The sequence below is a fragment of the Nonomuraea sp. NPDC049607 genome (assembly GCF_040675375.1).
GTDB lineage: Bacteria > Actinomycetota > Actinomycetes > Streptosporangiales > Streptosporangiaceae > Nonomuraea.
On record NZ_JBFAOV010000002.1, the window covers coordinates 171514 to 226418 of the forward strand.

Annotated in this window: 56 protein-coding genes, 1 pseudogene and 1 riboswitch (1 of these 58 running past the window's edge); of the genes and pseudogenes, 24 read left to right on the top strand and 33 right to left on the bottom strand. The window is 71.4% G+C overall.

Translation table 11 applies throughout. The features are described from left to right. Genes AB0J97_RS05000 through AB0J97_RS05020 form a run of 5 tightly spaced genes read right to left on the bottom strand, consistent with a single transcriptional unit; the run spans window position 1 to window position 6774 of the window. Complete coding sequence (locus AB0J97_RS05000; protein WP_357699202.1) at window positions 1-756, bottom strand: SDR family NAD(P)-dependent oxidoreductase; 756 nt, start codon at window positions 754-756, stop codon at window positions 1-3. Continuing rightward, window positions 753-1943, bottom strand: coding sequence for an NAD(+)/NADH kinase (locus AB0J97_RS05005; RefSeq protein ID WP_364084627.1), 1191 nt, complete (start codon window positions 1941-1943; stop codon window positions 753-755). The genes AB0J97_RS05000 and AB0J97_RS05005 overlap by 4 nt, the downstream gene beginning before the upstream one ends. A gap of 3 nt (window positions 1944-1946) precedes the next feature. Further along, window positions 1947-3503, bottom strand: a complete 1557-nt coding sequence (gene gcvPB / locus AB0J97_RS05010; RefSeq protein WP_364084630.1) for an aminomethyl-transferring glycine dehydrogenase subunit GcvPB — start codon at window positions 3501-3503, stop codon at window positions 1947-1949. Then, window positions 3500-4831, bottom strand: a complete 1332-nt coding sequence (gene gcvPA, locus AB0J97_RS05015) for an aminomethyl-transferring glycine dehydrogenase subunit GcvPA (protein ID WP_364084633.1) — start codon at window positions 4829-4831, stop codon at window positions 3500-3502. The genes gcvPB and gcvPA overlap by 4 nt, the downstream gene beginning before the upstream one ends. Continuing rightward, a complete protein-coding gene (locus AB0J97_RS05020) occupies window positions 4828-6774 on the bottom strand; it encodes a beta-galactosidase (protein WP_364084636.1) in 1947 nt (648 codons plus the stop codon). Before AB0J97_RS05020 ends, gcvPA begins: the two co-directional genes overlap by 4 nt. Window positions 6775-6886: 112 nt before the next feature. Here AB0J97_RS05020 and AB0J97_RS05025 point away from each other — a divergent pair, with 112 nt between their 5' ends. The 4 genes from AB0J97_RS05025 to AB0J97_RS05040 all read left to right on the top strand — a co-directional run bounded on the left by AB0J97_RS05025 (window position 6887) and on the right by AB0J97_RS05040 (window position 9536). Continuing rightward, window positions 6887-7525, top strand: a complete 639-nt coding sequence (locus AB0J97_RS05025) for a GntR family transcriptional regulator (RefSeq protein ID WP_357699192.1) — start codon at window positions 6887-6889, stop codon at window positions 7523-7525. Window positions 7526-7590: 65 nt separating this feature from the next. After that, window positions 7591-8562: a pirin family protein gene (locus AB0J97_RS05030; protein ID WP_357699190.1), complete on the top strand. Its 972-nt coding sequence runs from the start codon at window positions 7591-7593 to the stop codon at window positions 8560-8562. Between the two features lie 63 nt (window positions 8563-8625). Next, the gene (locus AB0J97_RS05035) at window positions 8626-9174 is read left to right on the top strand and encodes a MarR family transcriptional regulator (RefSeq protein WP_364084640.1); all 549 of its coding nucleotides are present in this window, start codon (window positions 8626-8628) and stop codon (window positions 9172-9174) included. Beyond that, on the top strand, window positions 9171-9536 hold the full coding sequence (locus AB0J97_RS05040; RefSeq protein WP_357699186.1) for a hypothetical protein: 366 nt from the start codon (window positions 9171-9173) through the stop codon (window positions 9534-9536). Before AB0J97_RS05035 ends, AB0J97_RS05040 begins: the two co-directional genes overlap by 4 nt. Here the strand turns inward: AB0J97_RS05040 and AB0J97_RS05045 are convergent. The 6 genes from AB0J97_RS05045 to ngcE form a co-directional block, all read right to left on the bottom strand. Next, on the bottom strand, window positions 9529-9855 hold the full coding sequence (locus AB0J97_RS05045) for a nuclear transport factor 2 family protein (protein ID WP_364084643.1): 327 nt from the start codon (window positions 9853-9855) through the stop codon (window positions 9529-9531). The genes AB0J97_RS05040 and AB0J97_RS05045 overlap by 8 nt on opposite strands. Continuing rightward, window positions 9852-10958 carry a low temperature requirement protein A gene (locus AB0J97_RS05050; protein ID WP_357699182.1) on the bottom strand — a complete coding sequence of 369 codons (1107 nt, stop codon included), beginning with the start codon at window positions 10956-10958 and terminating at the stop codon, window positions 9852-9854. The genes AB0J97_RS05045 and AB0J97_RS05050 overlap by 4 nt, the downstream gene beginning before the upstream one ends. A 48-nt stretch (window positions 10959-11006) precedes the next feature. Further along, complete coding sequence (locus tag AB0J97_RS05055) at window positions 11007-11552, bottom strand: superoxide dismutase family protein (RefSeq protein WP_364084646.1); 546 nt, start codon at window positions 11550-11552, stop codon at window positions 11007-11009. A gap of 79 nt (window positions 11553-11631) precedes the next feature. Then, window positions 11632-12486, bottom strand: coding sequence for a carbohydrate ABC transporter permease (locus AB0J97_RS05060; protein WP_357699179.1), 855 nt, complete (start codon window positions 12484-12486; stop codon window positions 11632-11634). Further along, on the bottom strand, window positions 12486-13403 hold the full coding sequence (locus AB0J97_RS05065; RefSeq protein ID WP_357699177.1) for a sugar ABC transporter permease: 918 nt from the start codon (window positions 13401-13403) through the stop codon (window positions 12486-12488). Before AB0J97_RS05065 ends, AB0J97_RS05060 begins: the two co-directional genes overlap by 1 nt. A 4-nt stretch (window positions 13404-13407) precedes the next feature. Then, a complete protein-coding gene (ngcE, locus tag AB0J97_RS05070) occupies window positions 13408-14856 on the bottom strand; it encodes an N-acetylglucosamine/diacetylchitobiose ABC transporter substrate-binding protein (protein ID WP_364084650.1) in 1449 nt (482 codons plus the stop codon). A 154-nt stretch (window positions 14857-15010) separates the two neighbouring features. Between ngcE and AB0J97_RS05075 the strand changes: the two genes are divergently transcribed. Continuing rightward, the gene (locus AB0J97_RS05075) at window positions 15011-16246 is read left to right on the top strand and encodes an alkyl sulfatase dimerization domain-containing protein (protein WP_364084653.1); all 1236 of its coding nucleotides are present in this window, start codon (window positions 15011-15013) and stop codon (window positions 16244-16246) included. Between the two features lie 36 nt (window positions 16247-16282). Here AB0J97_RS05075 and AB0J97_RS05080 read toward each other — a convergent pair whose 3' ends face one another. Then, window positions 16283-17194 (bottom strand): hypothetical protein, encoded by a 912-nt coding sequence (locus AB0J97_RS05080; protein ID WP_364084656.1) that lies wholly within the window; start codon window positions 17192-17194, stop codon window positions 16283-16285. Continuing rightward, on the bottom strand, window positions 17191-17733 hold the full coding sequence (locus AB0J97_RS05085) for a sigma-70 family RNA polymerase sigma factor (protein ID WP_364084659.1): 543 nt from the start codon (window positions 17731-17733) through the stop codon (window positions 17191-17193). Before AB0J97_RS05085 ends, AB0J97_RS05080 begins: the two co-directional genes overlap by 4 nt. A gap of 91 nt (window positions 17734-17824) precedes the next feature. On the opposite strand from AB0J97_RS05085, the gene AB0J97_RS05090 reads away from it, so the two are divergent. Further along, complete coding sequence (locus tag AB0J97_RS05090; protein ID WP_364084662.1) at window positions 17825-18265, top strand: NUDIX domain-containing protein; 441 nt, start codon at window positions 17825-17827, stop codon at window positions 18263-18265. 9 nt (window positions 18266-18274) lie between these two features. On the opposite strand, the gene AB0J97_RS05095 is transcribed toward AB0J97_RS05090, so the two are convergent. From AB0J97_RS05095 to AB0J97_RS05110, 4 genes are all read right to left on the bottom strand, one after another. Continuing rightward, window positions 18275-18613, bottom strand: coding sequence for a hypothetical protein (locus AB0J97_RS05095; protein WP_364084665.1), 339 nt, complete (start codon window positions 18611-18613; stop codon window positions 18275-18277). 206 nt (window positions 18614-18819) lie between these two features. Next, window positions 18820-19680, bottom strand: coding sequence for a hypothetical protein (locus AB0J97_RS05100; protein WP_364084668.1), 861 nt, complete (start codon window positions 19678-19680; stop codon window positions 18820-18822). Between the two features lie 478 nt (window positions 19681-20158). Beyond that, window positions 20159-21373, bottom strand: a complete 1215-nt coding sequence (locus AB0J97_RS05105; protein WP_357699163.1) for an aminotransferase class III-fold pyridoxal phosphate-dependent enzyme — start codon at window positions 21371-21373, stop codon at window positions 20159-20161. Beyond that, window positions 21370-22290, bottom strand: coding sequence for a carbohydrate kinase family protein (locus AB0J97_RS05110; protein WP_364084672.1), 921 nt, complete (start codon window positions 22288-22290; stop codon window positions 21370-21372). The genes AB0J97_RS05105 and AB0J97_RS05110 overlap by 4 nt, the downstream gene beginning before the upstream one ends. A gap of 70 nt (window positions 22291-22360) precedes the next feature. On the opposite strand from AB0J97_RS05110, the gene AB0J97_RS05115 reads away from it, so the two are divergent. Both AB0J97_RS05115 and AB0J97_RS05120 read left to right on the top strand, forming a co-directional pair. Continuing rightward, window positions 22361-22945, top strand: a complete 585-nt coding sequence (locus tag AB0J97_RS05115; RefSeq protein ID WP_364084675.1) for a TetR/AcrR family transcriptional regulator — start codon at window positions 22361-22363, stop codon at window positions 22943-22945. A 62-nt stretch (window positions 22946-23007) separates the two neighbouring features. Next, the gene (locus AB0J97_RS05120; protein WP_364084678.1) at window positions 23008-23646 is read left to right on the top strand and encodes a class II aldolase/adducin family protein; all 639 of its coding nucleotides are present in this window, start codon (window positions 23008-23010) and stop codon (window positions 23644-23646) included. A gap of 23 nt (window positions 23647-23669) precedes the next feature. On the opposite strand, the gene AB0J97_RS05125 is transcribed toward AB0J97_RS05120, so the two are convergent. Further along, the gene (locus AB0J97_RS05125) at window positions 23670-25238 is read right to left on the bottom strand and encodes a DUF885 domain-containing protein (RefSeq protein WP_364084681.1); all 1569 of its coding nucleotides are present in this window, start codon (window positions 25236-25238) and stop codon (window positions 23670-23672) included. 23 nt (window positions 25239-25261) lie between these two features. On the opposite strand from AB0J97_RS05125, the gene AB0J97_RS05130 reads away from it, so the two are divergent. Then, window positions 25262-26479 (top strand): DUF4032 domain-containing protein, encoded by a 1218-nt coding sequence (locus AB0J97_RS05130; protein ID WP_357699153.1) that lies wholly within the window; start codon window positions 25262-25264, stop codon window positions 26477-26479. Here AB0J97_RS05130 and AB0J97_RS05135 read toward each other — a convergent pair. After that, window positions 26473-27075: an NAD(P)H-binding protein gene (locus tag AB0J97_RS05135; protein WP_364084685.1), complete on the bottom strand. Its 603-nt coding sequence runs from the start codon at window positions 27073-27075 to the stop codon at window positions 26473-26475. The genes AB0J97_RS05130 and AB0J97_RS05135 overlap by 7 nt on opposite strands. Window positions 27076-27129: 54 nt before the next feature. Between AB0J97_RS05135 and AB0J97_RS05140 the strand changes: the two genes are divergently transcribed. From AB0J97_RS05140 to AB0J97_RS05160, 5 genes are all read left to right on the top strand, one after another. Further along, the gene (locus AB0J97_RS05140) at window positions 27130-27480 is read left to right on the top strand and encodes a helix-turn-helix domain-containing protein (RefSeq protein ID WP_357699149.1); all 351 of its coding nucleotides are present in this window, start codon (window positions 27130-27132) and stop codon (window positions 27478-27480) included. A 137-nt stretch (window positions 27481-27617) separates the two neighbouring features. Further along, window positions 27618-27992: a roadblock/LC7 domain-containing protein gene (locus tag AB0J97_RS05145; protein WP_357699147.1), complete on the top strand. Its 375-nt coding sequence runs from the start codon at window positions 27618-27620 to the stop codon at window positions 27990-27992. Between the two features lie 3 nt (window positions 27993-27995). After that, window positions 27996-28829 carry a hypothetical protein gene (locus AB0J97_RS05150; RefSeq protein WP_364084690.1) on the top strand — a complete coding sequence of 278 codons (834 nt, stop codon included), beginning with the start codon at window positions 27996-27998 and terminating at the stop codon, window positions 28827-28829. Window positions 28830-28861: 32 nt separating this feature from the next. Beyond that, window positions 28862-29233: a roadblock/LC7 domain-containing protein gene (locus tag AB0J97_RS05155; RefSeq protein ID WP_364084693.1), complete on the top strand. Its 372-nt coding sequence runs from the start codon at window positions 28862-28864 to the stop codon at window positions 29231-29233. A 25-nt stretch (window positions 29234-29258) separates the two neighbouring features. Beyond that, a complete protein-coding gene (locus tag AB0J97_RS05160) occupies window positions 29259-29630 on the top strand; it encodes a hypothetical protein (protein WP_352352019.1) in 372 nt (123 codons plus the stop codon). A gap of 9 nt (window positions 29631-29639) precedes the next feature. Here the strand turns inward: AB0J97_RS05160 and AB0J97_RS05165 are convergent, their stop codons facing one another. The 4 genes and pseudogenes from AB0J97_RS05165 to AB0J97_RS05180 all read right to left on the bottom strand — a co-directional run bounded on the left by AB0J97_RS05165 (window position 29640) and on the right by AB0J97_RS05180 (window position 33467). After that, window positions 29640-30521, bottom strand: a complete 882-nt coding sequence (locus AB0J97_RS05165; RefSeq protein ID WP_364084697.1) for an alpha/beta hydrolase — start codon at window positions 30519-30521, stop codon at window positions 29640-29642. Between the two features lie 291 nt (window positions 30522-30812). Beyond that, window positions 30813-31241: pseudogene (locus AB0J97_RS05170) on the bottom strand (hypothetical protein); the annotation flags it as partial. 223 nt (window positions 31242-31464) lie between these two features. Next, a riboswitch (cyclic di-AMP (ydaO/yuaA leader) is annotated at window positions 31465-31599 on the bottom strand. A 165-nt stretch (window positions 31600-31764) separates the two neighbouring features. Further along, window positions 31765-31965 (bottom strand): DUF5302 domain-containing protein, encoded by a 201-nt coding sequence (locus AB0J97_RS05175; RefSeq protein WP_357699139.1) that lies wholly within the window; start codon window positions 31963-31965, stop codon window positions 31765-31767. A 47-nt stretch (window positions 31966-32012) separates the two neighbouring features. Then, window positions 32013-33467: an MDR family MFS transporter gene (locus tag AB0J97_RS05180; RefSeq protein WP_364084702.1), complete on the bottom strand. Its 1455-nt coding sequence runs from the start codon at window positions 33465-33467 to the stop codon at window positions 32013-32015. A gap of 56 nt (window positions 33468-33523) precedes the next feature. Between AB0J97_RS05180 and AB0J97_RS05185 the strand changes: the two genes are divergently transcribed. From AB0J97_RS05185 to AB0J97_RS05200, 4 genes are all read left to right on the top strand, one after another. After that, complete coding sequence (locus AB0J97_RS05185; RefSeq protein ID WP_364084705.1) at window positions 33524-34024, top strand: PadR family transcriptional regulator; 501 nt, start codon at window positions 33524-33526, stop codon at window positions 34022-34024. 84 nt (window positions 34025-34108) lie between these two features. Further along, window positions 34109-35095, top strand: a complete 987-nt coding sequence (locus AB0J97_RS05190) for a rod shape-determining protein (protein ID WP_364084708.1) — start codon at window positions 34109-34111, stop codon at window positions 35093-35095. Further along, window positions 35092-35661, top strand: a complete 570-nt coding sequence (locus AB0J97_RS05195; protein WP_357699131.1) for a YetF domain-containing protein — start codon at window positions 35092-35094, stop codon at window positions 35659-35661. Before AB0J97_RS05190 ends, AB0J97_RS05195 begins: the two co-directional genes overlap by 4 nt. Window positions 35662-35750: 89 nt before the next feature. Continuing rightward, on the top strand, window positions 35751-36212 hold the full coding sequence (locus AB0J97_RS05200; protein WP_364084712.1) for a hypothetical protein: 462 nt from the start codon (window positions 35751-35753) through the stop codon (window positions 36210-36212). Between the two features lie 4 nt (window positions 36213-36216). Here AB0J97_RS05200 and AB0J97_RS05205 read toward each other — a convergent pair whose 3' ends face one another. From AB0J97_RS05205 to AB0J97_RS05220, 4 genes are all read right to left on the bottom strand, one after another. Then, window positions 36217-37431, bottom strand: coding sequence for an ABC transporter permease (locus AB0J97_RS05205; RefSeq protein WP_357699127.1), 1215 nt, complete (start codon window positions 37429-37431; stop codon window positions 36217-36219). Continuing rightward, entirely contained in the window at window positions 37431-38231 is an 801-nt protein-coding gene (locus AB0J97_RS05210) for an ATP-binding cassette domain-containing protein (RefSeq protein ID WP_364084716.1), read from the bottom strand. Before AB0J97_RS05210 ends, AB0J97_RS05205 begins: the two co-directional genes overlap by 1 nt. A 68-nt stretch (window positions 38232-38299) precedes the next feature. Next, a complete protein-coding gene (locus tag AB0J97_RS05215; protein WP_364084719.1) occupies window positions 38300-39430 on the bottom strand; it encodes a peptidoglycan-binding protein in 1131 nt (376 codons plus the stop codon). Next, window positions 39430-39945: a hypothetical protein gene (locus AB0J97_RS05220; protein ID WP_357699121.1), complete on the bottom strand. Its 516-nt coding sequence runs from the start codon at window positions 39943-39945 to the stop codon at window positions 39430-39432. The genes AB0J97_RS05215 and AB0J97_RS05220 overlap by 1 nt, the downstream gene beginning before the upstream one ends. 132 nt (window positions 39946-40077) lie before the next feature. On the opposite strand from AB0J97_RS05220, the gene AB0J97_RS05225 reads away from it, so the two are divergent. The 4 genes from AB0J97_RS05225 to AB0J97_RS05240 all read left to right on the top strand — a co-directional run bounded on the left by AB0J97_RS05225 (window position 40078) and on the right by AB0J97_RS05240 (window position 45092). Continuing rightward, on the top strand, window positions 40078-40734 hold the full coding sequence (locus AB0J97_RS05225; protein WP_357699119.1) for a response regulator transcription factor: 657 nt from the start codon (window positions 40078-40080) through the stop codon (window positions 40732-40734). Continuing rightward, window positions 40731-41930, top strand: a complete 1200-nt coding sequence (locus AB0J97_RS05230) for a HAMP domain-containing sensor histidine kinase (RefSeq protein WP_364084724.1) — start codon at window positions 40731-40733, stop codon at window positions 41928-41930. Before AB0J97_RS05225 ends, AB0J97_RS05230 begins: the two co-directional genes overlap by 4 nt. Before the next feature lie 70 nt (window positions 41931-42000). After that, the gene (locus AB0J97_RS05235) at window positions 42001-43587 is read left to right on the top strand and encodes a serine/threonine-protein kinase (RefSeq protein WP_364084727.1); all 1587 of its coding nucleotides are present in this window, start codon (window positions 42001-42003) and stop codon (window positions 43585-43587) included. Beyond that, a complete protein-coding gene (locus tag AB0J97_RS05240) occupies window positions 43587-45092 on the top strand; it encodes a serine/threonine-protein kinase (protein ID WP_364084730.1) in 1506 nt (501 codons plus the stop codon). The genes AB0J97_RS05235 and AB0J97_RS05240 overlap by 1 nt, the downstream gene beginning before the upstream one ends. A 25-nt stretch (window positions 45093-45117) precedes the next feature. Here AB0J97_RS05240 and AB0J97_RS05245 read toward each other — a convergent pair whose 3' ends face one another. The 5 genes from AB0J97_RS05245 to AB0J97_RS05265 all read right to left on the bottom strand — a co-directional run bounded on the left by AB0J97_RS05245 (window position 45118) and on the right by AB0J97_RS05265 (window position 52125). Beyond that, on the bottom strand, window positions 45118-46086 hold the full coding sequence (locus tag AB0J97_RS05245; RefSeq protein ID WP_364084733.1) for a hypothetical protein: 969 nt from the start codon (window positions 46084-46086) through the stop codon (window positions 45118-45120). Beyond that, the gene (locus AB0J97_RS05250; protein WP_364084736.1) at window positions 46083-48503 is read right to left on the bottom strand and encodes an SMC family ATPase; all 2421 of its coding nucleotides are present in this window, start codon (window positions 48501-48503) and stop codon (window positions 46083-46085) included. Before AB0J97_RS05250 ends, AB0J97_RS05245 begins: the two co-directional genes overlap by 4 nt. After that, on the bottom strand, window positions 48503-49642 hold the full coding sequence (locus AB0J97_RS05255; protein ID WP_364084739.1) for an exonuclease SbcCD subunit D: 1140 nt from the start codon (window positions 49640-49642) through the stop codon (window positions 48503-48505). The genes AB0J97_RS05250 and AB0J97_RS05255 overlap by 1 nt, the downstream gene beginning before the upstream one ends. A 10-nt stretch (window positions 49643-49652) precedes the next feature. Continuing rightward, window positions 49653-51410 (bottom strand): ATP-binding protein, encoded by a 1758-nt coding sequence (locus tag AB0J97_RS05260; protein ID WP_357699105.1) that lies wholly within the window; start codon window positions 51408-51410, stop codon window positions 49653-49655. A 91-nt stretch (window positions 51411-51501) separates the two neighbouring features. Beyond that, a complete protein-coding gene (locus AB0J97_RS05265) occupies window positions 51502-52125 on the bottom strand; it encodes a hypothetical protein (protein WP_364084743.1) in 624 nt (207 codons plus the stop codon). Between the two features lie 224 nt (window positions 52126-52349). Between AB0J97_RS05265 and AB0J97_RS05270 the strand changes: the two genes are divergently transcribed. Then, the gene (locus AB0J97_RS05270) at window positions 52350-53081 is read left to right on the top strand and encodes a hypothetical protein (protein WP_364084746.1); all 732 of its coding nucleotides are present in this window, start codon (window positions 52350-52352) and stop codon (window positions 53079-53081) included. A gap of 72 nt (window positions 53082-53153) precedes the next feature. After that, entirely contained in the window at window positions 53154-53786 is a 633-nt protein-coding gene (locus AB0J97_RS05275) for an L-threonylcarbamoyladenylate synthase (protein WP_364084749.1), read from the top strand. A gap of 56 nt (window positions 53787-53842) precedes the next feature. Here AB0J97_RS05275 and AB0J97_RS05280 read toward each other — a convergent pair whose 3' ends face one another. Further along, a protein-coding gene (locus AB0J97_RS05280) for a hypothetical protein (protein WP_364084752.1) crosses the window boundary here: on the bottom strand, window positions 53843-54905 show its 3' portion. Its footprint extends 278 nt past the window's final position; the window shows 1063 of its 1341 coding nt (coding positions 279-1341); its start codon lies off the right edge, out of view — the gene reads right to left on this strand; the stop codon is at window positions 53843-53845.

The following is a 54905-nucleotide window of genomic DNA, read 5'->3' on the forward strand; positions in this document are numbered from 1 at the left end:
CTACGCGAGCCCGCCGCCGTCGACGACGAGAGCGGATCCGGTGACGTAACTGGCGGCGTCGCTCGCCAGGAAGAGGACGGCCTGGGCGATCTCCTCGGGGCTGCCCGAGCGGCCCATCGGCCGGTCGGCGGCGTCGGCCTCGAAGGCGGCCCAGTCCTCGTTGAGCTGGCGGGCCTCGTCCCGCAGCATCGGGGTGTTCGTGTCGCCGGGGTTGACGGAGTTCACCCGGATCCCGGCCTTGGCGTGGTCGATCGCCAGCGCCCTGGTCATGTTGACGACGGCCGCCTTGGAGGCGCAGTAGGAGATCGCGTTCCCACCGCCCTTGAGCCCCCAGCCGGAGCCGGTGTTGACGATCGAGCCGCCCTCGGTCATGAGCGGGATCGCGTGCTTGCACATCAGGAACACCGAGCGCACGTTGACCGCCATCACGCGGTCCCACTCGTCCACGTCGAGGTCGAGCGCGGTGGTGCGGCGGATGATGCCCGCGTTGTTGAACAGCACGTGCAGGCCGCCGTAGGTGTCCACGGCCGTGCGGGCGATGCGCCGGCAGTCCTCCTCCGCGGACACGTCCCCCTGGACGGCGACCGCGGACGCCCCCGCCTGCGTGATCGCCTTGGCCGTCTCCTCGGCCCCCGCGCCGTCGATGTCGGCGACGACGACCTGGGCGCCCGCCTCGGCGAAGAGCACCGCCGTCGCCCGGCCGATGCCGGAGGCACCGCCGGTGACGATCGCGACCTTGCCATCGAGCCTGTTCATCCGTAGAACTCCTCACTTGCCGCACAAATGCGATAAATCGTGCTTTCGCGGTATCCGGTGACCACCCGTACGTGCCCGGCCAGCTTCCGGTCCAGTTCCTGGTCCCCGCTGTCGGCCAGCAGCGGCCGCCCCCCGAGCCCGGCCAGCTTCTGCTGCGTGGCCAGCACGACCAGCCGGTCGCCACCGCCGCCCCCGAGCACCTCGTCGAGCACCCGGGGCGAGACCTGCTGGTTGCCGCGGCCGAGCACGAAGCCCTGGCCGCCGATCACCGACAGCACGATGACCGATTCCCGGCCGCGTACCAGCTCGAACAGCTCCCCTTCGGTCACGTCGGCGGCCACCAGGTCGGCGCCGCCGTCCGCGCGGGCCTCGACCACGTCCACGCCGAGCAGCGTGGTGGCGAGCCCGAGCTCCCTGCCCACGGCCGCCGTGGTGGCGCCGGGGCCGAGCACGTAGCGCGCCCCCGGCCGCAGCCGGGCCGCGACCGCGCGGGCGATGCCCTCGACCGTGGCCGGAGCCGCGTCCGAAGAGCCCGCCTTGCGCCCCGACAGGGCCGCGCGACCTGCCGGGACGCGCAGGCTACCGTAGAGCCGGGGGCTGACGAGCCCCCGGCGGTAGCGCTCCTCGTCCAGGTCCACCACTTCGGCCTCGACGGTCTCCGGCCGGGCCAGGAAGTCGGCCGCCACGAACCCGGCGGTGGCCGGGCTGAGCGCGAAGCAGCCCGAATACACCTTGACCCCGGCCGGTATGCCCAACACGGGCGGCGCCTGGCCGCCCAGCTCCCGCGCGGCGTCGAGCACGTCGCGGGCCGTGCCGTCGCCGCCGGCGAACAGCAGCAGGTCCACGTCCGCCAGCGCGGCGACGGCCGCCCGCGTGTCGGCCGCGGTGGTCGCGTCAGCGGTTGTGTCCCCGACGCCGGAGGGCACCAGCTCGTACGGGACCGCGGCGGCGCGGGCGCTGTCCTCGCCCATCGCCCCCGCCACGGTCACCAGCCGGACCCCGGGACGGCGGGCCAGCAGCGTGGCGACGGCCTGCGCGGCCCGCCGCCCGGCCTTGGGCTCGGCGCCCTTGGCCAGGGCCGCGCGCTGCACGTCGGCGCCGTCGCTGCCCTTGAGCCCCACGGACCCGCCCAGCCCGGCGACCGGGTTGACGACCAGCCCGATCACGCCGTTCCCTCCGGACGCCATGGCTCAGCCGCCCGCGGCCAGGTGCTTGCGCACGTACGCGCGCCAGGTCGGCGCCCACTGCTTGGGGTCGTCGAGCGGCGTCGGGTCGATCTTGTGGATCGTCTGGTTGTAGGGCGCGCCCTTGACGAACTCCGGGTCCCGCCGCGCCTCCGAGGCGACGTGCTCCAGGATCGCCGCGTACTCGTCCAGGTCCTCCCGCGAGTACGACTCCGTCGGCTCCAGCGTGAACGGCTCCGGCACCAGGTAAGGGTGGTGGCTGGTCCAGTAGTGGACGCCGAAGTCGGCGGCGCGCACGCCGATCTCCTCCGAGTGCACCCCCGTCTCCTCCGACAGCTCCTGCCAGGAGTAGCGGACCTGCTCGATCCGGCGCTGGTTCCACGGCGCCGAGGCCCCGGGGATCTGCAACACCTTGTGCATCAGGTAGTTGTTGTTCAGCGCCGCCGTCTCGGCCACCTCGCGCAGCCCCTTCGCGCCCAGGGTCATGATCCAGGCGTAGGCGCGCACGATGTTCGGGGTGACGCCGAGGAACGGCCGGATCTTGCCGACGGTCTGCGCGGGCGTCTCCAGCCCGTACGCGTCGCCGTCGAAGGAGACCACGGGCCCGGGCAGGAACGGCTCCAGCTCCGGCGAGACGCCGCAGGCGCCGGCCGCCGGGCCGCCGCAGGCATGCGGCGTGGAGAACGTCTTGTGCAGGTTGAAGTGGCACAGGTCGAACCCGGCGTCGCGGGCCCGGGTGATGCCGAGGATGCCGTTGGCGTTGGCCTGGTCGTAGCAGGCCAGGCCGCCGACCTCGTGCACCAGGTCCACGAACTCCTTGATCCTGGAGTTGTAGATGCCGGTGTCCTCGGGGTTGGTGATCATCAGGGCGGCCGTGCGCGGGCCGACGGCGGCGCGCAGCGCCTCCAGGTCGGGCAGGCCGTTGGCGTCCGGCATGAGGGTGATGACCTCGTACCCGGCGACCTTGGCGCAGGCCGCGTTCGAGGGGTGCGAGAACATCGTGGTGATGACCTGGTCCCGGTGGCTCTCGCCGCGGGCGGCGTGGTAGGCCCTGATCATGGCGATGTTGGCGTAGATGGCCGCCGAGCCCGAACCGGGCTGGAGGGACACGCGTGACATCCCGGAGATCTCGGCCAGCATGCGCTCCAGCCGCCAGTAGATCTCCAGCACGCCCTGCACGGTGTCCTCGTGCTGCAGCGGGTGCAGCTCGGCGATCGCGTTGGCGAACTGGTCGTTGACCTTCGGGCTGTACTTCATCGTGCAGGTGCCCTGGCCGATGTCGATGTTGAGGTCGACGCCCAGGTTCTCCTGCGACAGCCGCAGGTAGTGCCGCACCACGTGCGGCTGCGACATCTCGGGCAGCTTCGGCGGGGTGACCCGACCGACGCCCTCGGGCAGCTCGACCTTCGGCGCACCCGGCTCGGGCACGGCTATGCCGCGGCGGCCGGGGCTGGACAGCTCGAAGATGATCGGCTCGTCCCAGCGTGCCTGGTGGAAGCGGCGCAGCGGCGGCTTGGGCGCCACCGGCAGCTCCGCGAAGGACTCGGCTCCGTGCCCGCTCATGCCTGCACAACCTCCTGTACGGCTGCCGCGAGCCGGTCGATGTCCTCGATGGTGTGGCGTTCGGTCACGCAGACGAGCACCGTGCGCTCGTCCAGCGGCACGCCGCCGTAGATGCCGCGCTCGCGCAGCCCGGCGAGCAGCGCCGCGGAGTCGGGCACCTCGATCGCGAACTCGCGGAAGTGCACCGAGCCCCCGTGCCGGACGGTGACCGACCGGGCCAGGGCGTCCATGGCGTACCGGGTGCGGGCCAGGACGGTCTCGCCGAGCTCCTTCATGCCCTGCGGGCCCATCAGCGCGAGGTAGACCCCGGCCGTGATGCCCCACAGCGCGGCGGCGGTGCCCACCCATTCCTTGCCCTCTTCGCGCAGGGCGAAGGAGGTGCGGTCGTAGAAGACGTCGCCGAAGCCGTACTCGCCGGGGACCTTCGTCGGCGCGATGCCGAACAGGCGCGAGGGGAACTCGGCGACCAGCGGCTCGTGGTCCTGGGTGGCGATGTAGCCGGCGTGGCCGCCGCCGTAGTTCTGGTGGATGCCGAGCGACTGGATGTCGCCGCAGACGATGTCGGCGCCGTAGGAGGCGGGCGGGGCCAGCACGCCCAGGGAGATGGGGTCGGCGCTGACGACCAGCAGCGCGCCGGCGGCGTGCGCGAGGTCGGCCAGCTCCCGGCCGCGGGTCTCGACGACGCCGTAGACGTTCGGGGTCTCCAGGTAGATCGCGGCGTAGGAGTCGTTGAGCGCGACCTCGCCGATCTGCCCGTCCTCGGCCACGGGGGCCAGCTCGATGGTGATGTCGGGGGCCAGGAAGTCACGCAGCTTGCTCAGCTTGTCGGCGCCGATCGCCCCGGTGACCAGCACCTTCGACCGCTTGGTGTAGCGGCAGGCCATGCGCAGCGCGGTGCCGGACGCCTGGAAGCCGTCGTAGGTGGGGACGTTGACGACGTCCATCTCCAGCAGCTCGCCCATCATGCTGACGTACTCGAACAGGGCCTGGAAGCGGCCGTGGTCCTCGTACGGCTCGCCCGCGTACGCGGTCAGGAACTCGCTCCTGGAGTTGACCTCGTCGCAGACGGCGGGCACGTGGTGCGGGTAGCAGCCGTGGCCGAGGAAGCTGAGCGCCTCCTCGGTGTCGACGGTCCGGGCGAACAGGCCCTTCATGTGGCGCACCAGGTCACGCTCGGCGGTGAACGGCGCCGGGAGGTCGAGCGGCCGGTCCAGCCGCAGCTCCGCGGGGATGTCGGCGTAGAACTCCTCGACGCTCGACGCGCCGACCGCCGCGAGCATCTCGGCTCGCACGCGCGGCTCGGCGTTGGGTATGTACGGGTGCGTCACTTCTCTCCTTCGATCCTGAGCACGACGGCGTCGCGAGGGGCCAGCTCGATGCCGCCCCGCAGTTCGGCCCCGGTGAGCAGGTCCGTCCCCGGATGCGGGAGCGTGACCGGCTGCGGGGCGGTGGTGTGGTTGAGGAGGAACAGGTGGCCGCCCCTCCTGACGGCCTCCACGCCCTGCGGCACGTCGATGCGCTCGATGCCGTCCAGCAGCGGCTCCAGCACCGGCGTCACGTCGTCGAGCAGGCAGCCGACGTAGGTGACCGCGCCCTTGCGGGTGACGGCGGGCAGGCCGTCCAGGTCGCCGCCCTCGAACAGGGCGACGGGCTCGGCGCCCTCCAGCCTGATCCACTCGGCCCAGGTGCGGGCGTCGCCCAGACCGGTCCGCTGGACGTCCCCGTCGGCGAGCGGCCAGAACTCCTCCACGGCGATGCCGAGCAGGTCGGCCAGCGGGCCGGGGGCGCCGCCGGTGTGCACCTGGTCGCTCTCGTCCACCACGCCGCTGAACGGGCCCACGACGAGCCTGCCCTCGTACGCCTCCAGCGCCTTGGCCTGCTCGGCGGTGCACATGTAGAGGTTCGGGGCGATGACCAGGTCGTACGACGACAGGTCCCGGCCGGGCGGCGCGAGGTCGACGGCGATGCCCCTGGCGTGCAGCGGGGCGTACCAGGCGAGCAGCAGCTCCTTGAGCTTGAGCCGGTTGGACGGCATGGACTCGGGCGCCTCCAGGCCCCACCAGCTCGACCAGTCGAGCAGCAGCGCCACCTGGGCGCGGGTCTCGCCTCCCGCGACCTCCGACAGGCGCCGCAGGTCCTCGCCGAGCGCCAGGGTCTCGTGCCAGCCGCGGGTCCGCGTCCCGCCGTGCGGCAGCATCGCCGAGTGGAACTTCTCGGGGCCGTACTTGGCCTGCCGCCACTGGAAGAACATCACGCCGTCGGAGCCGTGTGCGAGCGCCTGAAGGCTGTGCAGGCGCATCATGCCCGGCGGCTTGGGGACGTTCACCTCGCGCCAGGACACCGCGGACGGCGCGGACTCCAGCAGCAGCCAGGGCCCCTGCCGCAGCGAGCGCATGAGGTCGTAGCTGAGCGCCACCTGCACGTGCGAGCCGGGATCGGCGGGGTCGGGGTAGGCGTCGTCGCTCACGAGGTCCTCGGCCTCGGCCCACTTCCAGTAGTCGAGGCCGTGCAGGATGCTCATGAAGTTCGTGGTGACCGGGACGCTCGGTGTGATCGCGCGCAGCGCCGCCTTCTCGGCCAGGAACAGCTCCAGGAGCGCGTCGCTGCAGAAGCGCCGCCAGTCGAGGAGCTGGGCGGGGTTGACCGGGCCGGGCGCCGTCCTGGGCGGCTCGACCTGGTCGAAGCTGGTGTAGTGCTGGCCCCAGCAGGAGGTGCCCCAGGCGGCGTTGAGGGCGTCGACGGTGCCGTACCGGTCTTCCAGCCAACGGCGGAAGTGGGCGGCGGACTCGGGGCAGAAGCACTCCAGCGTGTGGTCGGCGTACTCGTTGCCGATGTGCCACATGGCCAGCGCCGGGTGGTCGCCGTAACGCTCGGCCATCGCGGTGGCCATCCGTACGGCGTGCTCGCGGTAGACCGGCGAGCTCGGGCAGTAGCCCTGCCGGGAGCCGAACTCCAGCCGCACACCGTCGGCGTTGACCGGCATCATCTCGGGGTGCTCGCGCACCAGCCACGGCGGCGGCGTCGCGGTCGCGGTGGCCAGGTCGGCGGCGACGCCGTGCTCGTGCAACAGGTCCAGCACCCGGTCGAGCCACGCGAAGTCGTACGCCCCCCGCGCGGGCTCCAGGCGCGACCAGGAGAACACCGCGACGGTCGCCATGTTGACCCCGGCCTCGGCCATGAGCCGCACGTCCTCGGCCCACACCTCCTCCGGCCACTGCTCCGGGTTGTAGTCCCCGCCGAACAGCAGCCCCGGTATCCGGGTCAGCCCCACTCGAACTCCTCGATCATGCAATGTAATATTTTGTATGCCGAATTCATAGTGCAGTATTTTGCATCACGTCAAGGGTTAAGATTCGGTTGACCTGAACGAGAGGGAGTCCCCCATGCCGATCGAGCGGCGACCGTTGCGCGAGCAGATCAGGGAAGAACTGCTGAGCCGCCTCGATCGAGGTGACTTCGCCGCCGGGACCGACATCAACGAGGCCTCCCTCGCCGCCGACCTGGGCGTCAGCCGTACCCCTCTGCGCGAGGCACTGATCACCCTGGCGGGCGAGGGCGTGCTGGAGAGCACCCAGGGGCGCGGGTTCCGGTTCGCCCCGGTGAGCCGGCGCGAGTTCCGCGAGCTGTGCGAGATCGTGGCCGCCCTGGAGTCGCTGGCCCTCGACTGCTCCGACCCGGCCCACCTGCGCTCGATCGCCCCCGACCTGCTGAAGCTGGCCCAGGACTTCCCCGACAACGTGGCCGAGCAGCAGATCATCGAACGTCACGACGACGAGTGGCACGACCTGCTGCTGAGCGGCTGCCGCAACGAGCGCCTGCTCGACCTCATCACCAGCGTCAAGGCCGGCATGCGCCGCTACGCCCACCTGATCGCCGGCGACGACGCGCCCCTGGAGCGCGAGGCCGCCGAGCACCGCCGGATCGCCGAGTTCCTGCAGGCCGACGAGCCGGCCAAGGCCGCCCAGGCGTTGCGCGACAACTGGATCAACGGCATGGAGCGGATGATGTCCCGCATCCCGTAGCCCCACGGAATAGTTGAAAACTAAACTTGGTTGCATGGGGCAGATCCCGCTGGAAGGAGCGCGACATGCCCGCCGTAACCGTTGAGAACCCGCTCACCCTCCCCCGCGTGCCCGCGCCCGTGGCGGGAGTGCCGGAGCGGAAGGTGCTCGCCGTCGAGACCGCGCCCAGCGGGTTCGAGGGTGAGGGCTTCCCCGTGCGCCGCGCCCTTGCGGCGATCAAGCTCGAATACCTCGACCCGTTCGTCATGATGGACCAGATGGGCGAGGTCGACTACGCGGCCGGCGAGCCCAAGGGCACGCCCTGGCATCCGCACCGCGGCTTCGAGACCGTCACGTACATGATCGACGGCGTCATGGAGCACCTCGACTCCAACGGCGGCGGCGGCACGATCACCAACGGCGACACCCAGTGGATGACGGCCGCGTCCGGAATCCTGCACAAGGAGGCGCCGCCGGAGTGGCTGGTCCAGAAGGGCGGCCTGTTCCACGGCATCCAGCTCTGGGTCAACCTGCCGGGCGCCAAGAAGATGATCGCGCCGAAGTACCAGGACATCGGGCGTTCCAGCGTCGCGCTGCTGAGCAGCCACGACGGCGGCGCGCTGGTCCGGCTGATCGCGGGCGAGCTGGCCGGCAACACCGGCCCCGGCAGCACGCAGACGCCGATCACGCTGCTGCACGCCACCATCACCCCGGGCGCGCGGCTGAGCCTGCCGTGGCGCAAGGACTACAACGCCCTGGTCTACGCCCTCTCCGGCCGCGGCACGGTCGGCGCCGAGCGGCGTCCGCTGCACGGCGGGCAGCTCGCGGTCTTCGACGGCTTCGGCAACCGGCCGGGCCGGACCACCCTGGGCGAGACCATCACGATCGAGGCCAAGGACACGCTCGACGTGATCGTCCTGGGCGGCGAGCCGATCGGCGAGCCCGTGGCGCACCACGGCCCGTTCGTCATGAACACCCGCGCCGAGCTGGTCCAGGCGTTCGAGGACTTCCAGGCGGGCCGCCTCGGCACGATCCCGGCCGAGCACGCCCAGTCCTGACCGTCCTCCCCGAAGGCCCGTGCGTCGCGCACGGGCCTTCGCGTTTTCTGGTAGACATTCATTGTGAAGGACGTACATAAATTTGACCAGGAGCCGGACGGCTCCCTCTTCGACCCGCGGGCCAGGGCGGCCATGAGTGAGTTCGTCGGCGGCGGCGACACCGCGCCGTTCGAGGCGGCCGCCGCCGTGCGGACGGCGTACCAGGCCGTGGAGCGCATGCGCGCGCACGGCAGCGAGGGGCGCGGGCTCAGCTCCGGCGCGATGGACGTCCTGCTGCGCCTCAGCGCGGCAGGAGCCGGAGGCGGCATCAGCATCGGCGACCTGGCCCAGGCCGCCGGGGTCAGCTCGCGCAACGTCACCGGCCTGGTGGACACCCTGGAACGCGACGGCCTGGCGCGGCGGGTCCAGGACAGCCGCGACCGGCGCTCGGTGCTGGCCATGATCACCGACGAGGGCCGGGTGTGGATCGAGGCGTTCCGCACGCCGTCGCAGATGGCGATGCGGGCGATGTTCCAGGGGTTCACGGCCGCCGACCTGACCACGCTGCGACACCTGTGCCTGCGCCTGGCCGACAACCAGCAGCGACTCTCGGCGCACCTGGAGGGGCGATGACCGGCACCCGCGAGGTGGTCAGGGCCTACCACGAGGCCAGGCTCCGCGCCGACGTGCCGGCCGCGGCGGCGCTGATCGGCGAGGAGTTCTCCTTCAGGAGCCCGTTCGTCTCCTCGACCGACCCCACCGGCCACCTGGCCGGCATCGAGGCCCTGATGAGCGTGGTGACCGGCGTCGACCTGATCAGCGAGCTGTACGGCGACTCGGCGGCGACCCTCGTCTACGACCTGCACACCGCCACGCCGGTCGGCACCCAGCGCACCGCCGAGCACTTCACCCTCGGCCCGGACGGGCGGATCCGGTCCATCATGCTGATCTTCGACTCCGCGCCCTGGCGGCCGATGGAGGCGGCGATCAGGTGAGCGGCAGGGCGGCGGCGGTCTGGCGCCAGATCCTGCCGTCCCTGACGACCAGCGTCCCGAACGTCGTGACCCGGTTCCCGCCGACGGTCATGACCGCGTTGTAGAAGATCACGTCCCCCTCGATCCGGAGCGACATGATCTCCTCCACCCGCGGCCCGGCCGCCAGGTAGGCGGTGAACAGCTCGCGGATCTCGGCGGCGCCCCTGGCCGCGCGGTCGAACCGGACGACCACCGCCTCGTCGTGGTACTGGGCGAGCAGGGCCTCCAGGTCGCCGTCGGCGATGGCGGCGAGCTGGCGGTCGAACACTTCCTGGGTCACGATGTGCCTTCCGGGGAGGGGCGCAGCAGGTCGTAACCCACCTGGGCGGCGCCGAACAGCAGGACGAGCGGGAGCGCCGCCGCGACGGGCAGCGCGGAGGAGGCGAGCGTGAGCACGGCGGCGGCCAGCCGGACGACGCCCGCCCGGCGGTCGGCCGAGCACAGGTGCTGGAGGCCGAGCACGGCGAAGACCACGGCGGCCGGCACCCCGACGGCCCAGCTCGTCCCCGACGGGTGCATGAGCGCGTGCTCGATCCCGATGCCGAACGCCACCAGGCCCATCGAGAGCGGCAGGTGCGAGTACACCCACACCTGCCCGGCCAGCTTGGTGCGCAGCACGACGGACTCATCGACGTGGTCGAAGTACAACCACCAGAAGGCCATCGCGATGGCCACCCCGGCCAGGGCGATCAGCAGCACGGACGGGGTGACGTCGTGCCCCTTGAGCCCGGTGACCACGGCCGCGACCACCTCGCCGAGCACGATCACGACGAACAGCCCGAACCGCTCCGGCAGGTGCTCGCTCTGCGGCGGCAGCTTGCTCTGGTGGCCCCGGCTGAGCAGCGGGGTCGCCAGGTCGATCACCAGCGCCACGGCCCACATCGCGTACCGCTGCGGCGGATCGACGGCGAGGGAGGCCAGCCAGATGACCGCGGCGACGGTGAACCCGGCCGCGTACCGCACGGTGAGCGGCCGGGCCTCGGGCACGTGCCGGCCGGCCCTGAGGTAGGCGACGACGAGCAGGATCCGGGCCGCCGCGTAGGAGAGCGCGAACAGGGCCGAGCGCTGCTCGATGTCGCTGACGCTGGCCGCCATCGTGGCCACCGCGAGGATCTGCGGCAGAGCGAGCAGGCGATGGCTGACGTCGTCGGTGTCGAACCGGTTGGCATAGAAGACGTAACCCGCCCAGGACCACCAGACCGGCACGAACAGGCCGACGAAGGTGAGGACGCGGCCGGCGTCGGCGCCGCCGGCGAGCACGTCGGCCAGCTCGGCGACCGCCACGACGAAGACGAGGTCGTAGAGTAGCTCCAGCCAGGTGGCCCGGCGGTGCACCTGCTCGAACAACCGTAAGCGGGGCGGCTGCCATCGGCGGCTAGTCAACGCGGGACCTCCACAATATGTAATTGTGTAATTATGCACGCCTTTCGGCTAGTGCAGTGTCAGGCAGGCCACCCGAGGGCCCGCCTCGCCCGCGTGGGCGCCGCTCTTCGTGGTGGGCCGGGCGTGGATGACCAGCGACTTCGGCAGGGCGGCGGGGTCGAGACTCCAGGAGTGACGGGCCGTCGAGCGGCCCGCACCCGACCCGTCGGTGGTGACGTCGAGCCAGATCTCGCTGGCCGGGTCGGCGTGGCCGGGGTTGTGCTGGTAGTGGCCGCCGGCGTCGTCGGGGTCGGTGCCGCAGGGCGCGGTGTGCAGGTGGGCGCCGTAGTGGTGGCGGGGCAGGAAGCCCTCCACGACCAGCGAGGTGCGGGTCGTGCCGCCGCTGGACTCGGCCGTGAGGCTGGCCTGCGCGCCCTCGGGAGCCAGGCGGCGGTCGTAGGCGATCGCCGCGGTGTCACCCGAGGTGAACTCACCGCCGCCGCTCAGTTCCGGCAGCCCCGACGGGCTCGGTTTCGCGACCTCCTGCAGCGGCGCCGGTGGCCCCGCACAGGCGGCCGTCGTGAGCAGGACGAGCAGAAGTGCGGGAACGCGCATGAGGGACCCCCGGATGTGCTGACGAAGGCCCCTCACTCTAACGAGTAGCCATACGACTACGCTGCGTGTTCGGCGAATCTCACTTCAGCGCGCCCGAGCTCAACCCGGACTGGATCTGCCGCTGGAAGATGATGTAGATGACCATCACCGGCAGGATGGTCATGCTCAGCGCGGCGAACAGGCCCGGCCAGTCCGCCTCGTAGCCGGCCCTGGTGGAGATCCTGGCGATGCCGAGCGTGAGCGGCCACTTCTCCGGCGCGCCGCCCATGAGCGCCAGCGGCAGCAGGTACTGGTTCCACTGCCCCAGGACGTTGAAGATCGTGATGCTGACCAGGCCAGGCTTGGCCATCGGGACCATGATCTGGAAGAACGTCCGGGTGTGCGAGGCGCCGTCGATCAGGGCCGCCTCGGCGACCGCCTCGGGCAGCGTGCGGAAGAACGCGGCCAGGAAGAAGATCGTGAAGGGCAGCGAGTACGCGATGTAGACGATGATCAGGCCGATGTGCGAGTCGAGCAGCCCGAACTGCTTGACGACGAAGAACAGCGGCCCGAGCGCCAGGAAGATGGGGAAGGCGAGCCCGGCGACGAAGTAGTAGTAGATCAGCTTGCCGCCGACGAAGCTGTAGCGGCCCAGCACGTACGCCGCCATCGAGCCGAACAACATCGTGCCCGCCGTGCCGAAGAACACGACGATGACCGTGTTGAGCATGTACTGCCCGACGTGTGCCTTGTCCCAGGCCCGCCCCCAGGCGTCCAGCCGCAGCGCCCCGGGGAGCTGGAGCGGGTCGCCGAAGATCTCGGTGTTGGTCTTGAACGAGGCCAGGAACGTCCACAGCAGCGGCAGGATGATCAGCAGGGCCCAGACGGCCAGGGCCACGTGCGAGAGCCCGCTCAGCACGCCGGGCCGCGGCCTGCCCGCTCCACGCGAAGCCATCAGAGCTCAACCCTTTCACGCCTGGTCGTACGGAGCGTCAGCACGGCGAACGTCACTGTCAGGAAGAACAGCACGACGCCCATCGCCGAGGCGTAGCCGACCTTGTGGTAGTCGAAGGCGGTCTTGTAGATGGTGATGGGCAGGATGGTGGTGGCCCCGTCCGGCTCGCCCCGGTCGCCCGCCAGCACCTGGATCAGCGCGAAGCCGTCGAAGGCGGCGATCCCCAGGTAGATCCAGCCGACCTGGAGGGTGTCGCGCAGCAGCGGCAGCGTGATGGAGAAGAACAGCCGCATCCGGCCGGCGCCGTCGATGGAGGCGGCCTCGAAGTAGTCCTTAGGGATGGCGGCCATGCCCGCGGAGAACAGCACCACGTAGAAGCCGACCGCCTGCCAGACCATCACCGCGATGATCGACCAGAGCGCCAGGCCCGGCTCGGTGAGCCAGCCGATCGGCTCGGAGAGCCCGAGCCTGGCCAGCGTGCCGTTGATCACGCCGTCCTCGTCGGGACGGTAGATGGCCTGGAACAGCACGCCGACCACGGCCACGGCGAGAACCTGGGGGAAGAAGAACACCACCCGGTAGAAATTCGACCCCCAGACCCCGCGCATTCCCGCGCCGCGGGTGCCGCCGCCGAGATTCAGCAGGAACGACAGGAACAGCGCGATGACGATCGTCAGGAGCGGCAGCACCAGCAGGAGAATTCCGTGATTGCGCAGGGCCTGCCAGAAATTGTCGTCGTCGAACAACCGGCCGAAATTGTCCAGCCCCACGAATCGGACGACCGAGCTGACGCCGTTCCAGCTCGTCAGGGAGAGCTGGAACGCCTGAACATATGGGCTGATCACGAAGACCGTGTAAAGCGTGACCGGGACGGCCAGGAACCCGATGACGAATCCGTACTTGCGCAACCGCTCCATGTGCTCAGGCGCTCCGCGTCTGCTTGGTGATGGAGTCGTCCTTCTTGACGTCGTCGGCCTTCTTCTGCATGCGCGAGCAGAATTCGTCAGGGGTGATGCGGCCGGACATTAGGACGTTGGTCTGCTCCCAGCCGTAGTCGAACAGCTCCTTGTACCAGCCCTCGAAGCGGGCGTCGGTGATGATGTTCTCGCCGGCCGCGTCCTGCGCCTTGGAGGCGCTGACCAGGCCGGGCGGGAACTCGGAGCTGTCGGCGGCGCCGGTCACCACCGTGAGGTTGCTGGTCTTCTTGGTGAAGCCCGCCGCGCCCTCCTTCGACAACATGATCCGCAGGTACTCCAGGCCGCCCTGCGGGTTCTTGCCCTTCGCCGCGACGACGAAGTTCTCGCCCACGCCGACCTGGATCGCGCCGTACGGCATCTTGTCGGAGGCGGTGACGTCGGGGATGGGGGCCAGGGCGTACTCGAAGTCGAGCGGGATGTCCTTGGTCATCTCGTTCTCCAGCCAGGAGCCGCACGGGTAGAACAGCACCTTGTTCTGAAGCTGCTTGACCTGGGTCTGGGTGTGGTCGAGGCCCAGGTACGCCTTGTCGCCGTACTTCTGCTGGATGTCCAGCCACGCGGTGACCGCCTGCTTGACCGCCTCGCTCGTCCAGGCGTTGTCGACGAGGTTGTCGATGTCGATGATGACCTGGTTGCCACCGATCTTGGCGGCCGTGTACAGGACGTTCCAGAGCTGGTAGTACGGGCCCTTCTTGCCGGGGTAGGCGAAGAGCGCGATGCCCTCCTTCTTGGCCGCCTCGCCGAGCGCCGTGAACTCGGCCCAGGTCTTCGGCACGCTCCAGCCCTTGGCGGCGAACAGCTTGGCGTTGTACCACAGCGCCCGGTGGGACACGGTGTAGTTGAGCACCAGGTCCTTGCCATCGAGCTTGCCGTTCTGCAGCACGAGCGGCGTGATCGTGTCGCGGACCTTCTTGGACGGGTCGTCGAAGGAGGGCGCGTCGTAGAGCGGGGTCAGGTCGGCCAGATGGCCCTCGGTGGCCAGCGCGGCCAGGTCGAGCGCCTCGGGGCCGGAGTTGTTGATCACGTCGGGCATGTCGTTGCCGACGATGCGCGGCCGGAGCTGGGTGCCGATCTGCTGGGTGGCGGTGTGCTTGATCGTGACGCCGGCGTGGGCCGTCTTGTACAGCTCCTCGTGCAGGTCCTTGGCGTAGGAGTCGCCGTAGCCGCCGCTGAAGATGACCACTTCGAGCGGCTTCTTGACGTCGACGCCGAAGGGGTTCTTGGGGTCCGCCGACGCCGCGATCGACGTGGAGGGCGCCGCCGTGGGCTGGTCGCCGCCACCGCCGCTGGTCGCGCAGGCGCTCAGCAGGCTCGCGCCGGGCCCGGCCACGAGCGCGGTCATGCCGATACGGCGGAGCAGCTGACGCCGAGTGATCTCGCCCGGGTGGGTCATGGGGGCTCCCGAAGAGGATTCAGTTAGGAAAGTTTCCTAAACGTTTGCCCGAACGTACGAACGCCCGCCGACACGCGTCAAGAGGGCGCAATCGAGACGTGACCTTGCCGTGATCCCTTGCCTAGAACGACGTTCTAAAAGCAAGGTTGGTCACATGATTATCGAGTACGCGGACCGCGTGTGGCGCGGCGAGTCTGACGACAGCATCGTGGACACCGGCATGGAGGGCAAGGGCGTCCAGACCGTGACGGAGGGTGTCGGCTGGTGGTCCGGGTTCGGCAACGCGATCGCCTTCGAGACCGAGGGCGAGCTGCTGCTCTTCGACACCGGCGGACCATGGGCCGCCGCCCGCCTGCACGAGGACGTACGCCGCTGGTCCCGGGCGCCGCTGACCACCGCGTTCTACTCCCACGGGCATGTGGATCACGTCTTCGGCACCGGGCCGTTCGAGGAGTCGGGCCCTCGGGCCACCGTCTACGCGCATCAGGCGGTGGTCGATCGGTTCGACCGGTACGTGCTGACAAATGGTTACAACACGGTGATCAACCAGCGGCAGTTCCAGAACACCCGCCTCCGCTGGCCCACCGACTACCGGCGGCCCGACGTCACCTACACCGACGCGCTGACCGTACGGCGCGGCGGGCTGACCTTCGACCTGCTGCACGCCAAGGGCGAGACCGACGACGCCACCATCGGCTACGTGCGCGAACACCGGCTGCTGCTGCCCGGCGACCTGTTCATCTGGGTGACGCCCAACTGCGGCAACCCCCAGAAGGTGCAGCGATACCCGCGCGAGTGGGTGCACGCGCTGCGCCTGATGGCGGCCCTCGACGCCGAGATCATGCTGCCCAGCCACGGCGCCCCGATCTTCGGCGCCGACCGGGTGCGGCGGGCGTTGCTGGAGACGGCCGAATGGCTGGAGTCGATCATCACGCAGACGCTCGACCTGCTCAACGCGGGCGCCCGGCTCGACGAGATCGTGCATGCGGTGAAGCCGTCCGAGCATTATTCCGACCGTCCTTATCTGCGGGCGCGTTATGACGAGCCGGAATTCGTCGTACGCAATCTCTGGCGCCTTTACGGCGGCTGGTACGACGGCAATCCGGCCAATCTCAAACCGGCTCCCGACGCGGTTCTGGCCAAATCCGTGGCGGAACTTGCGGGCGGGGCGCAAGCGCTCGCCGACGCGGCGGCCAAGGCCCTTTCCGAGGGGGACGAACGGCTCGCCGGACATCTCGCGGAAATGGCCGCCCTGGCGGCTCCTGACGATGCGGGTGTGCACCGGGTCAGGGCCCAGGTTTTCGCCGCCCGGGCGGCCGGTGAACAGTCACTGATGGCAAAGGGCATTTTCACCTGGGCGGCCACGGAGTCGTCGGACCGGGCCGGTTAGCGGAAGCGCCACGACGTCGGGCCGCTCAGCGACGGGTCACTCGTTCTCGATCCACCAGGGGCTCGGCATCGGAGCGGGCCGCGACCTGGGCAGGGAGTCCCGGGGGACCTCGGGTCCCGCCTTCACGTTCAGCTGGACGGTGTCCGACGCGATCAGCATCACTCTGTCGGCCGTCCAGTCGTCCTTGACGTACTGGGCGTCGACGCCGTACCCCCTGCCGGTGCCGTCGGCCTTCATCCACATCACCACGTACTCGATCTTCAGCCCCCGCCGCGCCAGCTCGGCCCGTATCTCCCCGACGCTCTTGCCGCGTACCTCCAGCCCGTCCGGAACCGGTTCCGGGACTCCCGGCGGGGCAATGACGGCGTACCGCTCGCCCGGCGCGGCCGGACGGCCGATCCCGAAGACGATCCTGCCCTTGTAGCCGGTGGGCATGGAGACCGTGCCGCACCAGACCGACGCGCAGGTCTCGGCTTTTGTGACGATCACGCCGGTGCCCGGCGGGAAGCTCCCGGGGGTGGCGGGGCCGAACAGCATGCCCGCGTACTGAGAGGCGACCGGGATCTTGCGTACCTGCGCGTCCAGGCCGACGGCCTTGAACGCCTCGGTGAAGGCGGCCGAGTCGGCCTCGGGGTCGGTGATGGCGACGTCGATGAAGTCGTCACCGGTCTTGAGGGTGACGGCGGCGTTGGCGTACTCGGTGGCCGGGCCGGCGACCGGCAGCGTGACGGCGAGCACGGCGGCCAGCCCGGCGGCCACGGCCCCCAGCACGAACGTCCTGCGCAGCGCCCGGCGGCGCGCCCTCCGGACGGGCACGCGCTCCTCGGGCACGCGCTCCTCCGACATGATCGACCGCATGAGCGCCCGCGCCCCCGCGCCGGACGCCTGTCCCACGGGCTCCCCCGCGAGCTCCTCGTCGCCCACGCGGGCTAGATCGGCGATGTTCACAATGAGCTCCCTTCCAGGGCCACGGCGTGCGGGTGCTCGAACCCGGCCTCGGTCAAACGGCGGGCGAAGCGCCGGCGGGCTCGATAGAGCCGGACCCGCACGGCGTTGCGCGTTATGCCCAATGTCGTTGCGATCTGGCCGGTGTCCAGCTTCTCCCAGCCGACCAGGGTGAGCAGTTCGCGGTCGTCGTCGGAGAGCAGGCGGAACGCCCGGGCCAGCGGCGACAGGTCCTCGGCGGACGGCCCGGCGACCACGGGCGCGGCGGCCAGTTCCGCGCGCAACGCCTCGGTACGCCGCTCGTGGCGGCGCTCACCCCGCCGGTGGTTGGCCAGCACCTTCCTGGCCACGCCGTACAGCCAGAGCCTGGCCTCCTCCCCGCGCGGCACCTCCTCGATGCGCCGCCACGCGATCACGAACGTCTCGGCCACGACGTCGGCCGCGTCGTCGGGGTCGGGACATCGGCGTAACGCGTAGCCGAGCAGGGGTCTGTAGGAGGACGCATAGATCTCCTCGAACCGGCTCTCGGGATCGGCTCCCATCCGGTCTCCTTACGTGAGTGTCAACAACACTCACCCCATGTCCGGATTTTTGGCAGCATTACAGCTCTTTGCGGGAGGAGTCGGTTTGACGGTGAATCGCATCGTAGGCGTGGGTGTGCTGCTCACAGACCCGGACGGGCGCGTGCTGCTCGGTGAGCGGGTGAAGGCGGGCGAGCCCCTGTCGTGGTGCCTGCCCGGCGGGGCGGTGGAACCGGGCGAGACCTTCGAGACGGCGGCCGTCCGCGAACTGGCCGAGGAGACCGGCATCCGCGACGCCGGCCCGCCGGTCGTCACCGCCGTGGCCCTGGACCACCCGGAGGGAGCCGTACGGGTGACGGCGGCGGTCACCATGCTGCGGGGCGCCGACGCTCCGCAGGTGACCGAGCCGCACGTCTTCCGCTCATGGCAGTGGTTCGCCTTGGACCGGTTGCCGTCCCCACTGTTCCCGGCGACCGCCCTCGTGCTGGCCGTCCCGGCTTCCGGCTCCCGCGACGGGCTCTACCGGATCACGCCACCCGCCGCCCGGCCGTGATCCCGCTCGTCAGGAGAAGACCTCCTGGAGAGATCGTCCGGCGTTCGCGCGCACGGTCCAGGCCACGAGGTGGTCGACCTCGGCGCAGGCGTCGATCCGCTCACGGACGTCGTCAGGCACCTCGACCCCACGCTCGGCCAACAGACACTTGAGCACACACTTCATGCCCGCCAGCCGGGCATGAAGCCTGTACTCCTCCTTGTAGTTCTCGCCGCACCCCTCCTCGTAGCCCGCCATGAAGGCCAGCAGGCCGAGCAACCAGTCGGGCGCCTGGAGCCCCGTCCTGGAGCGCTGGTTCCACGCTTCGCGAACGGAAGGGCGGTAGACCGGCCAATTGATGGACGTCATGCTCTCCTCTCAAACGCCGAATCCCCGCGAGCGGGGTCGAACCGGCAGCTGATCACGTGTTCTCAGCCCACCTCCGGGATGTCCGGCATGGCGCCACGCCCTGGCAATCCGTCATCCCGGACGCAGTCAGAGATCTGCCGCTGAACCAGCAGGTGGATCGATCAGAACCTGGAGCGGGTGTACCTGGGCACCCGCTGCCAAGGGCGTCAGCCGTCCGAATCGTCGAACAGGTCACGGGCGGACTGAACACTGCTCGCGCGAACAGTCCAGTGCATGAGCAGGTCGACGTCCGTACAGGCATCGATGCGCACGCGGACGTCCTGGGGGACATCGATTCCACGCGCGTCCAGCAGGTACAGCACGATTCTCCGTGCGGTCTCGTGACTGCCCGCTGTGTGGCCCGCTGCGTGGCCCACTGCGTGCCCCCGGCCGAAGTGTTGGTGGGCGAAACGGCTGTGGAGCGGCCATTCGGTGGACGCCATGATCTCCTCCAAGATGTCTTTGACCTCGGGTGCGGACATGCTGCAAGCGTATTCACTGTACTTCGGAGCGTGATCGCCGCCGGTCGCCACCAGCGCCGTCGCGAACGCCTCGATGACCTTCCGCTCACGTCCGTGGATCATGACGGACATGACCGCGAGTTCCAGGTGGGCGGCGGCCTCTTGCGGGTCGGTGATGGCCGGTACGTCGTCGGGGCCCAGCACGTACGCCTGGAGGCGGTAGCCGGTGAGCCCGGTGTCGATCGGCTGGGAGTAGTAGGCGGCGGCTCTCCGGTCGGGACAGACGACCAGGACTGTCACGTCGCAGCGCAGCATCAGCCACTGCGCGGCGGCGTAACGGGCCAGTTGCCGGGGGTCTTTGGACTTGTCCTGCTGGATCTCCACGATGATGGCGTGCGCGGGGCTCTGGGGAGGGCCGAGCACGATGCCGAGGTCTGGTTCGATGTCGTCGGAGGGCCTGGTGTTGAACAGGCGGTCCTCCTGCCGGACCAGCGAGGTGGAGGGTAGGTCGACGCCCATGAGGTCACGCAGGATCTCCACCGCCACTTGAGGCCGATCGGCGAACATCTGTCTGAGAGCGTCATGTCGGGGGGACGGCATGACACTTATTGTCACATGGCGAGCGCGTAGCGTGACCGTCCTTCAAGAGGAGCGGTCGTCCGGGGCTGCGAGCTGGATGCAGGCGCTACCGCGGGTGGTGGTCGGCCGGGGAAGCATGACGACGGGAGGGCTCGAACGACGGCCGGAGCACCTGAGGGGCCAGAGGGCCGTTCGCGGCGGCGCTCCTGAGGCTCGCGTCGGGTAACCGGGAAGCGCCGTTCGAGGTGAGGTCTTACGCGCCCACCCGGCAGCCGGCCAACGGGCGGCCCAAAGGCGCCCTCCGGGGGTGGGTCCCGCACGCCCACCCGGTAACCAGGCAAGCGGTGGGCGAACCAGAGGCGCTGAAGGCGCCGTCCGGGGTGGGGTTCCGTGCGCCCACCCGGTACCCAGGGGTAACGGGTGGGCGGGGCAAGGGTGCCGGAGTGGCGTCCGGGGGCGCGGGGAGTCAGGCGAAGTGGGTGCGGGTTTCGGTGAAGGCTTGGTCGGTGGCTTCCAGGGCTCGGGCCACGTCCTCCTCCGTGTGGGCCGCCGACATGAACCAGTTGTGCCAGGGGTGCAGGTACACCCCGTGCCGCAGGCAGGCGTCGCTCCAGTACAGGGCCGTGGACAGGTCGGCGTCGCCGTCGAAGCTGAGCCACGGGATGGTCACCGGGCCGGTCTGGTTCACGACGAACCCGTGGGACTTGGCCTGGGCGTACAGGCCCTCCCTGAGCTGGGTGCCGGCGCGTTCCATGGCGGCGATGCCGTCCGTGTCGCGCAGGGTCTCGATGGTGGCCTTGGCCGCGGCCATCGCCACCGCCGAGAACCAGAACGAGCCGGTCGTGTAGAGGGTCTGCGCGGCGCCGCGCAGGGCGTCGGTGCCGGTGACGGCGGCGATCGGGTAGCCGTTGGCCATGGCCTTGGACCAGGCGGTCAGGTCCGGACGGACCCCGTACGGCTCCCACGACCCCCGCAGGTCGATGCGGAACCCGGCCCGCACGTCGTCGATCACCAGGGCCGCCCCGAGGCGGTCGGCCAGGGCGCGGGCACCGCGCGCGAACGCGGGCTCGACCAGCTCCTGGTCCTCGAAGGAGTCGTGCTTGAAGGGGGTGCAGATGATCGCCGCGACGTCGCCCTCGACGGTGGCGGCGGCGGCCTCCAGGGACTCCAGCGAGTTGTAGGAGAACTCGACCAGGTCCGCGCGCTCGTTCGGGGTGGTGCCGGCGGTCGAGGGCGTGCACCAGGGGTCGGCGCCGTGGTACGCGCCGTGCGCCATCAGCACCTTCGTCCGCCCGGTGGCGGCGCGGGCGACCATGAGCGCCTGGGTGGTGGCGTCGGTGCCGTTCTTGGAGAACATCGCCCAGTCGGCGCTCGGCACGGTGTCGACCAGCAGCTCGGCCAGCTCGACCATGATCGGTCCGGGGCCGTTGAGGCAGTCGCCGAGCGCGAGCTGCCGGGCGGCGGCCTCCTCCACGCGAGGGTGCCGGTGCCCGAGCACGACCGGGCCCCAGCTGCACATGAGGTCGATGTACTCGCGCCCGTCCACGTCCCATTGGCGGCAGCCCTCGCCGCGCTGGAAGAACTGGGGGTAGCCGGGGGCGAAGATGGCCGCGTTGAGGTGCCCGTACATGCCGCCGGGGACGACCTTCAGCGCGCGCTCGCGGAGTTCGGCGTCTGTCATGCGAGAGTCCTTAGGGTGGAGTCGAGGTCGGTGAGGCCCGCGTCGGAGCCGAGGCCGGTGGCCACGCGGGCCGCTGCTGCGGTGCCCCAGCGGGCGGCCTCCAGCACGTCGCGGCCGTGCAGGAGCCCGGTCAGGAAACCGGCGCAGTACGCGTCCCCGCACCCGGTCGTGTCGGCGACCTCCGTCTTCAGCGCCGGCACCCGCTCGGGACCGCCGTCGGAGGTCAGCACGAGGCTGCCGGCCGCGCCGAGGGTGACGAGCACGCCCTTCGGGCCGTCGGCGAGCAGGGTCGCGGCGGCGGTGTCCACGTCGGCGTCGCCGGTCATGAGCAGGGCCTGCGACTCGTTGGGCAGCACGTAGTCCACGTGGGGCAGGAACGCGCGGGCCATCGCCAGCAGGTCGGGCAGCTCCGACAGCAGGTCCATCGTGACGATCGTGCCCGCGGCCCGCACCTCGTCGAGGAGGGCGAAGAAGGCGGGGTCGCCCAGGCCGAAGGTGACGTCCATGCCGCCCAGGTGGATGGCCCGCGCGCGGCGCAGCACGTCGGGGTCCAGGTCGGCAAGGGTGACGCCGAGGTTGGCGCCGGGCACGTGGAAGCTGGGCCGGCCGCCGTCGGGGCGGATGGGCAGGATCGAGGCGGCGGTCTGTTCGCCGGCCCTGCGGACCAGGCGGGTGGCGTCCACGCCGCGCTTGGCGAGGACGGCCCGCAGGAAGTCGCCGAGCTCGTCGTCCCCGATCGCGCCCATAGTGATCACGTCGTTGCCGAGTTTGACCAGGTCGACGGCGGTTCCGGCGGCGGCGCCGGCGGCCGTGAGGCGGATCTGCTCGACGAGTACGGTGTCCTGGCCCTCGGGGATGTGCTCGACGGGCCTGGCGAGGATGTCGACGATGTGCACGCCGACAGTGGCGACGGTCATGGTCTAAATAGACAGACGTCCGAATAAAAAGTCAATATGGTGGGAGTCGCCGCGACAAGAGGGGGATCCGATGCCGAAGATCGTCGATCACGATGAGCGCAGGGCCGAGGTCCTGTCGGCGGCCCGCAGGGTGATCGTCAGGGACGGCATCGACGCCGCCACCACCAGGGCCATCGCCAAGGAGGCCGGTTACTCCAACGGGGTGCTCGCGCACTACTTCGCCGACAAGGACGAGATCCTGCTGTCGGCGCTGCGCCAGTCGCACCAGCGCATCAGGGCGCGGCTGACGCGCAAGGTCGAGGGCGTCACCGGCCTGGCGGCCCTGCGCGAGCTGCTGCTGGACAACCTCCCGCTGGACGCCGAACGCACCGAGGAGAGCCGCCTGGAGGTCAGCTTCTGGAGCCGCAGCCTGGCTTCCGAACGGCTGGCCGAGGTCCAGACCGCCGAGGCCGACGAGCTGCGCGCCGCCGTACGGGAGCTGCTCGGCCAGGCCCGCGCGGCCGGCGAGCTGCGCGCGGACGGCAGCCTCGACGACCTCGCCGAACACCTGCTCGCCCTGGTCGACGGCCTGAGCCTGCACCTGCTCCTCTACCCGGGCCGGCTCACCCGCGTCGACCTCGAACGCCTCATGCTCCAGGCCCTCGACCGCCTCTGAGGCGAAAAGCACCCAAAAACGGCACTGGAAGTATTTCGGACGACCGACTACTCTGCCGTCGCATGAGCCTCCGCGAGCAGTTGTGCGAGTACGGCAGGCGCGCCGTCGAACTGGGCCTGGTCATCGGCACCTCGGGCAACCTGAGCGTGCGCCGGGGCGACCAGGTGGCGGTCACCCCGTCCGGTGTGGCGCTCGACCGGCTGACCCCGGAGGCGTGCCCGATCGTGGACATGGAGGGCCACCTGGTCGAGGGCGAGCTGCAGCCGTCGTCGGAGACCCCCATGCACCTGGCCGTCTACCAGGCGACGGGCACTCAGGCGATCGTTCACACGCATTCGGTGTTCGGGACGGTCGTGGCCACGACGATGACGGAGCTGCCGCCGGTCCACTACAACGCGCTGCTGCTGGGCGGCGTGGTCAAGGTGGCCGAGTACGCCACGTACGGCACGCCGGAACTGGCCGCCAACGTGCGGGCGGCGCTGGAGGGCAGGCAGGCGGCCCTGATGGCCAACCACGGCGGGGTGACCATCGGGGCGACGATGGAGCAGGCGTTCGAGGCCACCCGCCTGCTGGAGTGGCTGTGCGAGGTCTACGTGCGCGGGCTCGCCGTGGGCAAGCCCGCGGTCCTGACCGACGAGCAGCTCGCCGCCGTCGTGGAGCGCGCGGCCAACCCGCCGGTGTTCCCGCGCCGCCCGAGCTAGCCCCGGGAGCGCGAGCGGGCCGGTCAGACCAGCGCGGCCTGTTCGGCCAGGCCCAGGGGCAGGCCGCCGGACCCGGCGATCCGGTCGTGGAACTCGCGCAGCGACCCCGTGAACGACTCGCGGATGCGGTCGATCTCGATGGCCCCCGTCAGGTACGACGGCGCCTGCGTCGGCCAGGCGCAGTAGCGGTTCACCTCGCCCCGGGCGGTGCCGGGCGACAGCGACGCCTTGGTGGCCATGAACGTCTCGGCCTCCTCGATCGACATGTCCTCGCAGTGCAGCGCGGTGTCGACGATGATCCGGGCGGCGCGGAAGAGGCGGAAGTCCAGGTGGGCCAGCTCGGTGGCGGGGGTGTCGAAGTAGCCCTGCTCGTGCAGCACCTTCTCGACGTACAGGGCCCAGCCCTCGGTGAAGTACGGCGTCCTGAAGACCTTGCGGACCGTACGCGGGTTGTCCGCCATGTACGACAGGTGCCAGTGGTGGCCGGGGTAGGCCTCGTGCACGGCGATCGAGGGCATCTGGGCGCGCGCGTTGGTCCGCAGGCGCTGGCGTACCTGCTCCTGGGTGAAGTCGTCAGGGGTGAAGGGGACGAAGAAGATACCCCTGCGCGAGCTGCTGAGCGGCGGCGGCGACAGGTAGTGGGCGACGTACAGCACCGGGCGGGCGTACTCGGCCGACGGCAGGACCTCGCACTCCTCCCCCTCGGCGAAGGTGACGAGCCCGCGCTCGCGGACGAACTCACGGGCCCGCCGGGTCTCGGCCTCGTACTCGGACCGCATGGCCTCCAGGGTGGGCGGGTGGTCGTCCATGAGGGACTCCATCGCGGCCCGCCAGTCCTCGGTGCCGTTGAGGCCGAGGGCGACCCGGCGCATCCGGGCGTCCAGGTCGCTCCAGGCGGCCCTGCCCTTGGCGTGCAGCTCGGCGGCGCCGTAGGTGAGCATCTCGCGCTCGCGCAGCAGGGTGGAGTAGAGCTTCTCCCCCATCCGCCAGGTGCCGCCGCACTGGAAGCCTTCGAGGAAGGCGACCAGCGCGTCGAACGCGTCGGCGGCGGGTTCGGCGGCCTTGGCCAGCCGGGCGCGCAGGGCCTCGTCGGCGACCATCGCGGGGAGCGTGCGGGTGAGGAAGTTGCGGCCGGTACGGGCCTGGCCGAGCCCCCGCGTGACCAGCAGCGGCGCGGCGAGGTCGGGGTCCAGGTTGGCCTGGCAGGCGGCCAGCACGCCGGGCACCTCGGCCAGGCGCGAGACGGCGGCGGCGACGAGCTCGGCCTCCGGCTTGAGCCGCTGCTGGAAGGCGTTGAACAACGATCCGAAGACGGCCGAGAGGTAGAGGCCCGGGTTGCGACGCCACTCGGGCCAGGATTCGAGCGCGACCGAGCCCCTCAGCTGGGACAGGACCAGGTCTCTGTCGATGGCGTCGTCCAGCGAGTCGGCCGGGGACTTGGAGAGGCGTTCGATCCAGCGGATCTCCTCCCGGGCGCGGTTCTCCCAGGCGGAGGCGGTGAAATCGCCGAGGGTGTGGTCGTAGCCGTCGGCTCCCAATTGGCTGGCGACGACGGGACGGTCGGAAAAGTACCAGTTGAGAAACTCGTCCACCTACGCACCATATCCTGACGTTCATGCCCCTGCAGATCACTGGCGCGCTAGGCGACCCCGACCTCATCCGGCTCCCCTGGGACGTCCCGCTGGCCGACTGGCCCAAGCATCATCTGGTCGATCTGCCGCGCGGCATCTCCCGCCACGTCGTACGGTTCGCCCGGCTCTCCGGCAAGGTCTACGCGATCAAGGAGATCAGCGAGCGGTACGCCAGGCGGGAGTACCAGCTCCTGTGGGACCTGGCCCGGCTGGACGCCCCGGCCGTGGAGCCCGTGGCGTACGTGACCGGCCGCGACGACGACCTGGACGCCGCGCTGATCACCCGCCACCTGCAGTTCTCGCTCCCCTACCGCGCCGTGATGTCGGGCACCCTGCGCCCCGACACGCTCACCCGCCTGCTCGACGCGCTGGCCGTGCTGCTGGTTCGCCTGCACCTGAACGGCTTCTACTGGGGCGACTGCTCGCTGTCCAACACGCTGTTCCGCCGGGACGCCGGCGCCTTCGCGGCCTACCTGGTGGACGCCGAGACCGGCGAGATGCACCCGATGATCAGCGAGGGCCAGCGGCTGACCGACATCGACGTCGCCCACACCAACATCTTCGGCGAGATGCTCGACCTGGAGGCCGGCGGGCTGCTGCACCCGTCGATCGACCCCATGGAGACCGCGGAGGACATCGTCACCCGCTACCACCGCCTGTGGGCCGAGATCACCGACAGCGAGATCATCGACGAGGTCGACTGGCACCGCGTGGAGCAGCGCATCCGCCGCCTGAACCTGCTCGGCTTCGACGTGGCCGAGATGATGGTGCGCCGCAAGGTCGGCACCGGCCGGCTGATCGTGCGGCCGAAGGTGGTGGACGCCGGCCACCACCAGCGCCGGCTGATCAGGCTGACCGGGCTCGACGTGGAGGAGAATCAGGCACGGCGGCTGCTCAACGACCTGGACGGCTACCGGGTCGCCAAGGGCCTGCGCCACGAGGACGAGGCCATCGTGGCGCACCGCTGGCTCGCCGAGGTCTTCCACCCCACGGTCGACGACATCCCGGCGGAGCTGCGCGGCAAGCTGGAGCCCGCGCAGCTCTTCCACGAGATCCTCGACCACCGCTGGTACCTGTCGGAGACGGCGGGCGGCGACGTCGGGCTGGCCACGGCGGTGAAGTCGTACGTGGACAACGTGCTGGTGCACAAGCCCGACGAGAAGGCGCTGCTGCCCGACGACCAGGACGAGGACGATCAGTAGGCGACGGTGATGCGGGTGCGCGGGTGGGCGTTCTCCGCCAGTTCGTCGGCGATCGCCACCGCGTAGTCCTCGGCCGTGATGAAGCTGCGGCCGTCGGCGTCGCTGAGCAGGTCGTCGTGGCCGATCCGGTAGACCCCGGTGCGCTCGCCCGGCGCGATCTCGGCGGCGGGTGAGACGTAGGTCCAGTTCAGGTCGGTCACCTCGCGATAGAGCCCGAGCACCGCCCGCGCGGCCCTGGCCTCCTTCTTGTAGATCTCCGGGAAGCCGGGCGTGTCGACGAGGTCGAGGCCGGGGCCTGCCTTGAGGCTGCCCGCGCCGCCCACGACCACCACGCGGCTCACCCCGGCGGTCCGCAGGCCGTCGATGAGCGCGCGGTTGGCGGCCAGGAACGGCGGCTCGGGCTCGGTGCCGTCGCGCGGCGGGGCGATGGCGCAGACGACGGCGTCGTAGCCCTCGGCGAGCGTGGCGGCGTCGTGGACGTCGCCCTTGACGGGACCGCGGCGGCTGACACCGGTGACGTCGTGGCCGCGGCCGGTGAGTTCGGTGACGATGCGCTGGCCGATCATGCCGGTCGCGCCGAACACGAGGATCTTCATGAGAAGCACAGTATCCAATGGATACTGGTTACTTCATCGTGCTATAAGTACCTTATGGATACCGGTGATGCCTTCGACCCGAACTGCCCGACCCGGCTGGTCCTCGACCGGATCGGCGACAAGTGGTCGGTGCTGGTGCTGCTCAGCCTCAGCGACGGGCCGATGCGCTTCACCGTGCTGCGGGGGCGGATCGGCGGGGTGACGCCGAAGGTCCTCACGCAGACGCTGCGGGCCATGGAGCTGGACGGGCTGATCACCCGCGAGGTCTTCGCCGAGGTGCCGCCGCGGGTGGAGTACGCGCTGACCGACCTCGGACGCTCGCTGCACACGCCGATCTCGGTGGTGGCGCGGTGGGCCGAGGAGAACGTTTCCGAAATCATCCGCCATCGTGAAAAAGTCTCGTGAATTGATCTTATTTCCGCACGAGTGATGCTTTTCTTCGCCCTGGCCGTATAAAAACGTATCTCCTGGTAAAACGCGTCCCTTCTGATCTCTTGTGGCCCCCTACGCTTTCCCCGTCCCACGACGGAGGGAGGCTCGCGGTGCTGGGAGTGGACACGTGCCTGGCGGAGGTCATGTCGATACCGGGCGCGCTCGACGCCATGCTGGTCGACGGCACCAGCGGCATGGCGGTCGCCTTCAGCAGCGCGTCCGGCGTGGACGCCGACAGGTCCGCCGCCGCGCTGACCGAGGCGCTGCGCGCCACCACCGACGGGCTGACCCGGACGTGCCCCGGCGAGATCGTGCGCATCGACGACATGCTCGTCACCACCGACCGGGGGCACCACCTGCTCCGGCTGCTGGAGACGGTCTTCGAGGGGCCGCTGGTCATCTACGTCCGCCTCGACCTGGAGCGCTCGAACCTGGCCCTGGCCCGTTACCGCCTGCGGGCCATCTCCGACCTGCTGACCACCTGAGCCATGGCCGCGCTCGACTCGCTCCTGTCCGGACTCGCCCGCGAACGCGCGACGGGCGCCCTCCGCCTGGGCAGGAACGGCACGATCTACCTGTCGGGAGGGCGCGTGACGTACATGGAGTGCGCCCAGGCGCCGGGCGTCGAGCGGCTGTTCGCGGCCAGGGGGCGGATGTCGGAGTCGGCCCTGCGCGCCCTCCAGGCCGACGGCGGCCGCGCCCGGCTGCTCCAGGAGGGCCCGGTCACCTTGGCCGAGCTCCAGTACGCCGTGCTCGGCGTGGTCCAGGACGCCGCCTTCTTCCTGCTGCCGGTGACCGGCGTGCGGCCGAAGTTCCGGCCCGGGGAGGAGCACTGGCTGGGCGGGCAGTGGTTCTTCGACGTCCCGGAGCTGGTGCGCGAATCCGCCCGCCGCCGCGAGCAGCTCGCCGGCATCTGGCCCTCCGCCGACGTGGACACCCAGCCCGTACGGCCGATCCCGCGCCTTCCCGGGCACGGGGTGACGCTCAGCCAGGTGCAGTGGGAGGTCGTCGTACGGGCCGACCAGAAGGCCACCCCGCTGGAGCTGGCCCGGCAGCTCGGCCGGTCGGGCTACTCGGTGCTGCTGGCCGTCAGGAAGCTGGCCGCCGCCGGCCTGCTCGTCCCGCCGGACCCGGTACGGCCCGCGCAGCCCCGACACCACCCCGACCACGGGGAGGCACTGCCCAAGCGGGTGCCGAGCCCGGTGGCCGTCCCCGCCGGCGACGGGCGGACGGGGACGGCCGCCGGGCCGGTGCCGACGGGCGACCCGACCGATCTGACGCTGCTGCTGCGGCTGAAGAAGGCGCTGGAGGAGATGCCGTGAGGTTCCCCTCACGACGCAGGAGGAGGCCACCCGTGGAGCTACGGCAAGAGGTCCTGGCGGAGATGGAGCTCCTGCGCGGACGCACCCCGGACGTCACCGGCAGCGTCGCCTGCACCGTGGACGGCCTGCGGATCGCCGGCGACCTCGCCGGCGACACCGGCGAACAGGTGGCGGCGCTGTCGGCGGCGCTGCTCGCGATGAGCAGCCGGATGCTGACCATGGCGGGCCGCGGGACGTTCGAGGAGACCCTCGTGTCCGGCACCGCCGGGTTCGTGGCCCTCTACGCCGCGGGCCCCACGATCGTCCTCACGGTCCTGGCGGGACCCGGCGCCAACGTCGGGCTCCTGCGGCTGGAGGGCAGGAAGACGGCGGCCTCCGTGGCCGCCGTGGCACGCAAGCACTGACCATCCCACCGAAGCGGAGGAAAGCATGGCAGGCATGGACGTCTCCCTCAAGGAAATGATGAGCATCGACGGCACGATCGGAGCGGCGATCGTCGACCACGGCAGCGGCATGGCGCTCGGCACGCTCGGCGGCTCGAAGGAGCTGGACCTCCAGGTCGCGGCGGCGGGCAACACCGAGGTCATCAAGGCCAAACTGCGCACGATGGACTCGCTGGGCCTCAAGGACGGCATCGAGGACATCCTCATCACGCTGACCGCGCAGTACCACATCATCCGCCCGCTCACCGGCCGCAGCGGCAAGGGCCTGTTCCTCTACCTCGCCCTCGACCGCAACCGGGCCAACCTGGCCCTGGCCCGGCACATGCTCAAGGTCATCGAGGAGAAGCTGGAGCTCTGACCGGCCCGTTCACGGCTCCGTGGCGACCTCCGGGCGTACGGCGGCCGCGGAGCCGGTGTGGGCGCTGATCTCGGCGATGATCTCGGGCCAGAGGGGGCGGGGCAGGTCGTGGCCCATGCCGGGGTAGGTGACCAGGCGGGCGCCCGGGATGGCGGCGGCGGTGGCCCGGCCGCCGGCGATCGGCACGAGCTGGTCGTCCTCGCCGTGGATGACCAGCGCGGGCGCCCTCAGCCCGCCCAGCGCCGCCGTACGGTCGCCGGAGGCCATGATGGCGGCCAGCTGGCGGGCCGTGCCGGCCGGGTCGTGGCAGCGGTCGAAGGCCAGCCCGGCCAGCCTGCCGACGCGTTCGCGGTCCAGCTCGTAGCCGGGCGACCCGATGACGGACCAGGTCGCCAGGGCACCGGCGACGACCGACTCGCGATCGGCCGCGGGCTTGGCGAACAGCACCGCGGCGGCCGCCTCGGTCGGCGGGGCCGCCTGGGGGCTGGGCGTGGACATGATCGAGGTCAGGCTCAGCACGCGCGCGGGATGCCGGATGGCCAGCGCCTGGGCGACCATCCCGCCCATCGAGGCGCCGACGACGTGCGCGGCGGGCAGGCCCAGGACGTCCATGAGCCCGGCGCTGTCGTCGGCCAGGTCGTCCAGCACGTACGGCGAGGGCGCTCCCCATGGGGGAACGCCCTCGTCGTGGAGGTGCGTGGACAGGCCCGCGTCGCGGTTGTCGAACCTGACGACGTGGTGCCCCCGCTCGGCCAGGAGTTCGCAGAACTCGTCGTCCCAGTGGATGAGCTGGGCGCCGAGTCCCATGATGAGCAGCAGGGGCCTGCCCGCGGGTGAGCCGAAGCTCTCGTAGGCGATCTCGATGCCGTTGGCGGCTGCGCGCTGGATCACAGCGACCAGAATGTCATTCTGGTCGTCCGGCGTAAAGGCCGGAATGTCCGCGGGTCAGTCGTTGAGGAGCTTGCGCAGGCGCTCGCCGCCGAGCACCACGCCGCCACCGGCCAGGACCAGCACGCCGGCCATGACGGTGCCGCCCATCGCGACGGTCTTCCCGACGTTGCCCTGACCGCCGGCGGAGGTTGCCGCGTCGTCGGCGGGCGCCTCGGCCAGGACCTTGGGGGGCTCGGCCGGGTTGGCGTCGTACCTGCTCCAGGCGCCGCTGGAGAAGGCCACGGGGTAGTTCTTCTTGCCCTTGCCGTCGCCCCACTTGGTGATGACGTAGTCGATCTTGATGTGGCCCTGGCCGCCGTTGCCGTCCACGCCGAGGGTGTCGGAGTTGAAGGTGCCGCCGGTCAGCTCGGCGAAGGTCTTGGCGTCGAGGTCGAGCATGACGCCGCGGTTGGAGGGCTCGCCCGGGCCGCGGTCGCCCACGAAGAACGGCATCTTCTTGCCGTTGTAGGTCACGTAACCCTCGGTCATGAGGGGCCAGCTGGGACTGGCGGCCAGGCCCTTCTGCATGGGCTTGCCGCTGGCGGGAAGACCGGTGTCGCCGGCGCGGCCGGAGGAGTCGTCCCAGAAGTACGAAGCCTTGGTGGATCCCTTGAGCAGGATCTTCTGGTCGTCGCCGGTGTCGGCGTGGGCGCCGGTGGCGGAGATCGTCAGCGCGCCCATGGCGGACACGGACAACAGGGCGAGAGAGCGCAGGCCAAATCGAGACATGAAGCAGTGAAGTCCTTCGCGAGGGGACAGGGGGAACGCGCGTGACTACGGTGCGTAACCGGGCAGAGCGCCGAAAGGGTGGTTACGCGGCGCGTGGGGGAAGTCAGGGAAGAGACCGCTCAGCAGGCGGTCGTCACTACACTGTCCGGGGGTACGACGAGGTGGTACATGCGTGAAGTCCTCTCCATCTCGCCTACCGGGTTAGCTGACGGGTTCGGGCGTGGAGATGCCCTACCGGCACAGGGCCGGATTCACCCCAATGAGATGGGTCCCCGGTTCCCGACAAGTCGGGATTCGGCGCCAGCTGTCGCCCCTCTCCTGGTAGGGACTACGCCACCAGCTGGTAATTGGTTAAGACGGTACCCAGAGATTCGGACAAATACAAACGAATCGTCATGAACCGGGTAAAGATCTACCTGTCGAGGTAAAGAGAAAGGGGGCACGGCATGCCGTACCCCCAGCTAAATTCGACCTTTCAGCCGCCGCTCTTGCGCCTGAAGGATCTTTTACTCGAGGCCGGGCCGTGCGCCCCGTGGATCTTCGACGGGTCCACGCCCCTGCCACCCGCGGCCGAGTCGGCCTGCTGCCCGCGCTTGCGTTCCAACGCCTCCCGGAACTTGCGCTTCATCTCGTCCTCGGGAGTCTCGCTGACTTCCGGCTCCGGTGTTTCCGCCATGAGGACCTCCTGGTATTGGGGACATCCACAGCTTCGCATGACGCCGCTTACGACGCGAAACCGGCCTCCACTCTGCTCTCCGGCGCCGGCGTCTGCTCCAGCCGCCTGCCGGGCATCATGACCAGCGCGACCAGGGCGATCACCGCGCCCGCCACGCCCAGCGACGGGATCACCACGGCCGCCGCCGAGGCGTGCGCGGCCGCGAGCCCGTGCACGGGCGCGTCCGTGGTGATGACCGACGTGTACGCGGTGCCGGCCAGCGCCAGCGCCACCGAGCCGCCGATCTGCCGGAAGAAGGTGAGGTTGGCCGAGGCGGTGCCGATGTACTGCGGCGCGACGGCCTGCTGCACGGCCACGGTCAACCCCGACAACATCGGCCCCATGCCGAGCCCGATGAGCACCATCCACCCGGCCAGCAGCAGGCCGTCGGTGCGCAGGGTCAGGTTCAGGCAGAGCAGGCTGCCGGCCACCAGCAGGAACGGCGCCCCCACCAGCCACGGCTTGTACGTGCGCGTCCTGGACATCAGCGTCCCCATGAGCGCGCTGCCCGCCACCATGGCCAGCGTCATCGGGTAGATCCTCAGCCCGGACTCGGTGGCGCTGACGTTCAGCGCCTGCTGGAAGTAGCGCGGCAGGAACACCACACCGGCGTACATGCAGAAGGCCGTGAAGAACGAGGTCGCGTTGACCAGCGTGTACGTGCGGTCCCGGAACAGGTGCATCGGCATGATCGGGCTCGACGCCCGCAGCTCGACCAGCACGAACACGGCCAGCAGGACCAGGGCCAGCAGGATCGGCCCGGCCACGGGCAGGGACGTCCAGGAGTTGCCGTCCAGGCCCTTCTCGGTGAGGCCGAGCAGCAGCGCGCTGATGGCCACGCTGAACACCGCGATGCCCAGGTAGTCCGGTCGGCCCCCGCCGCCGGTGCCCGGACGGAACGGCAGCCGCAGCGCCACGATCGCGATCAGCGCTATCCCGAGCGGCACGTTCACGTAGAAGGCCCACCGCCAGCTCGCGTGGTCGGTGAACAGCCCGCCCAGGAACGGCCCGGCCAGGTACGTCAACGCCATCACACCGCCGAGCGCACCCTGCACCCGGGCGCCGTTCCGGCCGGGCGGGAACATCTCCATCACCAGGGCCAGCGAGAGCGGCAGCAGCGCGCCCGCGCCCAGCCCCTGCACGGCCCGGAACACGATGAGCTGGGTCATGTCCTGCGCCAGGCCGCACAGCGCCGATCCGACGACGAACACCGACATCCCGACGAGCAGCAGCGGCTTCCTGCCGTGCTGGTCGGACAGCCGGCCGTACAGCGGCACGGTGACGGTGGAGGTGAGCAGGTAGGCCGTGACCACCCACGTGTACAGCCGCGTGCCGCCCAGCTCGCCGGTGATGCGGGGCAGCGCGGTGCCGACGATCGTCTGGTCGAGCATCGCCAGGAACATCCCGCCGAGCACCGCCAGCAGCACCAATCCGTTGCCCTTGGCCTTCATGTCACTAGTCACAGGTAGAGACTGATAGGTAAGAGCTGACATGTCAAGCCTTTGCTATGCTGGCGGGCATGTCCCTGCGGATCGCCCTCCTCGGGCTGCTCTCCGGCGTCGGCCCGGCCAGCGGCTACGACCTGGCCAAGAAGTTCGAGCACTCGCTCAACCACGTCTGGCAGGCCGGGCACACGCAGATCTATCCCGAGCTGGTCAAGATGGCCGCCGACGGCCTGGTGACGGTCGAGCACGAGGGCGCGCGGGGCCGCAAGATCTACGCCATCACCCCCGAAGGCCGCGCGCTGCTCACCGACTGGCTGATCGGCCACGACCCGTCGGCGACCGTGCGCAGCGAGACCGCCCTCCAGGCGTTCCTGCTGCCCCTGCTGAACACCGAGCAGGCCATCGCCGTGGTCGAGCGCATCAAGGCCCACTTCGTGGCCCGCCTCGCCGTGCTCGACTGCGTCCCTGAGGGCAGCAGGCTCGGCAACTACGCGCTCACCCTCGGCCTCCGCCAGGTCCGCTCCGGCGTCGCCTGGGCCGACGAGACCCTGGCCGCCCTGCGGCGCGAAGGGTAAAACGGAACTCTTCGGTTCCTGGTGTTGCGTTGGAGCAGCCCCGGATATACACCCAGGCATGATGGTCTACCTCCCAGTACGGCGATGAGCCTCCTGGGTCGTGACCTGGCGATCGACCTCGGCGCGGCCAGCACGAGGATCTATGCCAAGGGCAAGGGCATCGTGCTCGACGAGCCCTCGGCCGTCATGCGCGACAGGGAGACGGGCAAGGTCCTCGGCTACGGCGCCGAGGCCGCGGACGGCGTTGACGTCACGGACGGCGAGACGTACTGGCCGATCAGCGATGGCCTGCCCCAGGACGGCGAGCTCGCCCGGCGCATGATCAGGCACTTCCTGCGCAAGGTGCACCGGCACCCCTTCCCCCGGCCGCGTCTGGTCATGGCCGTGCCCGACGAGTTCACGCCGATCGAGCGGGTGGCGCTGCGCGACGCCGGGTTCGAGGCGGAGGCCCGCGGCATCCTGCTGGTCAAGCATGCGATCGCCGCGGCGCTCGGCGCGGGCCTGCAGGTGCGCGACGGCACCGGGCACATGGTCGTCGACATCGGCCGCGACGCCGCCAGGGTCGCCGTGCTCTCCTGCGGGGCCGTGGTCGCCGCCGGAACCGTGCGCGGCGGCGGGAACGCCGTCACCCGCGCCGTAGCCCGCCTGGTCGAGGACGAACACGGCCTGCTGGCCGACGACCGGCAGGCCGAGTCGGCCAAGCTGCACGCGACCCGGGAGCCGGCCGGGAACGTGCTGATCCACGGCAGGGACGCCGGCACCGGCGAGGAGCGCGCGGTCGCGCTGCCCGCCGCCCGGGTCCGCGAGGCCGCCGTGCAATCGGTCGAGCACATCGTGCGGGCCGCCGAGTCCACCATGGAACGCTGCCCTCCCGAGCTGACCGCCGACCTGGGCGAGCGGGGCATGGTGCTGGTCGGCGGCGGCGCGCTGCTGCCCGGCCTGCGCCGGCGGATGCAGGAGGGCCTGTCCATGCCGGTGCGGCGCGCGGAGCGGCCCAGCGACTCGGTGGCGCTGGGCCTCGGCCGCTGCGTGGAGGACCTGGGGCTGATCGCCAAGCTGAGGCGCCGGTGAACGACCTGTTCGACCTGGGGGTCTCGCTCGCCGACAAGACCGTCAGGACGATCGCGGTCTACGTGACGATCGCCGTCCTGCTCCGCATCGCCGGAAAACGCGGCATCGCGCAGCTCAACAACTTCGACTTCGTGGTCATGCTGCTGATGAGCAACGTCGTGCAGAACGCGATCATAGGCCCGGACAACTCGCTGATCGGCGGCCTGGTCGGCGTGGTGATCCTGGTGGCCGTCAACGCGCTCGTGGTGCGGTGGGCGGCGACCGTGCCCGCGGTCGGCAGGATGTTCGAGGGCGCCCCGGTCGTCCTGGCCCGCGACGGGCACTTCATCCCCTCCGCGCTGCGCCGGATGGGCGTCCGGCAGGCCGATCTCAACGTGATGCTCCAGCTCAGAGGCGCCGACAGCGTCGCCGACACCGAAGTGGTACGCCTGGAGCCCGGCGGCTCGCTGCTGGTCCGCCTGCGCCCCGAGGAGGAGGACGTGGAACGCGGCGACCTGGAGGAGCTGTACCGGCGCCTCGACCGCATCGAACGCAAGCTGGACGACCTGAAAAGCGGGCCCTCCTGAGAATGGCGGCCGAACGACCATTAGATATCGATCATTAATGGTGCGTTAATCGCCCTGCGCCCGGAATTGATCTCCGATATTGTCCTGATGTGCGCCTGGCTGGTCGCTCGGTCATGATGTCCGCGGTGCTGATCTGCGTCGCGGTCGCGGCAGCCTGTACCTCCGGCCGCCAGTTCTCCTTCGAGGAGGCGGCCAGGCAGCTCACCGCCGACACCGACACCCTGCTCACCAGCGCCGCGCTGCGCGTGGCGCCGGACCACCGCTCCGACGAGACCGAAGACCGCTCGTGCGTGCCCGGCCAGGTGCGCCGGCTCGTCCGGGCCGAGGGCGAGGCCGCCGACGCCCCCGACGGCCTGCTGGACACCCTCCAGGACATGGGCTACGACCGGATCGTGGAGGACCTCGACCTGCGTGACGAGAGCCCCGAGGTCTCCGTCGTGCGCAACCCCCTGACGAACCTGACGTTCGAGCTCACCGTCCTCGACGGGCCGAACGTCAGGATCGTCGGCAGGACGACCTGCTACGTCCCGCGCGAGGACGCCCGCTCCTGACGCCTCAGGGCGCCGACAGCGCCTCGGTCGGCGACAGCCGCGAGGCGCGCACGGCCGGGTAGAGCCCCGCCACCGCGCCGATGAGCAGCGTGGCCACCAGGCCCCCGACGGTCGCCCAGCCGGGCACCACGGCGGGCCACTCGCGGGAGAAGGCGTAGCCGACGGTGACGCCGGCCCCCAGCAGGATGCCGCCCACGCCGCCCAGCGCGGACAGCAGCAGCGACTCGGCGAGGAACTGGGTGCGGATCTGGCCGCGCGTCGCGCCGAGCGAACGGCGCAGGCCGATCTCGGCGCGGCGTTCCAGCACCGAGATGACCATCGTGTTGGCCACGCCGACGCCGCCCACGATCAGGGCCACCGCGCCGACGCCGAGCAGCAGCCCGGCGAAGGCCTGGCTGGTCGCCTGCTTGGCGGCCAGCGCGTCCGACGGGCGGGACACGTCCACCTCGTTGGGCGCCTCGGGGTTGGCCGTGCCGGCCAGCACCGACCGTACGGACTCCAGCCTCGTCTCCTGCGAGCGGGTGTAGAGCGTGGTCGGGTGCCCGTCGAAGTCCAGCCTGGACTCCGCGACCGGCCAGCCGACCAGGGCCGCGCTGTCCAGCTCCTCGGCCAGGGGCACCGGGTCGAGCACGCCGACCACCGTGAACCGGATGCCGCCGATCACCACCTGCGTGTCGGGGGTGACCGCGCCGATGCCGAGCCGCCGGGCGGCGACCGAGCCGAGCACGGCGGCCGGGTAGCGCTCGGTGGCCGCGTTGAGCCAGGTGCCGCTGCGGACCGTCGCGCCCACGGTCGGCAGCAGGTCGAGACGGGCGGCGGCGGTGCCCAGGCCGTTGGTCTGGGGCGCGGGGATCTCCTCGCTCCGGTAGACCTTGGCCTCCGGCACCCTGCCCGTGGACGAGACCGTCTCCACCGGGCCGATGCGCTCGATCATCGCCTCGGCGTCCATGGGCATCTGGGCCGCCTCGCCCATCAGCGTGGTGCCGGAGGAGACGGTGAGCAGGTTCGTGCCCAGCGCGGACAGCGTACGGTCCAGCTCGGCGCTGGAGGAGGACGAGATCCCGACCACGCCGATCATCGCGGCGATGCCGATCGCGATGCCCAGCGCCGACAGGAACGCCCGCAGCGGGCGGGTGCGCAGGCCGACCGCGCCCACGCGCATCACGTCGCGCGGGCGCATCTTGGCCGGGGAGAGCCGGGGGCGCTCCAGCGTGGCCATCACGCCACCTCGGATTCGACGGACTCCCGCACACGCACCCCGCGCTCCCCGCGCGCCCCGGAACCGGGGGCCGAGTCGGAGCGGGAGGCCGTGTCCGGGCTTGAGGCCGAGTCGGAGCGGGAGGCCGTGTCCGGGCTTGAGGCCGAGTCGGCAACGATCCGGCCGTCCCGCATGCTCACCTGGCGGGGCAGGCCGGCGGCGATCTCCCGGTCGTGGGTGATGATCACGATGGTGGTGCCGCTCCCGTTCAGTTCGTGCAGCAGGTCCATCACGCCGGTACCCGAGACCGAGTCCAGCGCGCCGGTGGGCTCGTCGGCCAGCAGCAGCGGCGGGTCGCCGGCCACCGCCCTGGCGATGGCCACGCGTTGCCGCTCGCCGCCGGACAGCTCGTGCGGCTCGTGGTCGACGCGGTGCGCGAGGCCGACGCGGCGCAGCGCCGTCGCGGCCCTGCGGCGGCGTTCGGACAGGGGCAGGCCGGTGTAGATCAGGCCGTCGGCCACGTTGTCCAGGGCGGAGACCTTGGCGGCCAGGTGGAAGTGCTGGAAGACGAAGCCGATCGTGGTGGCGCGCAGGGCGGAGAGCTGGTTGTCCGACAGCTTGGAGACGTCGTAGCCGTCGATCTCGACGCGGCCCGCCGACGGGCGGTCGAGGGTGCCGACGATGTTGAGCATCGTGGACTTGCCCGAGCCCGACGGGCCGACGATGGCGACCAGCTCGCCGTGCCGGATCTCCAGCGACACCGAGTCCAGCGCGGCCACCCCGCCGGGGTAGCTCCTGGAGACGCCGGTGAGCGCGATCATGGGCCACCTCATCCCGTGGTCCGCGGCGGGCGTGCCCGAAGGGGGCGGGGAGGGGGTAGTGGTGTGGGTCATTTCGGGATTCCGACCGTCATGCCGTCGGTGAGACCGTCGCCGGAGATCTCGACGCGGCCCCCCGCGAACAGCCCGGTCTTCACCGCCACATATCGCGACTTGCCACCTTCGACCACCTCCACCCCGAACCCGCCCTCCTGCAACGCCACCAGCGCCGACACCGGCACGGTCAGCACGTCCTTCCGCCGGTCGGCGGTGAACGTCACCTTCACCGCCGCCTTGTCGAGCCCCTTGGCGGCCTTGGCGTTGCCCAGCGAGATCAGCACCTCCAGGCGGGTCTCCGGATCGGCGTTCTGCCCATCCCCCGGCTCGATGATCGTGGCGACCTCGGTGATCCGGCCGGTCACGTCCTTGCCGCCGGGCAGCGCGACCGAGACCTTGGTGCCCTTCCTGGCCATCCGCTGGTCCTCGGCCGCCAGCTTCGCCGTGACGACCTTCTTCGTGCCCGTGTAGGTGAGGATCTTCTGCCCCGGGGCCGTGGGCTGGCCCCGCTCGGCCTCCAGGCTCTCCACCCGGACCTTGCCGGGAGCGAAGACGACCCGTCCCAGCTCCACCACGCCGGTCTCGTCCAGGCCACGGTCCTCCTGCCACTCCCTCACCGCCTGGGCGGTGTCGTAGGTGTACTCGTCGTCCACGGTGAAGCCGTCGTAGCCGAGTTTGCGCAGGTTGCGTTCCAGGTTCTCGACGTCCCTGCCCTCGGCGCCGATCCTCAGGTCGCGGTAGGCGGGGGTGGTGCCGTACAGGAGCATGACCGGCTTGTTGTCCAGGCGGAACAGGGACCGGCCGCGGGTGATCTGGTCGCCGCTGTCGGGGAGCCAGGTGACCGTGCCCGGCTTCCTGGCCGTGGCCGTGGTGACCGGGCCGTAGCCGAGTTCGCCGTCGGCGTCCCTGGTGTCGTTCAGCGTCTGCCGGGTGACCGGGGCGGTGGCCGGGGGCAGCGCGGCGGCCGACGTGGCGGGGGCGGCGCCGCCGTTCAGCAGGCCGCCGGGGTTGACCGCCAGGACCGCCGCCCCCGCGGCGGCGGCGACCCCGATGAGGACGACGATCGTCCGGCCGCCGCGGCGGCGGCGCGGACGCGGTGAGGGGGCGTCCGGCTCGGCCCTCTCGTCGATGGTGGCCCTCCCCATCAAGAGCCTCCCTGTCCCCCGCCGATGTTCATCCGGCACTTCTCCTGCGCGGACTTGAAGTCGGGGTCCTCGGCGACCTCGCGGTTGATGCGCACCATGCCGCCCTCGGGATCGGGGAACGCCTCCACGCCGTTGTCACGCATGCACTGCGCCTGCTTGCGCATGTTCTCGGCCTGCTTGGGGTCGCCGCCCTTGCCCGACGTCATGCCCTCCGGCTGGAACTGCTTGCAGGCCTCCATGGCCTTCTGGACCTTCTCCGGGCCGCCGGAGCTCTTGTCGAACTTCATCTCCATCCGGCCGTCCGGGCCGGGGTCGGGCATGTCCAGGCCCTGTTCGCGCAGGCAGGTGGTGTACTTGACGGCCTGCTCGCTGCGGTCCGTGGTGGCCGAGGCGCCGGCCGACGGCCGGGCGCCGGTGCCGGTCACCGACGCCACGTCCGATCCGCTCTCCTGGGCGCCGCACGCCGTCAGGAACAGCGCGGCCGCGGCCAGCGCCATGAGGGGTCGTCCTCGCATGAATGCTCTCCTCCGTCGGATCCGATGGCCTTCGAGGGGAGATGCAATACGCGGCCGTGTTTCTCCAGCGTTTCCATCCCGACTTATCCCGATCAAATGCCACCCGCGTCACAATCGAGCCGGAGGTATGGAATGCGGGTGCTGGTGGTGGAGGACGAGCGCATGCTCGCCGGCGCGATCGCCGAGTGGTTACGCGAGGAGACCCACGCGGTCGATCTCGCCCACGACGGCGAGGCGGCGCTGGAACGGATCGCGGTCAACGACTACGACGTGGTCGTGCTGGACCGCGACCTGCCACGCGTGCACGGCGACGACGTGTGCAGGGAGCTGGTCGCCTCCGACTCCGACGCGCGGGTGCTGATGCTCACGGCCGCCGCCCAGCTCGACGACCGGGTGAGCGGGCTGTCCATGGGCGCCGACGACTACCTGACCAAGCCGTTCGCCCTCCCGGAGCTGGCGGCGCGCGTCCTGGCGCTGGGACGGCGCTCACGTCCGGCCACTCCCCCGGTGCTGCGCCGGGCCGGGATCACGCTGGATCCGGCGCGCAGGGAGGTGTTCCGGAACGGGCGGTTCGTCCCGCTGTCGAAGAAGGAGTTCGCCCTACTGGCCGAGCTGATGCGGGCGCAGGGCACGGTCGTCTCGGCCGAACACCTGCTGGAGAAGGCGTGGGACGAGCACGCCGACCCGTTCACCGGCGTGGTGCGGCTGACGATACTCAAGCTGCGCCGCAAGCTCGCCGACCCGCCGGTGGTGGAGACCGTGCCGGGAGTGGGGTACCGCATCCCATGAGACGTCCGCACCCCACCCTGAGGCTGCGCCTCACGCTCGTGTACGGCGCGCTCTTCCTGGTGGCGGGGCTGGCCCTGCTGGGCGTCACGTACCTGCTGTTCAACCAGCAGCTCTCGCAGTCGTTCGAGAGCCGGTTCACGACCAGTGACGGCACCCGCAAGAACGTCATCTTCCTCAAGCAGGACGGCGTCGAGCTGGTCGGCCCCGCCGCCGTCAAGTGGATGCGGCAGCAGGAGGAGGGGGTGCGCGAGGCCGCCGTGACCTCGCTGCTCACCCAGGGCGCGATCGCTCTGACCGTCGTGTGCGGGACCGCCGTCGGGCTGGGCTGGGTGGTGGCCGGACGTGTACTGGCCCCGCTGCACCTGGTGACCGAGACCGCGCGCCGCATCGCCGCCGCCCCGATGGCCGAACGCGGCCTGCACGAACGGATCGCGCTCCACGGCCCCCCGGACGAGGTCAAGACGCTGGCCGACACCTTCGACACGATGGTGGAACGGCTGGACCACTCCTTCGACGGCCAGCGCAGGTTCGTCGCCAACGCCTCGCACGAGTTGCGCACGCCCCTGACGCTCAACCGGGCGCTGGTGGAGCTGGCCATGCACCGGCGTACCGCCTCCGACGACGTCAAGGAGCTGGGCGAGAGCCTGTTGCAGATCAACACCCGCCACGAACGGCTCATCGCGGGCCTGCTGCTGCTGGCCCGCTCCGAGCAGGAGATCGCCGACCGTTCCCCGGTGGACCTCGCCGACGTCGTCACCCACGTGGTCGCCCAGACCGCGCGCGACGCCGAGGAGGCGAAGGTCGTGGTGAAGGAGGACGCCGCTCCGGCGCCGACCGTGGGTGACGCGCTGCTGCTCGAACGGCTGGTGCACAACCTGGTGGAGAACGGCGTCCGGCACAACCTCGACGACGGCACCGGCTGGGTGCGGGTGTCGAGCCGGACGGTCCCCGGCGGGCTGGTCCAGGTGGAGGTGGGCAACAGCGGGCCGAGCGTGCCGCCGTACGACGTGCCGCTGCTGTTCAAGCCGTTCCACCGGCACGGCGCCGAGCGGGTGGTCACGGGGATGAGCGCGGGGCTCGGGCTGTCGATCGTGCGCTCGGTGGCCGTCGCGCACGGAGGCGACGTGACGGCCCGGCCCCGCGAGGGCGGCGGTTTGATCGTTACGGCGACGCTGCCGGCTGCTCGCGCAACTTGACTACAAATCCTGATATTGGTCGCTATCGTAAGTAACTTCGTTCATTTCAGTATCAGGAGTCACTTCTCTCATGGCGCACGTCGAACCGCTGCGGGAGGGTGACCCGGCGGTCGTGGGGGCGTACCGGCTGCTCGGGCTGCTGGGCGCGGGCGGCCAGGGGACCGTCTACCTCGGGCGGGCGCCCGACGGGCGGACGGTGGCGGTCAAGGTGCTGCGCCACGGCGCCGGGCCGGACGAGCGGTTCGCCAAGGAGATCGAGGCGGCGCGGCGGGTGGAGCCGTTCTGCATCGCGCAGGTGCTCGACGCGTCCCCGGGGCCGCAGCCGTACATCGTGACCGAGTACGTCGAAGGGCCCTCGTTGCAGCAGGCGGGCCGCCACACGGGGGCCGACCTGCAACGGCTCGCCGTCGCCACGGCCACGGCGCTGGCCGCCATCCACCAGGCGGGCGTCGTGCACCGGGACTTCAAGCCCGCCAACGTGCTGCTCGGCCCAGGCGGGCCGCGGGTGATCGACTTCGGCATCGCCCGTGCCGCGGACGCGTCGGCCACCATGACGAGCGGCATCGTGGGCACGCCCGCGTACATGGCGCCCGAACAGCTCGCGGGACAGATGGTCGGGCCGCCGGCGGACGTGTTCGCGTGGGCCGCGGTCGTGGTGTGGGCGGGCACCGGGACGCCGCCGTTCGGCCAGGACACGCTGCCCGCGATCATCAACCGGATCCTGAACAACGAGCCGCAGCTCGGCGACCTGCCCCGGCCGCTGCGCTCGATCGTGTACGACTGCCTGGCCAAGGACCCGGCGGCCCGTCCGACGATGCGCGACGTCCTCCTCCGCCTCCTCGGCGGCGACGCCCCCACCCCGGCCCACCCCTCCCAGCTCCAGGGACCACGGCACCCCACCCCGTCCGGCGCCATGGGACAGGGACCACCGCCGGGCCCCGCTCCGGTCGGGGGCGTGGGGCAGGGGCCGGCGCCGTTCCCCGGCCCGGGGGGACGGCGGCACGGGCGCGGGCGGGGGGTGGTGCCGCTGGCCGCCGGGTTGTCGGTGGTCGTGGCCGCGGCGCTCGTGGGCGGGGTCGTCTGGCTCGCCCCCTGGTCGCACCTCCCCGGCCTGTCCGCGCTCACGGCCCCCTCCGCCACCCCGACGCCTCCCACCTCCACCCCGCGGAAAACGCAGCGGAAGAGCACCCCGAAACCCGCCACCACCAAGAAACCGACCTCCCGCCCCACCACCCGCCGCCCTACGGAGTCAGCCACCCCCCGCCCCACCGTCACCCGCACCACGACACGTCCGACCCCCACCCCCACCCGCACCACCAAGAAGCCGGTCACCACCGCAAGGGCCGGCGTCGGGGAGATCACCCTGTCCGGCGGCCCCGGACAGTCCGCCGGAAGCGGCTGCTACATGCCCCCCTTGCACTTCCAGGGCCGCGTGGAGTCCACCAAGCGCGAGATCTGGGTCTCCTACGCCTGGCTGATCGACGGAAGGAGCGTCGAGCGCAGCAGATCCTGGGTCTCCGAGGACGACTACAGCGCCTACATCACCGCCGGCCAGTACATGCTGAAGGCCGGCCCCCACACCGTCACCCTCCGGGTCACCGCCCCCAGCGCCGCGACCAAGAGCGTGTCCCTGACCATCTGCACGATGGACGACTGATGACGATGCCGCCGGCCATCGGCCCGTACCGGCTGGTCAGGCAGCTCGGCGAGGGCGGCCAGGGCGCCGTGTACCTGGCCGAGGCCCCCGACGGCGCCCAGGTCGCGATCAAGGTCCTGCACGAGGGCGCGACCGGCGACGGCCGCTTCGCCAAGGAGGTCGCCGCCGCGCGGCGGGTGGAGCCGTTCTGCGTCGCGCAGGTGCTGGACGCCTCGCTGGGCGGGCGGCCGTACATCGTGACCGAGTACGTCGAGGGGCCCTCGTTGCAGCAGGCAGGCCGCCATGCGGGGGCCGACCTGCAACGGCTCGCCGTCGCGACCGCGACCGCGCTGGCCGCGATCCACCGGGCGGGCGTCGTCCATCGCGACTTCAAACCCGCCAACGTCCTGCTGGGACGCGACGGGCCGCGGGTCATCGACTTCGGCATCGCCCGCGCCGCCGACGCCTCCGCCACGGTCACCAGCAGCATCCTGGGCACGCCGTCGTACATGGCTCCCGAGCAGTTCGCGGGCGCCACCGTCGGCCCCGCCACCGATGTCTTCGCCTGGGCCTGCGTCATGGTGTACGCCGCCACCGGCGTCCCGCCGTTCGGCAACGACTCGGTGCCCGCCGTACTCGGCCGCATCCAGTACGGCGAGCCGCACCTCGCCGGCGTGCCCGAGCCGCTGCGCTCCATCGTGGCCGCCTGCCTGGCCAAGCACCCCGACGCCCGCCCCACCATGCAGGACGTGCTCTTCCAGCTCATAGGCGGCCCCCGCCCCGCGCCGCCGCCCTCCCCCGGCCACCCGGCCGTCCCTCACGTCTGGACCGGCCCCTCCGGCCGTCCGCCCGGCGGCCCCACGCACCCCTCCGCCCACGGGCACCCCCGCCACCCGCCGGGCGGGCGTCCCCGGGCCGGGCTCGCGCTGCTGGCAGGCGGCGTGGCGCTCGTCCTCACGGCCGCCACCGCGACGGCCGCCTGGGTGTGGTGGCCCACCGCCCCGGGCCGGAACACCACGAACACCACGAACGCCGCCGCACCCCCCACCACTCACGTCCCCGACAGCCGCAGGTCCGGCACCCGCCGATCGACCACCCGCAAGCCCGCGAAACCCACCAGGTCCCCGCAACCCCCCACCACCAGGCCGACGCCCACCACCAAGCCGACGTCCGCCAGGCCGACCTCCACCACCAGGCCGACGACCTCCACCAGGCCGACGACCCCCGCCGAGGGCGGCGTGACCTCGGCGGCCCTGACCTACCAGGGCATCCGCGTGGGCGACTGCTGGCGCTACGACCTCAACGTCTACGCCGACGTGACCGCCACCGTCGGCTACGACTACCAGTGGCTCGTCAACGGCCAGAGCCAGGGCAGAAAGGTGGCAACCGCCTCGACCAGGCCCGTCCTGCCCTCGATCACCTGGAAGGGCAAGGGCAGCTACACCGTGGTGTTCCGCGTCCTCACCCCCACCAGCCTCCGCCGCAGCACCACCGTGAACATCTGCGACGTCGACAAAGGCTGGTAGCGGCCCCCGTCCGGTGGCCGGCCGGTCAGCCGAGTTGCGCGGCCGTGCGGAGTGAGCGGTAGAGCAGGTGCGGGTCGCCCAGGTGGTGGCGCAGGAGTTTCTCCAGGCCGCCGATCGGGACCAGGTTCTGGGGGGCGCGCGGGTCCTTGTAGTCGACCCCGGCCAGCGCCGGCAGGGCCAGCGTGACCGCGTCGGCCAGCTCCACGACCTGCGCCGGGTCGAGGTCGGCGCTGGCCTCGCAGCGGGCGATCCCGGCCCACGGCGCCGACGACTGCACCGGGAGCCGCAGGTACCAGGCGTGCCTGCGCCAGCTCGTGCCCATGAGGAACACCGGCGTACGCTGCCCCGGCGTGAGCGCGGCGACCACGGCCGACTGCGGTGGCGGCAGGTACGCCGCGTGGTGCGTCTTGATGTAGCCGATCGTGCGCGGCAGATGGGTACGCCCCCGCAGCGGCCCGTCGACCAGCAGCAGGTCGTTGCCCAGCGACCGGTGGCGGACCGCGAGGTCCACCTCCAGCTGGGTGACCTGGCGTTGCAGGGCGAGCGACAGCTCCTCGAAGCTGGAGTCGGCGGCCTTGTGCGGCCGGTAGGAGGCGTGCGCGGTCTTGACCTCGGGCGCGTACGGCGAGGCCGAGATGAGCGCCCTGTCGACCTCGATCGCGGCCAGCTCGGCCCCCTCGCGCCCGCAGCGCACGATCCCGGCGGCGTAGGAGGCGGCGATCCCGGGGACGGGCATCGGCAGGTCGGAGTCGTGCACCCACACGCGGGCGTCGATCCGGCGCACGCCGTCGGCCACCAGCAGCGTCTCGGGGACGGCGGCGCCGGGGCCCGGCGTGACCGGCTTCCAGTCGGCGGCCGGCCGCTCGACGTCGAGGACCAGCTCGGCACTGGTCGCGCCCAGCTCGGACAGGGCCTCGACGGCGACCGCGGCGGCGTAGCCCGGGTCCCAGGGGTCGACGGTGAAGCCCGACGCCCCCTGGACCCCCGACGTCATTGCCCCACCTTCCGGACGTGCGAGCCCTTGGCGTCGCGCAGCACCTCGAACCGGGCGGGCACCCGGTCGGCCAGCGCCGGGACGTGGGTGACGACGCCGATCATGCGTTCCTGCCCGGCGGCCAGGCGTTCGAGGGTGGTGGCGACGGTGTCGAGGGTGGCGGGGTCGAGCGTGCCGAAGCCCTCGTCCAGGAAGATCGAGTCGAGCCCTCTGGCGACGGCCCCCGACAGCGCCAGGGCCAGGGACAGCGCGGCCTGGAAGGTCTCGCCGCCGGACAGCGTGCGGGCGCTGCGCCGCAGGCCCGCCTCGCCGTGGTCGATGACCTCGATGTCGCCGGTGCGTTCGCCGAGCGCCAGCTCGTACTGGCCGTCGGACAGCTCCATCAGCGTCTCGGACGCCGTGGCGACCAGCACGGCCAGGGCCTCGGCGCACAACCACCGCTCGAAGGCGTTGGCCCGCAGGCGCAGCGCCAGCTCGTGGGCGACCTTGGCCTCGTGCTCCTTCTCCGCGACGGCGGTCTCCAGCTCGGCGGCCCGCCTGCGTTCCTCGCGGACCCGTTCGAGGGCGCCGTCGGCCCGCGCGACCGCGCCGGCGACGGCCGCGCCGAGCTGGTCGGGGGTGGCGTTGCGCGGGACGGTGACGCCGTGCTCGGCCAGGCGTTCGGTCAGCTTGTGGCGTTCGGCGGCGAGCCTGGCGGTGGCCTGGGCGAGCTCCTGCTCGCGCTCGGTCAGGGCGGCGCGGGCGGCCTCGGCGGCCCGGTCGCGCCAGCCGAGCAGCTCGGTCCAGGCGCGGTGGAGGTCGTCGCGGGTGAGCGGCGGCGGCGCGTCGCCGGAGGGCGCGAGCACGAGCAGCCGGTCGCGGGTGGCCCCGAGGGTCTGCCAGGCGCTCTCGGCCTGCCGTTCGACCTGCTCGGCGGCGGTACGGGCGCGTTCGAGCTTCTTGCGCGCGTTGCGCACGGCCGTACGGGCCTCGGTGGCCAGGGCCTCGGCCTTGGCGATGGCGGCCAGGCGGCCTTCGATCTCGTTGCGGTCGCCGGGGGCGGGCAGCCCGGCCAGCTCGGCGTCGATCCTGCCGGACTGGGTGGCCAGCATCGACGCCGACGTCTCGGCCTTGGCCAGGGCCGCCCGGCCACGGCTTGCGTGGTCGCGGGCGGCGGCCAGGGCGCGGTCGGCGGCGCCGAGATCGGCGGGCGTCTCGTGGCGGGGCAGCTCGGCGAGCGGACGCAGGCAGACCGGGCACGGCTCCCCCACGGCCAGCCGGTGGGTCAGGCCGGCCGCGGTGTGGGCGTCGCGCAGCCGCTCGCGTTCGTGTTCTGCGTCGGTCAGCGCGCGTTCGGCGTCGGCGACCGCGGGCGTGAGGCGGTCGAGTTCCGTGGCGGCCTCGGCCGCCGCCTTCCGGGCGTCGGCGGCCTGGGCGGTGAGGCGTTCGCGGGCGTCGAGCGCGGCCAGCGCCGCCACCGGCTCGGCGCGGTCGCCGAGCGCGGCCAGCGCCTCGAACGCCTCGTGCTCGTCGGCCTCCACGGCCGCCGCCTCGGCGTCCAGCGCGGTGATGGCGTCGGCGGCCTCGCGGCGGGCCGAGGCCAGCGTCGGCACCGCGGGCGGCATGCGCAGCGCGGCCAGCGCCGACTGCCGCTCGGCCACCGACGCGCGTTCCTGCTCGGCCCGGCCGATGTCGGACTCTCGGGAGCGCAGCAGGTCGAGGTCGGTGTCGATGGTACCGGCCAGCCGGTGCAGCGCGGCCAGCCGGTCGGCCAGCTCGCGTTCGGCCTCGTCGGACGCGCCGGCCAGCTTGGCGAGCTGGTCGCGGGCGAAGGCGGCGGCGTTGCGCGCGGCCTCCTCGTCGCGGGCGGCCCGCTGCCTGATCAGCTCGTAGACGTCGGCGTCGAGGAGCTGCACCAGCAGGTCCTGGCGCTCGCGCGGCGCGGCGTGCAGGAACTCGGCGAACCGCCCCTGCGGCAGCACCACGCACTGGGTGAAGAACTTGTACTCCAGGCCGGTCACCCGCTGCACCTCGGGCGTGACGTTCTCGCCCTCGGCCAGCGGCTTCAGCACCATCTCGTACGCCTCGCCGAGCGGGGCCGCCGGGTCCAGCTCGTCGATCCTGGCCTCTTTGGTGCGCACGGTGCCCTTGGCGTCGCGGACCAGCGAGCGCACCACCCCGTAGCGCCGCCGGTCGCTCTCGAACACCAGCGCCACCTTGCCCGAGCTCGCCGACGGCGCCAGGGCGTGTGCGATGACGTTCTCCTTGCCCCAGCGCGGGACGGTGCCGTACAGGGCGAAGCAGATGGCGTCGATGATCGTGCTCTTGCCCGCCCCGGTGGGGCCGACCAGGGCGAAGTACTCGGTGTCGGAGAAGTCGACGACGGCCGGCTCGCGAAAGCTGCCGAAGTGGTCGAGGTGCAGCAGCAGGGGACGCATCAGCCGGTCACCTCGTCGTAGAGCCGGTCGAACAGGGCGGCGACCTGGTCGTCGTGGCGGCCGGTCGCGGTCAGGTACTCGCGGAACAGCTCGCGCGGGCTGCGCTCGGCCGACCCCGTACGCCGCACCGCCGGCACCGGCCGGAACCGCTCGTCGAGGACGACGTCGACCGAGCCGGGCAGCAGGTCGCGCACCTGGTCGGACAGGCCGACGCGGGGTTTCTCCTCCACGATCACCTTGAGCCAGTCGTCGCCCGCCTCCAGGCCCTCAAGCTGCTCCAGCGTGCCGCGCACCGTACGCAGCCTGCGCGCCGAGGCGAACGCCAGCTCGCGCACCACGGCGGGCCTCCCGGGCGTGACCTCCACCAGCAGCGCGCCGGGCGTGTTGCCCTCCTCGCCGAAGTCGACGGCCAGCGGCGAGCCGCTGTACCAGATCGGGCACGGGCCGGGGATCTGCTGCCTGCGGTGGAGGTGGCCGAGCGCGGCGTACTGGGTGGAGACCGGGAAGGCGTTGGGCTCGAAGTAGTAGGAGAAGATCGACTGGGCCTCGCGCTCGCCGCCGCCGAACGCGCCGCCCGGCAGGGTGCCGTGGGTGGTGATCAGGTTGACGGTGTCGCTCTGGAAGCCCGCGGTCAGCGCGCCGACCAGCTCGGAGATGCGGGTGGCGTAGTCGCGGTTGTGGTCGGCGGCGGTACCGGTGAGCACCTCCGCGGCGCGTACGACGTAACGGTGGGACAGGAACGGCAGCACCCCCAGCCGCACCGGCTCCCCCGAGCGCGCCGTGAAGGCCAGCGTGCCGCCCGCGTCGGGACGGCGGAAGACGCCCACCACGTGCATGCCGAGCTTGCCCAGCACAGGGCGGTAGACCTCGAAGAGCTGCGGGTTGTCGTGGTTGCCGGCCAGCACCACCACGTCACGGCCGTCGCCGCGCAGCGCCATGAGGGCGTTGAGCACCAGCGACTGCGCCTCGGGCGTCGGCGCCGAGGTGTCGAACAGGTCGCCGGCCACCACGACCGCGTCGACGTCGTGGGTGCGGGCCGCCGCGACCAGCTCGCGCAGCACGGCCCGGTGCTCGTCCATGCGGGAGCGGCCCTTGAGCACCTTGCCCACGTGCCAGTCCGCGGTGTGCAGGAATTTCACCGAGCTCCCTTCAGAACGGCGGAATGTCGTCTTCGACGCCCGGCAACCCCTGGAACGGATCGGCGGCCGACGAACTCGCCCGGGACGCCGCCTCGGCCGGACGGGTCGCCCAGGCGGGGAACGGGAACGCGACGGCCAGCGGCACCGGGATCTCCGGCTGGGCGACGAACATGGTGCCCGGTTTGGCGATCGTGGCGCGTTCCCTGACGGCCGGGGGCAGCCAGCCGTACTCGGAGCGGGCGGCCTCGGCCGGGTCGAGCCGGCCCGCGACGCGTACGGCGCTGTTGGACACGATGCGGCGTTCCACCTCGGAGGCGGTCTGCTGGGCGCCGATGAGGATCACGCCGAGCGAACGGCCGCGCTCGGCCACGTCGAGCAGGATCTCCTTGATCGGGGAATCGCCCTCGCGCGGCGCGTACTTGTTCAGCTCGTCGAGCACCACGAACAGCAGCGGCTTGGCCGTGCCCGAGGTCTCCTTGCGGTGGAACTCGCCGCGCAGGACGACGCCCACCACGAACCGCTGGGCCCGTTCGGGCAGGTTGTGCAGGTCGACGATGGTGACCTGGGCATCGGACGTGCGCACCGAGTGGGCCCGGAAGAACGGCAGGTCGCCGCGGACGATCGGGGACAGCGGCTTGACCGCGCTGCGCAGCCTGCGCAGGAAGGCGTTGACCGTGCCGAGCGGGGTCTGGGCGCCGGTCCACTCGATGCGGGTGGCCTCGTCCTGCAACTGGTCGGACAGGAGCTCGACCAGGTCGCCGAAGGTGCGGCAGGCGGTGCCCCTGATCATGACCGCGCCGCCGTCGCCCACCGGCTCGGCCCACGACTTCAGCCGGGCCGCGACCTGGCCCACCAGCAGGGAGTATCCGGCGCGCTCGTCGTCGGCGTCGGCGAAGACGAACCGCAGCAGCTCCTCCTCGCACAGCTCGACCAGCGTCCAGAAGAACGAGCTGACGCCCTGGGTGCGCGCGGACACGTGCGGCACGCCGTTGGGGTCGCCGGGCCGCGGCGGCGCGAACACGTGCACGCTGCCGAACGGCTGGGCGGGCAGCCCGAGCCGGGCGTACGCGGCCCGCGCCCCGTCGTCGAGCCGGACGTTGTCGTGGTCGAGGAAGAGCAGGTCCTCGCCCTTGACGGAGAAGATCAGGGCCTTGGTGTTGGCCGACTCGGCGTCGAGCACGCCCGAGTTGAAGATCGAGTAGAGCAGGAACGTGGCGAAGGACGTCTTGGTGGCCACGCCGGAGACGCCGGAGATCGACACGTGCGCGCCGCGGGTGCCGTCGAGGAAGTCGAAGTTGACGTAGAGCGGCAGGCCGTCGCGGCCCGTGCCCATGGGGACCCGGCGGTCCATCACGTCGAAGTAGAGCGCCTGGTCGCGGTCGCCGGCCCCGGCCAGGAAGACCTGGGAGCCCGGCAGCGGCGGCACGAACACCTCGGGCTCGACCCTGGTGACCCGCACCTCGGCCACCTCGACCACGGCCGCGGGCAGCGCGCCCTCGGCGATGAGGAACACGTCGGAGTCGTAGGCGGCGCCCTCGTGCCTGGCCTCGACCGTCGTCACCACGCCCGCGACCAGCACCGGGCCGTGGCCGGGCACCTCGCGCCTGGTGACCACGACGTCGTCGAGCTGCAACACCTTGCCGGGCTCCAGCCCGACCCAGAACGACAGCGGCGAGGCGGCCTGGGTGCCCAGGACCCGGCCGACCGCCTCACCGGACGCCGCCGCAGCAGGAGACGTCTCGCGGCTCGCAGCCCCGTTGACCGTCACGAATCCCTCCACCACCAGACATGCCCTTCCAAAGGAGAGTAGTCGGGGCCCGGGGATGCGTCCGGCTCATCGACGCCTTCGCCGCGCCGCGTCAGAGCGCGAAGGCCGCCTTGGTCCAGGCGTGCTGGGCGTCGAGCACCTCGCCCAGCAGGCCGGCCAGCGTGGCGTCGGGCTCCTCCGCGGGCCGCCTCGGCCCGATGCGGCCGCCCTCGGCGCTCCGACCGGCCACCAGCAGCACCCTCGCGCCCTCGCGGTCGACCGCCAGGGCCGCCGCGGGCTCCCACGCGCCCTCCCGGTGCGCCGCGGCGGGCCTGCGCGGCACCTCCCGGTACGCCGGAGGTCTCCACGCGCCCTCGCCCTCGGCGGGCGCGAGGGCATGCGCGGGGGCGACGACCACCAGCGCGTCGACCCGCATCGCCGTCGCCACCCGCCGCCGCGACTCGTCGAAGGCGTCCTCGGGCGGGACGGGCTGGGCCCGCATCGACTCGGCCATCATGCGCAGCAACGCGGGCAGGCCGAGCCCGCCCGGCTGCGCCAGCTCGTACTGCAGGTAGCCGACCAGCGGGAACGGCGGGTCGGGGAGGGTGTTGTAGCCGAGGAACAGCCTCGGCCACCCGGCCGACTCGGAGGGGCCGGTCAGCGCGCCGTGAGCCACCCGCCCCAGCTCGCCGGCCCCGTGGTGGGGCAGGCCATTGACTGACCGCAACATCGCCATGCACGAATTGTTGCAGACCGATTACCTTCAGTTGCGCGTTCTCCACGAGAGCCCGGGGCCTCCGCCGTCCAGCGTGATCATCTTGATGGGAGCCATGGATACCAGCCGGGTCCGACAGAACCGGCTCCGCACAGCACGCGTCGTCCGGATGTGGACGGTCCGGTCAACCTGCCGCCGCCGTCCGCCGTCCCTTCTGTGTCACATCCGCCACAAAGGGAAACGTCGTGCGTCTGCCACTGATCCTGCCCTTGGCCGTCCTGCTGTTCGCCACGCCCGCGCCCGAGAGCGGCACGGTGGCGGCGTACACGTGCAAGACCGCCGGCACGAACGAGACGCAGGTCGTCAAGATGACCATCACCCTCACGGTGCCCGCCACCGCCCCCGTGGACGAGCAGCTGACGATCGGCTGGCGCGGCTCGTACGTCGAGGGCGCCGAACTCCGCGCCCCCGCCACCGGCCTGACCGGCGAGATCAAGCTGTACGCCTACGCCGCCGTCAGCGGCATCGACCGGCTGACCTCGGCGACGGGCGTCGGCAGCCCCGGCCTGATCGTCCCGGGAGCGGTCATCCCCCTCCCTGCGGGCACGGTCGACCTGCGGACCACGCCCCGGCATCCGGGGTCCGGCACGGTGCGGCCCGCGTCCGTCAACTTCGGGCCGACCCCGCAGCAGCGCCTGATCGAGTGCGAACTCCAGGACAAGGACGCGCCGGCGTCGTACCCCCTGACCGTCACCACCGCTCCGGGCGCCACCGACGCCACAGACACTCCGGCCCCCGAAAGCACGCCCCCGGCCGAGACCCCGGAGAAGACGCCTGCCGCGACGCCGACGGGCGGCGCGGACACCGGCGGCGGGGGCGAGGCGGGCCCCGACGGGCGGGCGCTGGTGCTGGCCGGCTCGCTGGTCCTCGCCGCCGCCCTCACCGGCTTACGCCTCCGCCGCCCGTCCCGCCCGTAGATGATCCGCGCCCGGTATGTGACTCGGCCGTGCGGGCCGGGCCACGTGTCACGCGTGGAGGTACGTGCTCCTATGATCCGATGCGTGGCCAAGTACTTCGACCTGCACCCTGACAATCCCCAGCCTCGCCTGATCGGCCAGGTGGTCGAGACCCTGCATGCCGACGGGCTGATCGCGTACCCGACGGACTCGTGCTACGCGCTGGGGTGCCGGCTGGGCAACAAGGACGGCCTCGACCGGATCAGAGAGATCCGGCACCTCGGCAGCGATCATCACTTCACCCTGGTCTGCAAGGACTTCGCGCAGTTCGGCCAGTTCGTTCATGTGAGCAACGCGGTGTTCCGGCTGGTCAAGGCGGCGACTCCGGGCGGGTACACGTTCATCCTGCCGGCGACCAAGGAGGTGCCGCGGCGGTTGCTGCATCCCCGGAAGAAGACCGTCGGCGTCCGGATCCCCGATCACGTCGTCACCCAGGCGCTGCTGGCCGAGCTCGGCGAACCGCTGGTGTCGAGCACGCTGATCCTGCCCGGCGAGACCGAGCCCTCGACGCAGGGCTGGGAGATCAAGGAGAGCCTCGACCACATGGTGGACGCCGTCATCGATTCGGGGGAATGCGGCGCCACGCCGACGACCGTCGTGGACCTGTCACAGGATGAGCCCGAGATCCTTCGTCGCGGCACCGGAGACCCGTCCCTCTTCGAATAGGCGGCAGACGGCCCACCCGGCCGGCCACCCCTTCGGAAGGCCGGCCGAGCCCGCTCTCACCCCGGACGGCCAGGAGCGGTGACCAGGGCGCTCTGTCCCGGTGCGACCTGCGTGACCACGGCAGGGGCGTCCGGGAAGCGGGCCTCCCAGCGGTAGGTGGTTTCGCTGGAGGTGTTGGTGAGCGTGGTGGCGGTCCTGCCGTCGTGCCGGACGGTGATCGTGCCGTCGCCCAAGGGGATGCCCGAGACCTCGGCCCAGGCGATGTCGTCGGGCAGGTGGGACAGCGTGGTCACGGCGTTCACGTCGGGCGTGACGCCGAGCAGGCCCTCGACGACCTGGCTGACGAGCGTGAAGGACACCTCGGGGTAGTCGCCGTTGAGGCCGCCCGCGACGTGCGGTTCCGCACGCCGGTCGAAGACGTGCCGCATCCAGCGCCAGGCGGCCGCGTTCCTGTCGTGGCGGAAGAAGGTGTCGGGCAGGTACGTGTAGGCCTCGATGTTGCGGGGACGCTCGGGGCCGGCGGCTTGGCCGTCGATGAAGTCGAGGTAGGCCTCGTTGCGCGGACCTGGCTCGATGAGGTCCTTGAGCGGCATGAACCAGCTGTTCTCACAGCCCCATCCGGTGACGGGGGCGCCGTCCACGGTGTAGCCGCGCACCAGGTCCGCGGGGTTCTCGCCGACGCTCCAGACCTCGTTGAAGTGTCGCCTCAGCTCGGCGGCCCGGCAGGCGAAGTCCTCGCCGTCCAGGCCGCGGGCCCGGCTCAGGGCGCTCATCGCCAGGTATGCCTGGTACCGGGAGCCGACGGAGTCTCCCGCCTCCGCCAGGTGCTCGCCGGCCAGCTCGTTGTAGCTGGCCACGCCCTGGAAGATCCCCCTTCCGGTGGCACGCGGCACGATCTCCGTCACCGCGTTGCGGTAGTAGGACCACAGCACGGGGTCCTCGACGTAGGCGCGGTCCCAGGTCCATCGGTAGGCGGTCCCGGCCTTCTCCACCAGCTCGTACACCGCGGGCAGCTCACGGACGAAGGAGTCGGGGCCGCGGTAGTCGATGGACAGGTAGGAGCCGTCGAAGTTGAACGCCCACACCGGGTGGAAGCCGTGCTCGGGGGTGGCCGAGGCG

What these genes read in the sequence shown, in the direction of transcription:
- AB0J97_RS05000 (WP_357699202.1), bottom strand. Translation starts at nt 756, where the DNA reads ATGAACAGGCTCGATGGCAAGGTCGCGATCGTCACCGGCGGTGCCTCC.
- AB0J97_RS05005 (WP_364084627.1), bottom strand. Translation starts at nt 1,943, where the DNA reads ATGGCGTCCGGAGGGAACGGCGTGATCGGGCTGGTCGTCAACCCGGTC.
- gcvPB (WP_364084630.1), bottom strand. Translation starts at nt 3,503, where the DNA reads ATGAGCGGGCACGGAGCCGAGTCCTTCGCGGAGCTGCCGGTGGCGCCC.
- AB0J97_RS05025 (WP_357699192.1), top strand. Translation starts at nt 6,887, where the DNA reads ATGCCGATCGAGCGGCGACCGTTGCGCGAGCAGATCAGGGAAGAACTG.
- AB0J97_RS05030 (WP_357699190.1), top strand. Translation starts at nt 7,591, where the DNA reads ATGCCCGCCGTAACCGTTGAGAACCCGCTCACCCTCCCCCGCGTGCCC.
- AB0J97_RS05040 (WP_357699186.1), top strand. Translation starts at nt 9,171, where the DNA reads ATGACCGGCACCCGCGAGGTGGTCAGGGCCTACCACGAGGCCAGGCTC.
- AB0J97_RS05055 (WP_364084646.1), bottom strand. Translation starts at nt 11,552, where the DNA reads ATGCGCGTTCCCGCACTTCTGCTCGTCCTGCTCACGACGGCCGCCTGT.
- AB0J97_RS05060 (WP_357699179.1), bottom strand. Translation starts at nt 12,486, where the DNA reads ATGGCTTCGCGTGGAGCGGGCAGGCCGCGGCCCGGCGTGCTGAGCGGG.
- AB0J97_RS05065 (WP_357699177.1), bottom strand. Translation starts at nt 13,403, where the DNA reads ATGGAGCGGTTGCGCAAGTACGGATTCGTCATCGGGTTCCTGGCCGTC.
- ngcE (WP_364084650.1), bottom strand. Translation starts at nt 14,856, where the DNA reads ATGACCCACCCGGGCGAGATCACTCGGCGTCAGCTGCTCCGCCGTATC.
- AB0J97_RS05075 (WP_364084653.1), top strand. Translation starts at nt 15,011, where the DNA reads ATGATTATCGAGTACGCGGACCGCGTGTGGCGCGGCGAGTCTGACGAC.
- AB0J97_RS05085 (WP_364084659.1), bottom strand. Translation starts at nt 17,733, where the DNA reads ATGGGAGCCGATCCCGAGAGCCGGTTCGAGGAGATCTATGCGTCCTCC.
- AB0J97_RS05095 (WP_364084665.1), bottom strand. Translation starts at nt 18,613, where the DNA reads ATGACGTCCATCAATTGGCCGGTCTACCGCCCTTCCGTTCGCGAAGCG.
- AB0J97_RS05100 (WP_364084668.1), bottom strand. Translation starts at nt 19,680, where the DNA reads ATGTTCGCCGATCGGCCTCAAGTGGCGGTGGAGATCCTGCGTGACCTC.
- AB0J97_RS05105 (WP_357699163.1), bottom strand. Translation starts at nt 21,373, where the DNA reads ATGACAGACGCCGAACTCCGCGAGCGCGCGCTGAAGGTCGTCCCCGGC.
- AB0J97_RS05110 (WP_364084672.1), bottom strand. Translation starts at nt 22,290, where the DNA reads ATGACCGTCGCCACTGTCGGCGTGCACATCGTCGACATCCTCGCCAGG.
- AB0J97_RS05115 (WP_364084675.1), top strand. Translation starts at nt 22,361, where the DNA reads ATGCCGAAGATCGTCGATCACGATGAGCGCAGGGCCGAGGTCCTGTCG.
- AB0J97_RS05120 (WP_364084678.1), top strand. Translation starts at nt 23,008, where the DNA reads ATGAGCCTCCGCGAGCAGTTGTGCGAGTACGGCAGGCGCGCCGTCGAA.
- AB0J97_RS05130 (WP_357699153.1), top strand. Translation starts at nt 25,262, where the DNA reads ATGCCCCTGCAGATCACTGGCGCGCTAGGCGACCCCGACCTCATCCGG.
- AB0J97_RS05135 (WP_364084685.1), bottom strand. Translation starts at nt 27,075, where the DNA reads ATGAAGATCCTCGTGTTCGGCGCGACCGGCATGATCGGCCAGCGCATC.
- AB0J97_RS05140 (WP_357699149.1), top strand. Translation starts at nt 27,130, where the DNA reads ATGGATACCGGTGATGCCTTCGACCCGAACTGCCCGACCCGGCTGGTC.
- AB0J97_RS05150 (WP_364084690.1), top strand. Translation starts at nt 27,996, where the DNA reads ATGGCCGCGCTCGACTCGCTCCTGTCCGGACTCGCCCGCGAACGCGCG.
- AB0J97_RS05160 (WP_352352019.1), top strand. Translation starts at nt 29,259, where the DNA reads ATGGCAGGCATGGACGTCTCCCTCAAGGAAATGATGAGCATCGACGGC.
- AB0J97_RS05175 (WP_357699139.1), bottom strand. Translation starts at nt 31,965, where the DNA reads ATGGCGGAAACACCGGAGCCGGAAGTCAGCGAGACTCCCGAGGACGAG.
- AB0J97_RS05185 (WP_364084705.1), top strand. Translation starts at nt 33,524, where the DNA reads ATGTCCCTGCGGATCGCCCTCCTCGGGCTGCTCTCCGGCGTCGGCCCG.
- AB0J97_RS05190 (WP_364084708.1), top strand. Translation starts at nt 34,109, where the DNA reads ATGAGCCTCCTGGGTCGTGACCTGGCGATCGACCTCGGCGCGGCCAGC.
- AB0J97_RS05205 (WP_357699127.1), bottom strand. Translation starts at nt 37,431, where the DNA reads ATGGCCACGCTGGAGCGCCCCCGGCTCTCCCCGGCCAAGATGCGCCCG.
- AB0J97_RS05210 (WP_364084716.1), bottom strand. Translation starts at nt 38,231, where the DNA reads ATGATCGCGCTCACCGGCGTCTCCAGGAGCTACCCCGGCGGGGTGGCC.
- AB0J97_RS05215 (WP_364084719.1), bottom strand. Translation starts at nt 39,430, where the DNA reads ATGGGGAGGGCCACCATCGACGAGAGGGCCGAGCCGGACGCCCCCTCA.
- AB0J97_RS05220 (WP_357699121.1), bottom strand. Translation starts at nt 39,945, where the DNA reads ATGCGAGGACGACCCCTCATGGCGCTGGCCGCGGCCGCGCTGTTCCTG.
- AB0J97_RS05225 (WP_357699119.1), top strand. Translation starts at nt 40,078, where the DNA reads ATGCGGGTGCTGGTGGTGGAGGACGAGCGCATGCTCGCCGGCGCGATC.
- AB0J97_RS05230 (WP_364084724.1), top strand. Translation starts at nt 40,731, where the DNA reads ATGAGACGTCCGCACCCCACCCTGAGGCTGCGCCTCACGCTCGTGTAC.
- AB0J97_RS05235 (WP_364084727.1), top strand. Translation starts at nt 42,001, where the DNA reads ATGGCGCACGTCGAACCGCTGCGGGAGGGTGACCCGGCGGTCGTGGGG.
- AB0J97_RS05240 (WP_364084730.1), top strand. Translation starts at nt 43,587, where the DNA reads ATGACGATGCCGCCGGCCATCGGCCCGTACCGGCTGGTCAGGCAGCTC.
- AB0J97_RS05245 (WP_364084733.1), bottom strand. Translation starts at nt 46,086, where the DNA reads ATGACGTCGGGGGTCCAGGGGGCGTCGGGCTTCACCGTCGACCCCTGG.
- AB0J97_RS05250 (WP_364084736.1), bottom strand. Translation starts at nt 48,503, where the DNA reads ATGCGTCCCCTGCTGCTGCACCTCGACCACTTCGGCAGCTTTCGCGAG.
- AB0J97_RS05265 (WP_364084743.1), bottom strand. Translation starts at nt 52,125, where the DNA reads ATGGCGATGTTGCGGTCAGTCAATGGCCTGCCCCACCACGGGGCCGGC.
- AB0J97_RS05275 (WP_364084749.1), top strand. Translation starts at nt 53,154, where the DNA reads ATGATCCGATGCGTGGCCAAGTACTTCGACCTGCACCCTGACAATCCC.